This is a genomic window from Qipengyuania xiamenensis, from assembly GCF_019711495.1.
Classification (GTDB): Bacteria; Pseudomonadota; Alphaproteobacteria; order Sphingomonadales; family Sphingomonadaceae; genus Qipengyuania; species Qipengyuania xiamenensis.
The window spans coordinates 450,825-508,495 of sequence record NZ_JAIGNM010000001.1 but is presented as its reverse complement, the minus strand read 5'-3'; the positions used below and the strand labels follow the sequence as shown (position 1 = coordinate 508,495).

51 protein-coding genes, 1 tRNA gene and 1 pseudogene (2 of these 53 cut by a window edge) are annotated in these 57,671 nt (G+C 58.0%); 36 read left to right on the top strand and 17 right to left on the bottom strand.

Annotation, left to right across the window (positions count from 1 at the left end; genetic code table 11):
• The 5 genes from K3165_RS02490 to alaS form a co-directional block, all read left to right on the top strand.
• Window positions 1-779 carry the 3' portion of a DUF4139 domain-containing protein gene (locus tag K3165_RS02490; RefSeq protein ID WP_221547283.1) on the top strand. Its footprint begins 721 nt before the window's first position, so only the last 779 of its 1,500 coding nucleotides appear in the window; its start codon lies off the left edge, out of view; its stop codon occupies window positions 777-779.
• 17 nt (window positions 780-796) lie between these two features.
• Entirely contained in the window at window positions 797-2,470 is a 1,674-nt protein-coding gene (locus K3165_RS02485; RefSeq protein ID WP_221547282.1) for a DUF4139 domain-containing protein, read from the top strand.
• A gap of 113 nt (window positions 2,471-2,583) precedes the next feature.
• Window positions 2,584-3,645 carry a recombinase RecA gene (recA, locus tag K3165_RS02480; RefSeq protein WP_221431302.1) on the top strand — a complete coding sequence of 354 codons (1,062 nt, stop codon included), beginning with the start codon at window positions 2,584-2,586 and terminating at the stop codon, window positions 3,643-3,645.
• Window positions 3,646-3,866: 221 nt separating this feature from the next.
• A complete protein-coding gene (locus K3165_RS02475) occupies window positions 3,867-4,493 on the top strand; it encodes a glutathione S-transferase family protein (RefSeq protein WP_221547281.1) in 627 nt (208 codons plus the stop codon).
• A gap of 72 nt (window positions 4,494-4,565) precedes the next feature.
• Window positions 4,566-7,229, top strand: a complete 2,664-nt coding sequence (alaS, locus tag K3165_RS02470) for an alanine--tRNA ligase (RefSeq protein ID WP_221547280.1) — start codon at window positions 4,566-4,568, stop codon at window positions 7,227-7,229.
• 47 nt (window positions 7,230-7,276) lie between these two features.
• On the opposite strand, the gene K3165_RS02465 is transcribed toward alaS, so the two are convergent.
• Window positions 7,277-7,456 carry a hypothetical protein gene (locus tag K3165_RS02465; protein WP_221547279.1) on the bottom strand — a complete coding sequence of 60 codons (180 nt, stop codon included), beginning with the start codon at window positions 7,454-7,456 and terminating at the stop codon, window positions 7,277-7,279.
• Between the two features lie 45 nt (window positions 7,457-7,501).
• A complete protein-coding gene (locus tag K3165_RS02460) occupies window positions 7,502-9,262 on the bottom strand; it encodes a cation:proton antiporter domain-containing protein (protein WP_221547278.1) in 1,761 nt (586 codons plus the stop codon).
• Between the two features lie 120 nt (window positions 9,263-9,382).
• Here K3165_RS02460 and K3165_RS02455 point away from each other — a divergent pair, with 120 nt between their 5' ends.
• Window positions 9,383-11,779: a S8 family peptidase gene (locus tag K3165_RS02455; RefSeq protein ID WP_221547277.1), complete on the top strand. Its 2,397-nt coding sequence runs from the start codon at window positions 9,383-9,385 to the stop codon at window positions 11,777-11,779.
• A gap of 3 nt (window positions 11,780-11,782) precedes the next feature.
• Here K3165_RS02455 and K3165_RS02450 read toward each other — a convergent pair whose 3' ends face one another.
• Window positions 11,783-13,438, bottom strand: coding sequence for a bifunctional GNAT family N-acetyltransferase/carbon-nitrogen hydrolase family protein (locus K3165_RS02450; RefSeq protein ID WP_221547276.1), 1,656 nt, complete (start codon window positions 13,436-13,438; stop codon window positions 11,783-11,785).
• Between the two features lie 105 nt (window positions 13,439-13,543).
• On the bottom strand, window positions 13,544-14,764 hold the full coding sequence (locus K3165_RS02445; protein WP_221547275.1) for an NADP-dependent isocitrate dehydrogenase: 1,221 nt from the start codon (window positions 14,762-14,764) through the stop codon (window positions 13,544-13,546).
• Window positions 14,765-15,095: 331 nt separating this feature from the next.
• Between K3165_RS02445 and K3165_RS02440 the strand changes: the two genes are divergently transcribed.
• Window positions 15,096-16,400 (top strand): sugar transferase, encoded by a 1,305-nt coding sequence (locus tag K3165_RS02440; RefSeq protein ID WP_221547274.1) that lies wholly within the window; start codon window positions 15,096-15,098, stop codon window positions 16,398-16,400.
• Here K3165_RS02440 and nusG read toward each other — a convergent pair.
• Window positions 16,380-16,652, bottom strand: a complete 273-nt coding sequence (gene nusG / locus K3165_RS13960; protein WP_247713857.1) for a transcription termination/antitermination protein NusG — start codon at window positions 16,650-16,652, stop codon at window positions 16,380-16,382. The two genes, K3165_RS02440 and nusG, sit on opposite strands and share 21 nt — an antisense overlap.
• Window positions 16,653-16,847: pseudogene (locus K3165_RS14220) on the bottom strand (transcription termination/antitermination NusG family protein); the annotation flags it as partial.
• Window positions 16,848-17,184: 337 nt separating this feature from the next.
• Between K3165_RS14220 and K3165_RS02430 the strand changes: the two are divergent.
• The 15 genes from K3165_RS02430 (at window position 17,185) to K3165_RS02360 (ending at window position 31,043) form a co-directional block, all read left to right on the top strand.
• Window positions 17,185-17,562: a MarR family EPS-associated transcriptional regulator gene (locus K3165_RS02430; protein ID WP_221547273.1), complete on the top strand. Its 378-nt coding sequence runs from the start codon at window positions 17,185-17,187 to the stop codon at window positions 17,560-17,562.
• Window positions 17,559-18,380, top strand: coding sequence for a class I mannose-6-phosphate isomerase (locus K3165_RS02425; RefSeq protein WP_221547272.1), 822 nt, complete (start codon window positions 17,559-17,561; stop codon window positions 18,378-18,380). Before K3165_RS02430 ends, K3165_RS02425 begins: the two co-directional genes overlap by 4 nt.
• Entirely contained in the window at window positions 18,381-19,418 is a 1,038-nt protein-coding gene (locus K3165_RS02420) for a mannose-1-phosphate guanylyltransferase (RefSeq protein ID WP_221547271.1), read from the top strand. It begins immediately after the preceding gene.
• A 135-nt stretch (window positions 19,419-19,553) separates the two neighbouring features.
• On the top strand, window positions 19,554-20,114 hold the full coding sequence (rfbC, locus tag K3165_RS02415) for a dTDP-4-dehydrorhamnose 3,5-epimerase (RefSeq protein WP_221547270.1): 561 nt from the start codon (window positions 19,554-19,556) through the stop codon (window positions 20,112-20,114).
• Window positions 20,111-21,163: a dTDP-glucose 4,6-dehydratase gene (gene rfbB, locus K3165_RS02410; RefSeq protein ID WP_221547269.1), complete on the top strand. Its 1,053-nt coding sequence runs from the start codon at window positions 20,111-20,113 to the stop codon at window positions 21,161-21,163. The genes rfbC and rfbB overlap by 4 nt, the downstream gene beginning before the upstream one ends.
• A complete protein-coding gene (gene rfbD / locus K3165_RS02405) occupies window positions 21,160-22,005 on the top strand; it encodes a dTDP-4-dehydrorhamnose reductase (protein ID WP_221547268.1) in 846 nt (281 codons plus the stop codon). The genes rfbB and rfbD overlap by 4 nt, the downstream gene beginning before the upstream one ends.
• The gene (gene rfbA / locus K3165_RS02400) at window positions 22,002-22,877 is read left to right on the top strand and encodes a glucose-1-phosphate thymidylyltransferase RfbA (RefSeq protein ID WP_221547267.1); all 876 of its coding nucleotides are present in this window, start codon (window positions 22,002-22,004) and stop codon (window positions 22,875-22,877) included. Before rfbD ends, rfbA begins: the two co-directional genes overlap by 4 nt.
• A gap of 10 nt (window positions 22,878-22,887) precedes the next feature.
• On the top strand, window positions 22,888-23,652 hold the full coding sequence (locus K3165_RS02395; RefSeq protein ID WP_221547266.1) for a glycosyltransferase family 2 protein: 765 nt from the start codon (window positions 22,888-22,890) through the stop codon (window positions 23,650-23,652).
• A 49-nt stretch (window positions 23,653-23,701) separates the two neighbouring features.
• Window positions 23,702-25,192, top strand: coding sequence for an oligosaccharide flippase family protein (locus K3165_RS02390; protein ID WP_221547265.1), 1,491 nt, complete (start codon window positions 23,702-23,704; stop codon window positions 25,190-25,192).
• 37 nt (window positions 25,193-25,229) lie between these two features.
• Complete coding sequence (locus K3165_RS02385) at window positions 25,230-25,916, top strand: sulfotransferase family 2 domain-containing protein (protein ID WP_221547264.1); 687 nt, start codon at window positions 25,230-25,232, stop codon at window positions 25,914-25,916.
• 3 nt (window positions 25,917-25,919) lie between these two features.
• Entirely contained in the window at window positions 25,920-27,098 is a 1,179-nt protein-coding gene (locus K3165_RS02380) for a glycosyltransferase family 4 protein (RefSeq protein WP_221547263.1), read from the top strand.
• A complete protein-coding gene (locus K3165_RS02375; protein ID WP_221547262.1) occupies window positions 27,095-28,192 on the top strand; it encodes a polysaccharide pyruvyl transferase family protein in 1,098 nt (365 codons plus the stop codon). The genes K3165_RS02380 and K3165_RS02375 overlap by 4 nt, the downstream gene beginning before the upstream one ends.
• Window positions 28,193-28,194: 2 nt before the next feature.
• Entirely contained in the window at window positions 28,195-29,541 is a 1,347-nt protein-coding gene (locus tag K3165_RS02370; protein ID WP_221547261.1) for an O-antigen ligase family protein, read from the top strand.
• 28 nt (window positions 29,542-29,569) lie between these two features.
• Complete coding sequence (locus tag K3165_RS02365; RefSeq protein WP_221547260.1) at window positions 29,570-30,490, top strand: glycosyltransferase family protein; 921 nt, start codon at window positions 29,570-29,572, stop codon at window positions 30,488-30,490.
• Window positions 30,491-30,626: 136 nt separating this feature from the next.
• Entirely contained in the window at window positions 30,627-31,043 is a 417-nt protein-coding gene (locus K3165_RS02360) for a DapH/DapD/GlmU-related protein (protein WP_221547259.1), read from the top strand.
• Between the two features lie 73 nt (window positions 31,044-31,116).
• Here the strand turns inward: K3165_RS02360 and K3165_RS02355 are convergent, their stop codons facing one another.
• Window positions 31,117-31,956, bottom strand: a complete 840-nt coding sequence (locus K3165_RS02355; RefSeq protein ID WP_221547258.1) for a hyaluronidase — start codon at window positions 31,954-31,956, stop codon at window positions 31,117-31,119.
• Window positions 31,957-32,176: 220 nt separating this feature from the next.
• On the opposite strand from K3165_RS02355, the gene K3165_RS02350 reads away from it, so the two are divergent.
• From K3165_RS02350 to K3165_RS02315, 8 genes are all read left to right on the top strand, one after another.
• Entirely contained in the window at window positions 32,177-32,926 is a 750-nt protein-coding gene (locus K3165_RS02350) for a glycosyltransferase family 2 protein (RefSeq protein WP_221547257.1), read from the top strand.
• 8 nt (window positions 32,927-32,934) lie between these two features.
• Complete coding sequence (gmd, locus tag K3165_RS02345; protein ID WP_221547256.1) at window positions 32,935-34,056, top strand: GDP-mannose 4,6-dehydratase; 1,122 nt, start codon at window positions 32,935-32,937, stop codon at window positions 34,054-34,056.
• A 12-nt stretch (window positions 34,057-34,068) separates the two neighbouring features.
• Window positions 34,069-35,037, top strand: coding sequence for a GDP-L-fucose synthase (gene fcl, locus K3165_RS02340; RefSeq protein WP_221547255.1), 969 nt, complete (start codon window positions 34,069-34,071; stop codon window positions 35,035-35,037).
• A gap of 196 nt (window positions 35,038-35,233) precedes the next feature.
• Window positions 35,234-36,628 (top strand): O-antigen ligase family protein, encoded by a 1,395-nt coding sequence (locus K3165_RS02335; protein ID WP_221547254.1) that lies wholly within the window; start codon window positions 35,234-35,236, stop codon window positions 36,626-36,628.
• A 94-nt stretch (window positions 36,629-36,722) separates the two neighbouring features.
• Window positions 36,723-37,427, top strand: coding sequence for a polysaccharide biosynthesis/export family protein (locus K3165_RS02330; RefSeq protein ID WP_247713953.1), 705 nt, complete (start codon window positions 36,723-36,725; stop codon window positions 37,425-37,427).
• Window positions 37,424-39,568 carry a GumC family protein gene (locus K3165_RS02325; RefSeq protein ID WP_221547252.1) on the top strand — a complete coding sequence of 715 codons (2,145 nt, stop codon included), beginning with the start codon at window positions 37,424-37,426 and terminating at the stop codon, window positions 39,566-39,568. Before K3165_RS02330 ends, K3165_RS02325 begins: the two co-directional genes overlap by 4 nt.
• Before the next feature lie 19 nt (window positions 39,569-39,587).
• Entirely contained in the window at window positions 39,588-40,757 is a 1,170-nt protein-coding gene (locus tag K3165_RS02320) for a hypothetical protein (RefSeq protein WP_221547251.1), read from the top strand.
• A gap of 343 nt (window positions 40,758-41,100) precedes the next feature.
• Window positions 41,101-41,313, top strand: a complete 213-nt coding sequence (locus tag K3165_RS02315; protein ID WP_221547250.1) for a hypothetical protein — start codon at window positions 41,101-41,103, stop codon at window positions 41,311-41,313.
• 340 nt (window positions 41,314-41,653) lie between these two features.
• On the opposite strand, the gene K3165_RS02310 is transcribed toward K3165_RS02315, so the two are convergent.
• Window positions 41,654-41,728 (bottom strand) — tRNA-Val (locus K3165_RS02310).
• Window positions 41,729-41,813: 85 nt separating this feature from the next.
• Window positions 41,814-42,203: a cell cycle two-component system response regulator CpdR gene (cpdR, locus tag K3165_RS02305; protein WP_221431285.1), complete on the bottom strand. Its 390-nt coding sequence runs from the start codon at window positions 42,201-42,203 to the stop codon at window positions 41,814-41,816.
• A gap of 166 nt (window positions 42,204-42,369) precedes the next feature.
• Here cpdR and K3165_RS02300 point away from each other — a divergent pair, with 166 nt between their 5' ends.
• Window positions 42,370-43,251 (top strand): N-formylglutamate amidohydrolase, encoded by an 882-nt coding sequence (locus tag K3165_RS02300; protein WP_221547249.1) that lies wholly within the window; start codon window positions 42,370-42,372, stop codon window positions 43,249-43,251.
• A gap of 239 nt (window positions 43,252-43,490) precedes the next feature.
• Here the strand turns inward: K3165_RS02300 and K3165_RS02295 are convergent, their stop codons facing one another.
• Window positions 43,491-44,273 carry a SapC family protein gene (locus tag K3165_RS02295; RefSeq protein ID WP_221547248.1) on the bottom strand — a complete coding sequence of 261 codons (783 nt, stop codon included), beginning with the start codon at window positions 44,271-44,273 and terminating at the stop codon, window positions 43,491-43,493.
• A gap of 83 nt (window positions 44,274-44,356) precedes the next feature.
• Entirely contained in the window at window positions 44,357-45,805 is a 1,449-nt protein-coding gene (locus K3165_RS02290) for an FAD-binding oxidoreductase (protein WP_221547247.1), read from the bottom strand.
• A 210-nt stretch (window positions 45,806-46,015) separates the two neighbouring features.
• On the opposite strand from K3165_RS02290, the gene K3165_RS02285 reads away from it, so the two are divergent.
• The 3 genes from K3165_RS02285 (at window position 46,016) to K3165_RS02275 (ending at window position 48,891) form a co-directional block, all read left to right on the top strand.
• Entirely contained in the window at window positions 46,016-46,546 is a 531-nt protein-coding gene (locus K3165_RS02285; protein WP_221547246.1) for a hypothetical protein, read from the top strand.
• Window positions 46,547-46,669: 123 nt separating this feature from the next.
• Entirely contained in the window at window positions 46,670-48,028 is a 1,359-nt protein-coding gene (locus tag K3165_RS02280) for a DEAD/DEAH box helicase (RefSeq protein ID WP_221547245.1), read from the top strand.
• 41 nt (window positions 48,029-48,069) lie between these two features.
• A complete protein-coding gene (locus tag K3165_RS02275) occupies window positions 48,070-48,891 on the top strand; it encodes a sterol desaturase family protein (protein ID WP_247713854.1) in 822 nt (273 codons plus the stop codon).
• On the opposite strand, the gene K3165_RS02270 is transcribed toward K3165_RS02275, so the two are convergent.
• Complete coding sequence (locus K3165_RS02270; protein ID WP_221547243.1) at window positions 48,888-51,200, bottom strand: ATP-dependent helicase; 2,313 nt, start codon at window positions 51,198-51,200, stop codon at window positions 48,888-48,890. The genes K3165_RS02275 and K3165_RS02270 overlap by 4 nt on opposite strands.
• Window positions 51,201-51,297: 97 nt before the next feature.
• On the opposite strand from K3165_RS02270, the gene K3165_RS02265 reads away from it, so the two are divergent.
• Window positions 51,298-51,702: a hypothetical protein gene (locus tag K3165_RS02265; protein WP_221547242.1), complete on the top strand. Its 405-nt coding sequence runs from the start codon at window positions 51,298-51,300 to the stop codon at window positions 51,700-51,702.
• A 157-nt stretch (window positions 51,703-51,859) separates the two neighbouring features.
• On the opposite strand, the gene rsmD is transcribed toward K3165_RS02265, so the two are convergent.
• From rsmD to K3165_RS02250, 3 genes are read right to left on the bottom strand one after another with little or no spacing between them, the layout of a single operon-like run.
• Window positions 51,860-52,426, bottom strand: coding sequence for a 16S rRNA (guanine(966)-N(2))-methyltransferase RsmD (rsmD, locus tag K3165_RS02260; protein WP_221547241.1), 567 nt, complete (start codon window positions 52,424-52,426; stop codon window positions 51,860-51,862).
• Complete coding sequence (locus K3165_RS02255) at window positions 52,423-53,190, bottom strand: pseudouridine synthase (protein ID WP_221547240.1); 768 nt, start codon at window positions 53,188-53,190, stop codon at window positions 52,423-52,425. The genes rsmD and K3165_RS02255 overlap by 4 nt, the downstream gene beginning before the upstream one ends.
• 18 nt (window positions 53,191-53,208) lie before the next feature.
• Window positions 53,209-54,372 (bottom strand): aromatic ring-hydroxylating oxygenase subunit alpha, encoded by a 1,164-nt coding sequence (locus tag K3165_RS02250; protein WP_221547239.1) that lies wholly within the window; start codon window positions 54,370-54,372, stop codon window positions 53,209-53,211.
• Between the two features lie 71 nt (window positions 54,373-54,443).
• Here K3165_RS02250 and K3165_RS02245 point away from each other — a divergent pair, with 71 nt between their 5' ends.
• Window positions 54,444-56,174, top strand: coding sequence for an AmpG family muropeptide MFS transporter (locus tag K3165_RS02245; RefSeq protein WP_221547238.1), 1,731 nt, complete (start codon window positions 54,444-54,446; stop codon window positions 56,172-56,174).
• On the opposite strand, the gene K3165_RS02240 is transcribed toward K3165_RS02245, so the two are convergent.
• Together K3165_RS02240 and accD are read right to left on the bottom strand one after the other, a co-directional pair.
• Window positions 56,175-57,464 carry a bifunctional folylpolyglutamate synthase/dihydrofolate synthase gene (locus tag K3165_RS02240; RefSeq protein ID WP_221547237.1) on the bottom strand — a complete coding sequence of 430 codons (1,290 nt, stop codon included), beginning with the start codon at window positions 57,462-57,464 and terminating at the stop codon, window positions 56,175-56,177.
• 8 nt (window positions 57,465-57,472) lie between these two features.
• Window positions 57,473-57,671, bottom strand: partial view of an acetyl-CoA carboxylase, carboxyltransferase subunit beta gene (accD, locus tag K3165_RS02235; RefSeq protein WP_221547236.1) — the 3' portion only. The gene runs 650 nt beyond the window's last position; 199 of the gene's 849 nt are visible here — the last part of the coding sequence; its start codon lies beyond the right edge, outside the window; it ends in the stop codon at window positions 57,473-57,475.

Genomic DNA, 57,671 nt, shown 5'->3' with positions numbered 1-57,671 from the left:
GTGATGCGACCGGTGGAAACGGCCGCCGTCCGCAACCGCGCAGTATGCGTACGCCGGGCACCGAAGCCGCAGAGCGGGAATCGCTGGGCGACTTCTACCTCTATCCGATCGAGGAGCGGACCACGGTCGCCAATGCGCAGACCAAGCAGGTCAGCTTCCTCGATGTGCAGGGCGTTCCGGCCCGCCGCCGTTACGAACGCCGCGTGGGCTGGCTGGTCCGCGACGAGCAACCGGTCGCGGCGAGCAGCGCGATCTCCTTCAATACCGCGCGCGACCAGGGGCTGGGTGATGCGCTGCCTGCCGGAACCGTGCGGTTCTACCAGCGCGACCGTCAGGGTACGCCGCAATTCATCGGCGAGGCCGGTATCGGCCACACGCCGATGGGCAGCGATCTTTTCCTGCGCACCGGCGACGCCTTCGACGTCTATGTCCAGGCCGAGGTCGAGAAGCGCGAGGAAATCGACAAGGACGAATGGGAAAAGACGACCCGCTATCGCGTTCTCGAGGACGGCGAGCTCGCCCGCGAAGTCGAGGTCGAGCGGAAGATCAAATACTACCGCACGACCATGCGCTACACCTTCTACAACGCGAAGAGTTCGCCGGTGAATGTCGAATTCTACCAGGACGGCCTCTATCGAGGGTGGTGGTCGCGCGACTACCGCGTCGTTTCGGAGGACGTGACCGGCGAGCAGCAGGGTCCCTCGACCCGCAAATGGGACGTGCGTGTGCCTGCAGAGGACAAGCGCGTTGTCCGGGTGGTTTACGAAACGAAGTATTGATCGGAGGGATCGCGGCAATGCGCATTCTTCCGGCCACTCTGGCTTTTCTCGCGGCGTTTCTCGCTACTCCTGCGGCCGCGCAGGATGAGCGCGCGCGTGTGTTCGCCTCGGAGGCGAGCCATTATGCGGTGACCGTCTATCGCGACCCTAACCGGTCCGTGGGCGGCGAAATGGATCAGGACAACCCGCGCGGCTACGCGATGATCAGCGAAACGCGCACGGTCACGCTGCCACGCGGGCGTTCGACTATCCTGTTCGAAGGCGTTTCGGAAGGCATGGTCGCGGTGAGCGCAATCGTCTCCGGCCTGCCCGGCGGCACGATCGAGAAGAACCGCAATGCCGACCTGTTGTCACCGGCCGCCCTCGTCGACCGGACGCTCGGCAATCGTGTAACGATAACACGCTTCAATCCCGGCACGGGAAAATCCGAAAGCCGCGATGCGATCGTCAGGACCCGCGCCGACGGCGGAATCGTGCTGCAGACCGGCGACAAATTCGAGGCTGTTCGCTGCTCGGGCCTGCCCGAAAAGCTCACCTTCGACGGTGTCCCGCCGGAGCTTTCGGCGCGTCCCATCTTCAACATCGACACCTACAGCGAGACCGGCGGGACCTACGAAATAGTGCTGACCTACCTGTCGTGGGGGTTCGACTGGGAAGCGAATTACGTCGCGCATCTGGGCAACGGACGACGGGACGGGACCTTTCCGATGGGGCTGACCAGCTGGCTCACCGTCCTCAACGACAACGGGCAGTCCTTTCCCGACGCAGACCTTATGGTCGTCGCCGGCAAGATCGCGATCCAGAGCGATTTCGAAGAACTTGCCGAAAGCCCCCGCGCGCGCGGCCTCAGGCTCAATTGCTATCCGATCGGCAGCACTGCAAGCGGCTCTCCGGTTATCAATTATGGCGTGCCTCCGCCTCCTCCGCCCCCGCCGGGCATTTCGCAGGGCTTCAACGAAGATGTGATCGTGGTCACCGGCTCGAGGATGCGGCGTGAAGCGATGGCTTCTGTCAGTCCGCTGGCGGTGGTTTCCGAAGAGGCTATGGCGCGCGAGGAGAACCTCGCCGATCTCAAGCTCTACCGAGTGCCGCGCCCGGTCACCGTTTCCTCGAAGGGCATGAAGCAGATCGCCTTCCTCTCGCGCGAGGCGATCCGTACCCGATGGCTCTATTCTGCCTATTGCGACCCCTATGACCGATTCAATCCGGGGGATGAGAAAGACGGCCTGGAGGAAGCCCAGATCCGCCTCTTCACCGAAAACAAGGTCGATTTCGGACTCGGTGCCTCGCTCCCGATGGGGAAGGCCAGTGCGTTCGAGAGCACGACGCTCGGTCCGCAGCTGGTGGCCGAGCTCGAACTGCGGGATTACCCCGTCGGGCAGGAAGTCGAGCTGCCGCTCGGGGAAAGCGCAAAGGTTTTCTCCAACTGCGGACACCTGGGCGAAACCGAACCGGACGACAACGGCAAGCGTTGGACCTCGATGCGTATGGTGTTGTCGAACGCTAACGATGCGCCCGCATTGGTTCGTGTGAGCTTCGGCAACCCTGCCAGTTGGGAAGTTCGCCCGCAGGGGCAGGACGCCTACGTCAAGAACGGCGATCTCGTTGTGGACGTGGAAGTGCCTGCCAACAGCACTTATGACGAGCGTTGGAGAGTCCGTCGCCCGAAGGCCTATTTCACCAACGAATAGGCCATTTGCAAAAAAATTTCGTTCCACTCTTGTTCTTGTGGAACAAACGCGGTACATGCCTTGGCAGTTGAAGAGTCGATACCGGCTCTGGAAATGCAAAAGGGGAATGTGTCATGGCGGCTAGTCTGAAGCTTGTAGAAGGAAAGAAAGTGGACGCAGACCGCCAGAAGGCATTGGACGCCGCCCTCGCGCAGATCGATCGCGCATTCGGCAAGGGCTCGGCAATGAAGCTCGGCCAGAAGGAAGCGATGAATGTGGAGGCTATCTCCACGGGCTCGCTCGGCCTTGATATCGCACTCGGCATCGGCGGCCTGCCCAAGGGCCGCGTGATCGAAGTTTACGGCCCGGAAAGCTCGGGTAAGACCACCCTCGCGCTGCATGCCATTGCCGAAGCGCAGAAGGCTGGCGGCACAGCTGCATTCGTCGACGCGGAACACGCGCTCGATCCCGTCTATGCCAAGAAGCTGGGTGTGGATGTCGATGAACTGATCGTCTCGCAGCCCGATACCGGCGAGCAGGCTCTGGAAATCACCGATACGCTGGTGCGCTCCAACGCGATCGACATTCTCGTGGTCGACTCGGTTGCAGCCCTCGTGCCGCGCGCTGAAATCGAGGGCGAGATGGGCGACAGCCACGTCGGCCTCCAGGCACGCCTCATGTCGCAGTCGCTGCGCAAGCTGACCGGCTCGATCAACCGTTCCAAGTGCATGGTGATCTTCATCAACCAGCTGCGCATGAAGATCGGCGTGATGTACGGTAACCCCGAAACCACCACCGGTGGTAACGCGCTCAAGTTCTATGCCTCGGTCCGCCTCGACATCCGTCGTACCGGTCAGATCAAGGATCGTGACGAGGTGATCGGCAACTCGACCCGCGTGAAGGTGGTCAAGAACAAGGTCGCTCCTCCGTTCAAGCAGGTCGAATTCGACATCATGTATGGCGAAGGCATCTCCAAGATCGGCGAGATCCTCGATCTGGGCGTGAAGGCCGGCGTGGTCGAGAAGTCGGGAAGCTGGTTCAGCTATGACAGCGTCCGCATCGGCCAGGGCCGTGAGAATGCGAAGACCTTCCTGAAGGAAAACCCCGAAATGTGCGCCAAGTTGGAAGCTGCGATCCGCGGCAAAACCGACGAGGTCGCCGAAGAGATGATGACTGGTCCGGACGCGGAAGACTGATCACATCGCTTCAAGCGGGAGCGCGTACGGCACCATTCCCCCGCCGTTCGTCAAAGCCGGACTGTCCCCCGGCGCTCCCGGAAACACGGAAAGCCGGTGCGCGCGCACTCATCCAGAGCGCCGCACCGGCTTTTCGCGTGTTTAGGACAGACGCGGAATAAAGCGGGTAGCGCGGTCGCGTTGCTGTCCGTAGGCAGGGTGCTCGAAATCAGGAGAGCACGATGACCATCACCGTCCACCATCTCAACAACAGCCGTTCGCAGCGCATCCTCTGGCTGCTGGAAGAACTGGGCGCGGATTACGAGATCGTCTCCTACCAGCGCGATGCAGTGACCAATCTCGCGCCGCCGGAACTCAAGAATGCCCATCCGCTCGGAAAGTCTCCGGTGATCGAGGACGACGGACGCCTCATCGCCGAAAGCGGAGCCATCATCGAATATCTCTGCGCACGCCACGGTGGCGAGGCCTGGCTCCCCGACCGGTCGAGTTCCGAATGGGTCGATCACCTCGAATGGATGCAGTTCGGTGAAAGCTCCTTCTTCGTGCCGGTCATGCTCAAGATCATGGCCGGTCGCCTCGGCGATGCTGCAGCCCCGATGATGCCCCGCGTGGAAGAACAGTTTGCCGCGCATGTGAACTTTGCGGAGCAGAACATCTCCGATGACCTGCACTTTGTTGGTTCGGACTGGAGTGCCGCGGATGTAATGATGAGTTTCCCTGCAGAAATTGCAGTCATGCAGGGCTATGCCGAGAAAGCGCCCAAGCTCGCCCGCTTCGTCGAGGCGATCCATGCTCGTCCTGCGTGGCAGCGTGCCCGCGAGCGTGGCGGGGCCTACTTCATCTGGTAGGAGTGGATTTCGCCGCGTAGCGGGGGGCATTCGCGCTTGTCCCGCGCGCAGTGATTGCCTAACTGCGCTCCCATGACGTCGACCAACGAAATCCGCCGCTCCTTCCTCGATTTCTTCGCCGGGAAGGACCACGCTGAAGTACCGAGCGCGCCGCTCGTGCCGTTCAGCGATCCTACGCTGATGTTCGTGAACGCGGGCATGGTGCCGTTCAAGAATGCGTTCACCGGTCTCGAGACCCCGCCCGCACCGCGCGCCACCAGCGCGCAGAAGTGCGTGCGCGCAGGCGGCAAGCACAACGATCTCGACAATGTCGGTTACACCGCACGGCATCACACCTTCTTCGAGATGCTCGGCAATTTCAGCTTCGGCGACTATTTCAAGGAACAGGCGATCGACAACGCCTGGACCCTGCTTACCAAGGAGTGGGGCCTCGATCCCGAGCGCCTGCTGGTCACCGTCTACCACACGGACGACGAAGCCTTCGACCTCTGGAAGAAGCGCACCGGCTTTGCCGACGACAAGATCATCCGGATCCCGACCAAGGACAATTTCTGGGCCATGGGCTCGGACGGTCCCTGCGGCCCGTGTTCGGAAATCTTCTACGATCATGGCGATCACATCTGGGGCGGCCCTCCGGGATCGCCGGAAGAGGACGGTGACCGCTTCGTCGAGATCTGGAACCTCGTCTTCATGCAGTTCACGCAGGAAGCGGACGAGATCGTCGGTAACCTACCCAAGCCCAGCATCGACACCGGCATGGGCATCGAGCGCGTGGCTGCGGTCATGCAGGGCGTTCACGACAATTACGACACCGACACGTTCAAGGCTCTGATCGGTGCCAGTGAATCGCTGACCGGCGTCAAGGCCGAGGGCGATCAGACCGCCAGCCATCGCGTTATCGCCGACCATTTGCGCTCGACCAGCTTCCTGCTGGCCGACGGCGTGCTGCCCAGCAACGAAGGCCGCGGGTACGTCCTGCGCCGCATCATGCGCCGCGCCATGCGTCACGCCCACCTGCTCGGCGCGAGCGAACCGCTGATGCACCGCCTCGTGCCTGAACTCGTCAGCGAAATGGGCGCCGCCTATCCCGAGCTAGTGCGCGGCCAGGCGTTGATTCAGGAAGTGCTCGAACGCGAGGAGACGCAGTTCCGCCGCACGCTCGACAAGGGCCTCAAGCTGCTCGACGAAGCCACCGGCGACATGGGCGAAGGCGGCACGCTGGACGGTGAGACGGCATTCAAGCTCTATGACACCTACGGCTTCCCCTACGACCTCACCGAAGACGCGCTGCGCAATCGCGGCATCGGCGTCGACAAGGAAGGTTTCGATGCCGCCATGGCGCAGCAGAAGGCGGCCGCACGCGCTGCGTGGAAGGGTTCGGGCGAAGCTGCGAGCGAGGAAGTCTGGTTCGACATCGCCGAGCGTGAAGGCTCGACCGAATTTACCGGCTACACCTCCGATACGGGTGAGGCTGAAGTTGTCGCGCTGGTGAAGGACGGCAAGGAAGTCGACAGCGCGTCGCAAGGCGACGATGTCATCGTGCTGACCAACCAGACACCTTTCTATGGCGAAAGCGGCGGCCAGACCGGCGATGCCGGACGCATCTGGACGCCCGAAGGCCTCGAGATCGCAGTCTCGACCACCAACAAGCCGCTGGGCCGCCTGCACACGCATATCGCGAAGGTCGAGAAGGGCAGCATCAAGGTCGGCGACGCCGTGCATCTCGAGATCGACGCCGGTCGGCGCGATCGCATTCGCGCCAACCATTCGGCGACGCATCTTGTCCACGCGGCTCTGCGTAATCGCCTCGGCGAGCATGTGACCCAGAAGGGCTCGCTGGTGTCCGACGACCGCTTCCGCTTCGACTTCTCGCACCCCAAGCCGCTGGGCGATGATGACATCGCTGCCATCGAGGCGGAGGTGAACGAGGAAATCCGTGCCAACGAAAAGGTCGGCACGCGCCTGATGACGCCCGACGATGCGGTGGCAGCCGGCGCATTGGCGCTGTTCGGCGAGAAATACGGCGACGAGGTCCGCGTCCTGTCGATGGGCCGCAAGGGCGGCGAGGGGAAGAACTACTCGGTCGAACTGTGCGGCGGTACGCATGTCGAGGCGACTGGCGATATCGGTCTGTTCAAGATCGTCAGCGAAAGCGCTGTCAGCTCGGGAGTACGCCGAATCGAGGCACTGACCGGCGAAGCAGCCCGCCAGTGGCTTCTCGCACGCGATGAAACCGTGCGCGCCATCGCCGGCGCTCTCAAGACCTCGCCCGACGAGGCTGCCGCACGCGTGTCGGCGCTGGTCGACGAGCGCAAGCGGCTCGAAAAGGAACTCGCCGAGGCCAAGCGCGCGCTTGCTCTGGGCGGCGGCGGATCGGGTGATGCCGGACCTGCCGACGAAGATATCGCCGGTGTGAAGTTCTCCGGTCAGGCAATCGACGGCCTTAGCCCCAAGGAACTGCGCCCGCTGCTCGATGAAGCCAAGACGCGCATGGGATCGGGGGTCGCAGCGATCTGCGCTGTGAACGATGGCAAGGCGGCGTTTGCCGTTGCCGTGACCGACGACCTCACCGACCGCTTCAGCGCCGTCGAACTGGTTCGCGCCGGTGTCGAAGCGCTTGGCGGAAAGGGCGGTGGTGGCCGCGCCGACATGGCGCAGGGCGGCGGGCCGGATGGCTCGAAGGCTTCCGAAGCGCTCGATGCAGTGCGCGGCGCGTTGGCAAAAGAAAACGCCTGACCGGCGCTGACCGGTCAGGCGTCATTCTCCTCTCCTAAGGAAATATATCAGGCGCTGGGCGTCTTCTTGGTGACGCCGCTGGAGCCCTGTTCGATATCGTAGCCTTCGGTATCGCCGGGCTTGCCGCGCAGCTGGTCGGGCGCCCGGTCCTTCAACGGATCGGCCACGTTCTGCGGCTTGAATTTCTCGTCGTTGGGGATGGGCTTCGTCTGGTCGATGTCGCTCATTTTATTCTCCTTTTGCCTTACCAACGCGTGGAGAGAGCGAAAGGTTCAACCGTCTGCCGTGCTCGAGCGTAGCTTTGGCTTGTAGTCGAGCGCGCCTTCCTTCTCGATCAGTTCGCGGAACTCGTCGCGCTTCTCGTGGATCGAGGCGATGACCGGCCCCATGGCGACACCGATATCGACGAGGACCGCCTCGCTCAGCTGCAGCGTGGCTTCGAGCGTTTCGGGCACTGCATGGCTGGCACCGGCGCGGTACAGCTCTGCCGCGTGGTTGATGTCGCGGGCGCGGGCCACGATCAGCAAGTCGGGATAATCGGCACGCAGCTTGGCGACGAGGCGTTGTGCGAGGATGGGCTCGTCCATCGTAAGCACCACTGCCAGAGCGTCCTCGATGCCGAGACGATGTAGCGCATCGCCCCTGGCGGCGTCTCCGAAGACAGCGCGATAGCCTTTGCGCTTGGCGCTTTCGATGAGGTCGGCGTTGGAATCGAGAGCCACATAGGGCTTTCCGTGCTCGTCGAGCATTTGCGCGATCAGGCGCCCGACACGGCCCGCGCCGATAATGATCACCCGGCGCTCACCTTCGTCCTCTTCCGGCAGTTCCGGAGCGGGTTCTACGCGGCGCGCAACCACCCGGCCCAGACGCGCGAGCAAGGGCGTAATCGTCAGTCCGATAGCGGTTACGATCTGCCAGAATTGCGCCGTACCAGGCTGGATCAGGAGGGCGGAGCTAGCCGCGGCAAGGACGATCAGCGTCGTTTCCGAAGGGCTCGCCATCAGGATGCCGGTCTCGGCCGCAGTGCTGCGCCGTGCGCCCATCAGGCGGAGAAGAACGCCTGTCAGCAGCGCCTTGAACACCAGAACGCCGACGACGGCCGTCGCGATTGAACCGATGTGCTCCCAGATCGTGGTGAGATCGATGCTCATACCCACGGTGATCAGGAAGATACCCAGCGCGAGGCCCTTGAAGGGCTCCATGATGCTTTCGACTTCACCGTGATATTCGGTCTCGGCGATCAACAGGCCTGCGATCAGCGCGCCGACAATGGGCGAAAGGCCAACGGCTGCCGTGGCGAGGCTCGATCCGATCACCACCAGCAGCGAGGCGGCAAGGAAGAGTTCGGGACTCTTGGTGCGTGCCGCCTGCGCGAACAGGCGGGGAAGGGCGAAGCGTCCCACGATCATCATCACGGCGATGACCAGCGCGCCCTGCCAGAGCGTGGTGAGCAGGCCTTCCCAGCCTTCCGATGCTGCATTGGGTGCCATGGCGCCCAGCAGGAAGACGATCGGGACGATCATGATGTCTTCGAACAAGAGCATGGACAGCGCCGCTCGTCCGACGGGGCTCGTGCTGCCCGAAATCGGCAGGACAATGGCAGTCGAGGAAAAGGCGAGAGCGAAACCGAGCGCTAGCGCGCCGATCCAGTATTGCCCCATCATTGATAATACGACGGCAAGACAGAGACCGCCGATCAGCAATTCTGCCGCGCCAAGCCCAAAGACCAGTCGCCGCAATTGCCACAGGCGCTTGAAGGATAATTCCAGTCCGATGGCGAACAGGAGGAGGATGATCCCGAACTCGGCAAACAGATCGAGCGAGTCCGGGTCGGATATGGTTATGTGTTCGAGCCATGGGCGCTCGAACACCATCTGGCCGAGGCCGTACGGCCCAACGAGGATGCCGATCAGGATGAACCCGATGACCGGCGTGATGCGGAAGCGCGTGAAGACCGGGATGACGAGACCCGCCGCGCCCAGAATGACGAGCGCGTCGGAAAGTGCCGGTGATGCGAGTTCGCCCGATGCCATAATGCGTACCTATTGACCCCTCGACATATTGTCATCCGCATTTAGGGGCAGATTCCTGAGTTTTTTGGGATGGTTCACAAAGTGCTAATTCGCATTCCCTAAGGGGTGGGTCGGGATTAGATGATGAAACTACGAATTTACCTTCAGCGTTTCCGAGCATTTGCTGTGGTGAGCGGCATGGTTTTGACCGCCGCGTGTTCGGGCGGGACGGATGGGCCGGTGTCAACACCGAGGCCGGCGCCAACGCCTACCCCAACGCCAACGCCAACGCCAACGCCAACGCCAACGCCGACCCCAACGCCAACTAGTCTCGTAACAGCTGAAGTTGAACGATCAGACGGCCCGCAATTTCACGGCGCAATCACTGCTTGGGAGGAAGGAATTGCCGGGGCCAATTCCGTCATTGCGGTTGTTGATACCGGTATCGACGAAGACAGTCCCGAGTTTGCAGGGCGCATTCATCCAGCTTCAACGGACGTAGCAGGTAGTCGCGGTTACGATGCGGAAGATGATCACGGCACAAATGTGAGTATGGTTGCGGCTGCCGCAAAAAATGACGCAGGTATTGTGGGCATAGCCTATGAAGCCGAAGTTTTGGCTTTGCGTGCGGATACGCCCGGGACCTGCGCAACTGAGACGCCGACCGATCCATCTTTGGGATGTAGTTTTAGCAATTTCGACATCGCGCGGGGTATCGATGTTGCAGTTGATGCGGGCGCCACTGTCATCAACCTGAGTTTGGGTGGAGCGGACCCAGGGAAAATCGTAGCTGATGCTGTGACGCGCGCAGCGGCGGCCGGTGTAGTGGTCGTAGTTGCTTCCGGCAATTATGGCGACGGGAGTAACCCTGATTTTAGCCGTTTCGAACCTACGCCTTTTGCTTCGGCGATTGCTGCGGCAGGTTCAGGCAATGTCATCATTGTTGGTTCAGTCGATGAGGGCGGGCGAATTTCCAGCTTTTCCAATCCTGCTGGCGATGAATTGAACTCCTTCATCATGGCGAGGGGCGAAAGGATTTGTTGTGTCTATGAAGACGGGAAAGTTTTCGTAGGGACTGACGCTAGCGGCAGCTACACCGTACTTTTCTCTGGCACCAGCTTTGCTGCCCCTCAAGTGGCAGGTGCAGTGGCCCTGCTTAAACAAGCTTTTCCCAATCTCACAGGGGTGGAGATAGTTCAGCTCCTCTTAGAGAGCGCTAGAGATGCTGGAGAAGCTGGCATCGATAGGACTTATGGTCGCGGAATCTTGGATATCGCTCAAGCGTTCAAACCGTCTGGCACCATGACTATCGCTCAAACCGAGATACCAACTTCTGCGGGAAATCCGGTAGCAATCGGTTCACCATTGATGGGCGATGCCCTTAGTGGCGCTGATACGCTAAATACGATTGCGACCGACAAGTATGATCGAGCCTACATGGTAGACCTATCTACTGGCTTACACGATGGGACTGAAATCCGGGGACTTTTGCGCAATGCCCTGGTTTCTGGCGTGCGACGTCGTTCTGCTGGGAACGCCAATATTGCACTTGCCTTCACGGTGTCCGATGTGACCGCTTCCAATGGCCGCGATCCAGCATCGGAACTTCTTCTTTCACCTGAAAGTGCAGAAGTCGCTAGAGTGCTGGCTGGCCGCGTCCTTACGCGTGTCGCGCCAGGGGTGCGGGTCGGCTTTTCAATTGATGAGGACGGCAACGGCCTGCGGATGCAGCTTGCTGGAGTGGAAAATCCGGCATTTCTGGTCGCTGGGTCCGCCGAGGCTTCGGGCCCTATCTCGGCCAAAGATATACGAGCTGCTGCCGCGAGTTTCGATGTCGCACCTGGCACGAAAATTCTCATGTCTCTGGAGGCGGGCCAAGTCGCGATGACCGGACCAAGCATGCAAACATTCTCATTAATAGACGACGGTGACGCAACAAAGTACTCGCAGATGACACTTAGTCTAACTCGGGAAAACCGTATTTCGAACGGGTCGTTGGCTATAGGCTGGATTGACGAAGAGAGTACCGTGCTCGGAGGTTGGTTTGGTGGTGTGATGGGTGACGGCGGCGCGACGACAATTTTCGTTGAAGGATCAACCAACTATAAATTCGCTCCTAATTGGAGCATTGGTTCGGCTATCTTCGGAGGTGCCACTCGCCCTGATCGTCGCGGTTTGATCAGAAGCGGCTCTCCCGTGATTTTCGGGAGTTGGTCATTGGATATGGTCCGCGATGACGTTTTCGTGCCTAAAGACAGCGTGGCTTTCCGTGTATCTCAGCCGATGCGTGTAGAGCACGGTGGGTTAAAGCTTCGCCTGCCGACGGAGTATAAGTACGCAACTGAAAGCGCGAGCTTTGGAAATCGGTTTTTGTCTCTTGAACCATCTTCCAGAGAGATAGTGAGCGAACTGCGCTGGAATGGCCCAGTGTATGCTGGGTGGGGAGGCGCATCTCTATTTTATCGCCGGAACCCCAACCATCGCAAGAATCAAAGCGGCGAAATTGGCGCGGCGGCGAGCTATGAGGCGAGGTTTTAGGCGTCATCCTCCGCCAGGATGGGCAGGACCAAGTGGTTCGCGGCGTGGGCGTGGTTTGCCGGGATGCTTGCCATCTTCGTCCCACTCAATGCGATAAAGATCGAAGCGGCGGTCGGCGAGATTGCGCACAGTTCCTTCAGCACGTGCCCATTGCAAATCCGCGAGATTGATGTCGCTTATTGTCAGGGTCTCGACGTTCTCTGTGGCCTCTGCGGCGATCCCGTCTCGGGCGAAGGGGAAATCACATGGTGTAAGTATGCAGCTTTGGGCATACTGAATGTCCATGTTTCCGACATTCGGCAGGTTTCCGACATTGCCCGACAGGACGACGAAACACTGGTTCTCGATGGCACGCGCCTGTGCGCAATAGCGCACGCGCAAGTAGCCCTGACGGCTATCGGTACAGAATGGCACGAAGATTATGCGCGCGCCTTCGTCGGCGAGCCGGCGGGAGAGCTCGGGGAATTCGCTGTCGTAGCAGATCTGGACGCCAATCGGGCCGCAGTCGGTCTGGATAACCTCGACCTTGTCACCGCCCTTGATATTCCACCAATACCGTTCGTTCGGGGTAGGGTGGATCTTCTCTTGCGCATGGACTGAACCATCGCGCAAACAGACATAGGCAACGTTGTGAATGTCGCCGTCGTCCATCCGCGTGGGATGGCTGCCCGCGATTATATTGATGTTGTAGCGCATAGCCATCTCGGAAATGTCGTCGCGAAGGCGAGGGGTGTATTCGGACAACCGCTCAATCGCTTCCACTGGAGACAATTCCTTCTCCTCGAAGCTCAACAACATGAGCGTAAAGAGCTCGGGAAAGACTATGAAATCCGATTCGTAATCGCTTGCTACATCTACAAAATATGTGACGTGGCGCATGAACTCGTCATAGTCCGCTACTTGCCGGGCCTGCAGCTGGCACGTGGCCACACGGACCGCCTCCACGCCACGCGGAATACGCTTCTTCACCGGCTGGTCACGCTCGACATATGGATTGCGCCAAACCATCATCACGGCGTTGGCCATGCTGGCCTTGTCCTCGGGAAGATAGCCCTCGAGGATCCGTTCCGGCTCAAATCCGTTCGCGAGCTGGAAGCGCAGCACCGGGTCGTGTAGCTTTCCTTCTACCACCTTTTCGAGATAATCCTGCGGTCCATCGACCTTGCGGCGCAGGCGCCGATAATTCGGCATGCGCCCGGCGAAGACGATACCGGTCAGGTCATTCTCTTCGGCGAGGGCGCGGCGTTCTTCATACAAACGGCGCCCGATACGCACACCGCGCACCTTTGGGTCGACGCACATCTCGTAGCCATAGAGCCAGTCACCTGTTGGATCGTGCCGACTGCCATAGCCGTTACCTGTGATCTCGTCCCAATCGTGGTCCTGAAAGGCCAGCGCCTCGGCCAGCTGCATAGTGGCGCAATAGCCGACGACCTCGTCATCGAGTAGGGCGACGAAGCAGCCTTCCTTGAAGTTGTTGATTTGGCCGCGGATTTCGCCGTGGGTGTAGGCGGGCATGTCCTCGTAAACCCGGCGCACGAGGTTTGCGATCCCCGGAATGTCCTTGATCATCGCATTGCGGACATCGAGTCGCTTCTGCCCAAACTTCTCAGAACCCTTGCGGCGGACTATTCGCTTTTTCCCTGGCTGCTTTGCCATTCAAACCCCGTGTGATTTTCTCGACCCGAAAACGAAAATGGGGCCGGCTAAGGCCGACCCCGTTGATCTGGCTTATCTGGGTAATGACCCAGATGCGCTGAAGTTTCAGCCCCAGTTCGCCATTTCTGCTTCGAGGCCTTCGACGATGGCTTCGAAGAACTGCTCGGTGGTCATCCAGCTCTGGTCCGGACCGATCAGCAGCGCTAGATCCTTGGTCATCTTGCCGCTTTCGACGGTCTTGATGCAGACCTGCTCCAGCGTCTCGGCGAACTTGACCACGTCGGGCGTGTTGTCGAACTTGCCGCGATACATTAGACCGCGCGTCCAGGCGAAGATGCTCGCGATCGGATTGGTCGATGTCGCCTTGCCCTGCTGGTGCTGGCGATAATGACGGGTGACGGTGCCGTGCGCAGCTTCCGCTTCGACGGTCTTGCCGTCGGGCGTCATCAGGACTGATGTCATCAGGCCGAGTGAGCCGAAACCCTGTGCGACGATGTCGGACTGAACGTCGCCATCATAGTTCTTGCAAGCCCAGACGAACTTGCCGTTCCACTTTAGCGCGGCGGCGACCATGTCGTCGATCAGGCGGTGCTCATAGGTAAGACCGTTCTTTTCGAAGTCGACCTTATATTCGGCGTCGAACACTTCCTGGAACAGGTCCTTGAAGCGGCCATCGTACTTCTTGAGGATGGTGTTTTTGGTCGACAGGTAAACCGGCCATTTGCGGTCGAGACCGTAAGCGAAGCTGGCGCGCGCGAAGTCACGGATGCTGTCGTCGAGGTTGTACATTGCCATGGCGACCCCGGGGCTTTGGAATTCGAAGACGTCTAGATCGATGTTCTCGCCGTTTTCCCCTTCGAAGACGAGGCGCAGCTTGCCGGCGCCCGGGATAAGCGTGTCGGTGGCGCGGTACTGGTCACCGAACGCGTGACGGCCGACCACGATGGGATCGGTCCAGCCCGGGACGAGGCGCGGCACGTTATCGATGACGATCGGCTCGCGGAAGACCACGCCGCCGAGGATGTTGCGGATCGTGCCGTTGGGCGAACGCCACATTTTCTTGAGGTCGAACTCCTCGACGCGTGCTTCGTCGGGAGTGATCGTGGCGCACTTCACCCCAACGCCGTGTTCCTTGATCGCGTTGGCCGCATCAATCGTGATCTGATCGTCGGTCTCGTCGCGTTTCTCGATCGAGAGATCGTAATATTTAAGGTCTACATCGAGGTAAGGAAGGATCAGCCGCTCGCGGATCCACTTCCAGATGATTTTGGTCATTTCGTCGCCGTCGAGTTCGACGACCGGGTTGGCTACTTTGATCTTGGCCATGGGTTTCCTGTCAGTTCGAATGAAGTTGGCGGCGCTTTAGCAGAGCACACTCAGAGGGCAAGTTTGCGACGCTTGGTTCAGCATATGACCGCTCGCCGCACATTAGATTTTGCGCGCTCTTACGTGAGTTTTCTAGGATAGGCGTTGATGTTCATCGCTTGATGGGCTGGAAAAATCGAAATATCATGAGAGGAGATGAAGCAAATGATGTTGGAAAACTTGAGAAAGTGCTTCTAGGAGGCGGCGCCTGGTCGGAGCGGACTCAAATGAATGTTTGAACGGCTGCTGGCTAAAGAGCTGATCTCATTGACAGACAACCTGGAGTAGAAACTTGTCAGCGCCCTTTCTTTCGCCGATCGTGCGTCGTGGCTTAATCCATTCGCTGCGTTTCGAACTCGCGCTGGTGTTTTTCTGCGGCTTGGCGCTGCCGTTGTTGATGCTTGCGTTTGCCGAAGGTGGGCGGTTTAAAAGCTTTGCCGTTACCTATAGCTGGCTTAATCAATCGGGAGTAATAAATTCCTTTATTGGAAGTGGTTTCGCGGCTCTGGCTTCGATCATTATTTTGCGCAGAATGCGATACCTTCCGGGAGTTGCCGTCGCTCGATCTATTTTGCCAGTATTTGCCTTGGCTTTTGGCTTGCTTCTAGGCGCGATCACAGGTTTGAGGCTCGAGCACTATAACAAACTCATTTTATTTTGTTTTCTTGGATCCGTCATAGCGCGGTTTGCAATTACTGCGATGCGAAATCGGTCGAAGGGACTACTCTACTATGTCGTACCTGGGGGGCGGTCTGAGGTGGTGTTCCAACTTCGATCAGCTCCGGTTTTCATCCTGAAAGAGCCGACGCTTGAGGGCCTGCCAGATTGCGCCATTGTCGCTGATCTTCACGCGGACCTCGGAGGCGAGTGGGAGCGCTTTCTTGCAGAGGCCGCAATTTCCGGTCGCCCTGTGTACCATTACAAACACGTTTGGGAGGCAGAGACCGGCAAGGTGCAAATAGATCATCTCTCGGAGAACTCATTTGGAGCCCTGGTACCTAGTTTTGCCTATCAGAAACTTAAGCGCGGAATCGATCTGATTTTCGTTATTGCGATGCTGCCGATCGTGGTGGTTTTGCTGGTGATTTGTGCGATCATGATCAAGCGAGACAGCGCGGGGCCTGTCTTCTTTCGTCAATGGCGTATGGGTTACAGGGGTAGAGCGTTCGAGGTGCTAAAGCTGCGCACAATGTCCCACGGTCACAACGGGGAAAATCGTGAACTTTCGATCACATCATCCGAAGATCAGCGAATTACGAAGGTTGGCGCGCTCCTGCGTCGCACGCGCTTGGACGAACTTCCCCAAATATACAATATCATTCGGGGTGAGATGAGTTGGATCGGTCCACGGCCCGAAGCGATAAGCCTTTCGGAGTGGTACGAAGGCGAGATACCGTTTTACCGTTATCGGCATATGGTTCGCCCAGGAATCAGCGGTTGGGCCCAAGTCAACCAAGGCCATGTCGCCGAAGTCGGCGCAGTTAGTGAGAAGCTTCAGTACGATTTCTACTATGTGAAGAACCTGTCGTATTGGTTGGACATATTGATTGCTTTGCGAACGGTGAAAGTCGTCTTTTCAGGCTTCGGGGCAAAGTAGCTGGTTCTGACGCGTTTCCGATTGGTCATTACTAATACGCCGCCTCACGTCGTCGCTCCTGACAAGCGAGCGTGTTGCCTTTCCCATGATGTCAATCAGTAGCCAGGCCCGCTCATTGGGGGCCAGCTTTTCGATCTTGCCAGTAAAGCTTGCCAGTGGGCCGTCGCGAACTTGAGCTTCGTCACCTTCCGATAGCGGCGAGAGATTTTCGATGCAGCCATCGGGATCGCAGCATCCTAGCAACTCCTCCATAATCTTTGGAGGGACAGTCGCCGGTTGGAGCCCGAAACTGACAAGGCGCGCTATTCCAAACGTTGAATGGATCGCTCTCCAAGGTGAGGCGTTGGCATCGACTCCCACAAATATGTAGCCAGGGAAGTAGGGCGAATCTACAGACCTTAGTCGGCCTCGGTGTCGCCGTGTCTCGCGTTCCAGCGGCAGATAGGTTCTGAACCCCTGTTACATCAGTTTTCGTTCGGCGATGGAGCCGCAGTTGGGCTTCAATTGGGCAAGGAACCAACGCAATGGAGGTGTGGATTTTTTCCCGAACTATCACTTTAAGCCATTCAAAATCAGAGGCTAATGCTATGACCTTACCGGCGCGCAGCCGACGCGAAAGGGCTCTCGGCGCTTTCACCATATATATGCGCGGCCAACTTGCGTTTTGCTCGCGAACTGATATCGCTCAAATCTGAACGATGCAATGGCGACGGTACATGGCAGTCATTCAAACGCTCCGACTTGGCGTGCGCCAGGCTCGGTGCGGTAGCCAGCTGATTTTTGGATGAAGTCTCGTCAAGCACGACTTCGCGAAGATGCGCGCTTTCGGGTGCTGCGACTATTGGAGGTGAACCCCGAGTTGTCACAGCGTGAATTGGCCAAGGCGGTCGGGGTGAGCACAGGCAGTGTGCATTACTTGATCGGGGCTCTGATAGAGCGCGGGCTTATCAAGATTGGAAATTTTAGCGCCAGTAGTGATAAGCGTCGTTACGCATATATTTTAACTCCGAAAGGTGTGGCGGAAAAGGCTGCCATCGCTAGGCGCTTTCTTGCTCGCAAGCACGAGGAGTATGCTGCATTGCGACGTGAGATTTCGCAGCTTGAGGCTGAACTCGAAGGTGGCGAACAGGGCGGCGTGAAAGATCTTGGAGAGAATTCGTGAGTTCCCAGTTTCCGCGCCTTTTGGACCGCAGGAAGGTTGGAAAACCTTGGGGGCGGACTGAATTGCCACCTCCCTTTTCGAACAATTCCGATGAACCTATCGGCGAAATTTGGTTCGGAGGTGCTGGTGCGCCGCTCGATTTGCTCGTCAAATACCTCTTCACGAGCGAAAATCTCTCGATCCAGGTTCACCCTTCCGATGAGCAGGCGGCAGCCTATGACTTGGCTTCGGGCAAGGAAGAGTGCTGGCTTGTGCTTCACGCCGACGAAGGTGCGAAGCTTGGAATAGGCACGCGCGAACCACTCTCCTCGGAGGAACTGCGTGCTGCCGCGGTTGATGGCTCTCTGGAACAGCTAGTTGACTGGAGGTCTGTTTCTCGCGGTGACTTCTATTACATTCCGGCTGGAACCGTGCATGCCATAGGCGCGGGCGTGACCTTGGTCGAGGTGCAGCAGAATGCTGATATCACCTACCGGCTCTACGATTATGGACGGCCTCGCGAACTTCACTTGGATAAAGCCGTGGAAGTCGCGAGGGCCATGCCCTATCCGGAACAGCTCTGGGCTCAAATTGACCTCGATGGAGTGCAGCAATTGGTCGCTGGCCCGAAATTTGATCTGTGGCTCGGCAATGGCTGGCCTGTGGAAGGGCAGGGCGGAGAAGTGGCGCATTTGATTCCGCTAACCGGCTCCATCACCGCAGATGGTGTGACTGCGAAAGCCGGCGAGTGTATGCTGTGCTCGTCTCGGGCCGAACTTCAGACCGCAAGCGGCACTCAGCTACTGATTGCGCAGGCGCGTCGCGAAGGCCGAGCTTAAATGACTGACCAGATTACCCCTCTGATTCTGTCAGGCGGTTCTGGAACCCGTCTTTGGCCGCTATCGACACCCGAGCGCCCCAAGCAGTTTTTGTGCCTGCATGGCGATGAGACCATGATTGCTCAGACGCTGCGTCGGGCCGAGGACCGTGAGCTGTTTGCGCCGCCGATTATCGTTGGTGCCGCGCGCCACCAGGATCTCCTTTTAGAGGCCTTGGAAGACGTTAGTGCACAAGGGGGCACTGCTATCCTCGAGACCTGCGCTCGCAACACCGCTCCAGCCATTGCTTTGGGTGCGCTCGAAGCAGGGGGCGACGCGCTTGTCCTCGTTATGCCCAGCGATCATGTTATCCGCGATACTCCAGCCTTCCATGCCGCTGTCGAGCGCGCGGTGCCAGCTGCGCAAGCAGGCCAAATGCTGACCTTTGGCATCGAGCCCAGCGGCCCCGAAACAGGCTTTGGTTATATTCAGGCAGGCGACGCTCTTACCGGAATGGCCAGTGTGTTCCAATCCAAAGGCTTTACCGAGAAGCCCGATCTGGTGCGTGCCCAAGAAATGCTCTCCTCCGGCGACTATTTCTGGAACGCCGGCATCTTCCTTTTTCGCGCCGATGCCTTTCTCGGCGAACTCAAGCGCCTGCAGCCCGAGATGTTTGACGCTGCGAAAGCAGCCATGGCCGGCGCGAGAAGGCAAGGCGCTGTTATTGTGCCTGACGAGGATGAATTTGCTCGCGCACCCTCGAACTCGATCGACTACGCGGTAATGGAACAGGCGCCTAATGTGGCCGTTGTGCCGGTTTCTTGCGGCTGGTCTGACGTTGGTAGCTGGGATGCTTTGGCTGACATCTCGAAAGCCGATCAGGATGGCAATGTCCTTATCGGCGAGGTCAATGCGCACGACTGTTCCGGTGTCTTTTCCAACGCAGAGGGCGCGCGGATCAACGCAGTGGGTGTAAAGAACATGATCATTGTTGCCTTGGGCGGTGAGATTTTAATTATGCGGCGCGGAGCATCTCAGCGTGTCAAGGACCTGCTGTGATGACATAACTTCCAAGAGTTTACGTTATAGGGGGTCTTGATGAGTTTCTTCCATAAACGTTATCTGACCATAAAATGCCGCTCAATGTAGTAGCGACAAATAATGACCCCTTGTTTCGAAATTATGTGAGCGCATATGAAAGTTGAAAGAAAAGAATTAAAGGATGTTTTGGTTTTTATTCCGAAAAGGTTTCAAGATGAAAGGGGTTGGTTTTCGGAAACGTGGAAAAGTAGTGATTTGAAAGATCTGGGGGTTAATCTTGATTTCGTGCAGGACAACCATTCTTATTCTGCCGATTCAGGCACCCTTCGCGGTCTTCACTACCAGGCGCCGCCGTTCGCGCAGGACAAGCTGGTCCGATGCACGCGCGGATCGATCTTCGATGTTGTGGTCGATGCCCGTGTCGGGTCTCCCACCTACGGCCATTGGCTCGGGGTCGAACTGGATGCGAAAAGCGGCAAGCAGTTGCTGGTTCCCAATGGCTTCCTGCATGGTTTCGCGACGCTCGAGGCCGATTGCGAAGTGCAATATAAGGTGACCGCGCCGTACGATGCGGCCAGCGATGGGGCGGTCCGCTGGGACAGTCTCGACATCGATTGGGGTCTGGAAAGCGCGCCGGTCCTGTCCGTCAAGGATGAAACTGCGCCGCGTTTTGCGGATTGGAAGTCCCCCTTCAGATACGAGGGCGGTCAGTGAAGATTCTTGTTACAGGTGGTGCGGGTTTCATCGGGTCCGCAGTGGTCCGGCTTGCGATTGCGCGCGGTCATGACGTGGTGAACCTTGATGCGCTGACCTATGCCGCCTGCCTCGACAATGTGGCCTCGGTAGCGGAATATAGCGGCTACGCTTTTGAACTAGTGGATATCCGTGACCGCAAGTCGCTCGATCGTATTTTTGCCGAACACCGGCCCGATGCAGTCATGCACCTCGCAGCCGAAAGCCACGTTGACCGTTCGATCGACGGGCCCTCGGAATTCATGGAAACCAATATCCTCGGCACGTTCAACATGCTGGAAGCTGCGCGCAATCACTGGGCGGAGCAGGGCAAGCCCGAGCGTTTCCGGTTTCATCACATTAGCACGGACGAGGTCTATGGATCGCTGGCACCCGATGGGGACGACATGTTCACCGAGGACACGCCCTATGATCCTCGCAGCCCCTACTCTGCGTCCAAGGCTTCGTCGGATCACCTCGTCAGGGCTTGGGCGGAAACATACGGGCTGCCCGTTCTGATCACCAATTGCTCAAACAATTACGGGCCGTTCCATTTCCCCGAGAAGCTGATCCCGGTTGTCATCATCAATGCGATCCATGGTGAGCCGCTACCGATCTATGGTGATGGTTCCAATGTGCGTGACTGGCTCTATGTCGAAGACCATGCCAATGCGCTGCTCACCGTGCTTGCAAAGGGCGAACCTGGGCGAACCTACAATATCGGTGGTGAAAACGAGTCGAGCAATCTCGAACTCGTGAAGACCCTGTGTGCCATTCTCGACCGAATGTGCCCGCGCGAGGACGGAAAATCCTACGCCGAACAGATCACCTTTGTCGCCGATCGTCCGGGCCATGATGCACGCTATGCGATCGATCCGGAACGGATCCGGAGCGAACTGGGGTGGCGTCCGTCGGTAACGGTCGAAGAAGGGTTGGAACGCACCGTACGCTGGTACCTCGACAACGAGGCATGGTGGCGCCCGCTGCTGGACCGGACCGGTGTCGGCAAGAGGCTCGGAACAAGGGTATGATACTGGTCTTCGGATCGACTGGCCAGCTGGCGCACGAATTGCGACTGCTCGATGCCGATCTGCTATTCCTGTCGCGTGAGCAGGCCGACCTGTCTCGTCCCCGGGAATGCGCGGAGGCAATAGTGCGGCACAATCCTGATGCCGTGATAAATGCTGCTGCCTTCACCGATGTCGATGGAGCAGAGGAACACGAGAGCCTTGCTATGTTGGTCAACGGCGCCGCGCCGACCGCAATGGCGCAGGCCTGTGCGGCGGCCGGAATACCCTTCGTCAACGTATCGAGCGATTACGTGTTCGACGGAAGCGGCAGCGGCGCGTGGACCGTGGATGCCCAAACCTCTCCGCAGAACGCGTATGGCCGTTCCAAGGCCGCAGGAGAGTATGGTGTGCGAAGTGCGGGAGGCGCCTATGTCAACCTGCGCACGAGTTGGGTCTTCTCCGGGCATGGCCGGAATTTTCTTACTACCATGCTGGCATTGGGCAAAGAGCGTGACAATCTTACAATCGTCGCCGACCAGATAGGTGGCCCGACGCCCGCATCCGATCTGGGCGTCGCCTGCCTGGCGATCGCCCGCAAGCTCGTCGAAGAGCCATCGCTTGCAGGAACCTACCACTTGTCGGGTGCGCCTGACGTGAGTTGGGCTGATTTCGCTCGCGCAATCTTCGCCGAAAGTGGCGAAGACGTAAAGGTTGTCGACATCCCGACTTCTGAATACCCGCGTCCCGCAACACGACCGCTCAACAGCCGAATGGATTGCAGCGGGCTGGCAGCTTTCAGTCTGGAGCGGCCGGACTGGCGCAAGACGGTTCGCAACATCATTCGATCGCGAGGAAACTCATGACACAACGCAAAGGCATCATCCTTGCCGGTGGATCGGGCACCCGGCTCTATCCGATCACAATGGCTATTTCGAAACAGCTGATGCCCATCTATGACAAGCCGATGATCTATTACCCGCTCAGCGTGCTCATGCTGGCGGGTATCCGCGAAGTCCTGATTATCACCACCCCGCAGGATGCAGACCAATTCCGTCGATTGTTGGGTGATGGCTCGCAGTGGGGCATTGTCATCGAATACGCCGTGCAACCGGAGCCAAAGGGTTTGGCGCAGGCCTTCACCATTGGCGCCGACTTCGTAGGAGGCAATCCCTCCTGCCTCGTGCTCGGGGATAATATCTTCTATGGGCACGGCTTCGTCGACCTGCTGGGGGCCGCCAATAGCCGAGATGAGGGCGCCACTGTCTTTGCCTACAAGGTGGACGATCCTGAGCGCTACGGAGTTGTGGAGTTCGACAGCGAAATGCGTGCGCTTTCGATCGAGGAAAAGCCGGTAAAGCCGAAGTCGGATTACGCCGTCACCGGCCTTTATTTCTACGATCCACAGGTCCTCGATATGGCTGCCAACCTGCAGCCATCGGCACGCGGCGAGCTCGAAATTACCGATATCAACCGGCTCTATCTCGAGCGTGGCGAATTGCAGGTCGAACTGATGGGGCGCGGCTATGCCTGGCTGGATACTGGCACCCCGGACAGCCTGATGGAGGCAGCCACCTATGTGGGAACGCTCGAACGACGGCAGGGCCTGAAGATTGCTTCACCGGAGGAAATCGCCTTCAGCAATGGTTTCATCGATGCGGCCGGCCTCGGCAAATGCATCGATGCGCATGGCAAAAGCAAATACTCAGCATATCTCAGGCGTCTGATCGACGGGTGACCGACCAGGCATGATTTCCATCATCATCCCTTACTACTATGGCCACGCAGTGGTGAAGCGCGCGTTGCTGGCCTGCGTCCCGGGCCTCGCGATCGATGCCCAGGTGATCCTGGCGTTCGATTCACCGGAGGACGAAGCTGCACGTGAGATCAAGGAGTGGGTGCGCGCGTGCGAAGGGCGGGAGATCCCCCACACAACAATCCTGCAGAACGAGGAAAACATCGGGCCTGCTGCAACGCGCCGCGCCGCGCTTCCCTATGCCACGGGCGAATTCGTGATCCTGTGCGATCAGGATGACGAACTTACGTCCGCACGCTTCGAACGGGGCGCTATCGAAGGGGCCGATCTGATTTTATTCGAGGCGCTCCGGGTTGGGGATGAGGAAGAGCGGCTTGAGCGTCATCCTGGCATCGTCAAGCGTCTGGATCGCATTGCCAACCCTGTATGGAACCAGTTTCTTGCCAGCCGCAGGCAGCCTGCGCGGATGGGGGCGGTGACCATGTCACTGGACATCGCGCGAAGCTGTCTCTCGGAAATCGACGGCGGGGGTGAGGAGTGGGAATTCTTCATGACCGCGATTGCGCGCAGGCCCCGTGTCAAATACGACGAACGCGTTGGTATTCTGCGCCACGTGCACGGCGAAAACCTCTCGATCGTCAAGCGCAAGGAGCGCCTCTCCAACTGGAAGGCGCGTGTGGATCGGCTAGACCTAGCTCCTTTGGTCAGGAAGGCCGCCTTACGGGCGATTGGCCAACATGAGGATGCGGGAAAGTGAAGCACCGTTGCCTCCCGAACCTCTCTCTCCATGACCGAAGAGTGCCAAGGTGAACAAGCGCAGTCAGATATTCAGCGGCGCGCGCTGGACGGCAATGAGCACGGTGCTGACGGCACTGTTAACCGTGCTGCAGATAGTGATTCTGTCGCGCTTTCTTGATGCGGCGGAGTTCGGCATCTACGCATCAATCACGGCTGTCACCATGCTGCTGGCTACGCTGGCGACATCTGGTTTTCCGGATTACCTCGTGGTAACCAAGGACGAAGATGGCCGCATTCGGTCAACACTCTACTGGCTGTCGGCGGGCCTGTCCGTCATCGTTTTCGCCGTCTTCCTGGCGCTTTCCCCCGCGCTCTCACGATTACTGCACGATGGCACGACTGCCGATCTATTCTGGATTTCTGGCCTGCATATATTGCTGACCGGTTTCACCGAGAATTTCCGCGCGTCGCTGCGCAAGAAGATGCGGTTCGGCATCGTGGCGAAAGCTGGCCTGACAAGCACGATAGCAGGCTTCGCACTGTCCCTCCTGCTCATCTTCTTCATGCAGGATGCTCGAGTGCTAATCTACTCTTGGGTATTCACTACCGGCGTTTCTGCAGTTATTCTATTGTGGGCTGCCCACGAGAACGCAATCTTGCCTCAGACTGTATTCGACAAGTCCGAGATCCGGCCCTTTTACGAACTCGGTCGTTGGCGAACGATCACCTACGTGCTCAACATCTTCAACCAGCGTTTCGATGTGATCCTAATCACGTGGGTGCTCGGTCCGACCGCATCGGGTTTCTATTTCGTCGCGTGGCGGATTGTGATGCAGCCGCTTTCGCGCATCATGCCCATCATCACGAACCTTGCCCTGCCCGTGTTCTCCGATATCAACAATGATCGCGAAAGGATGCAGCGCGCCTATCGCAAGGCGAGCAGCCTCACTGCGCTGATCCTTTCGCCCGTGGTATTCGGCCTCATTGTGCTCTTCCCCGTACTGAATGAACTTATTCTTGGGGAGGGGTGGGGTCAGGTATCCACCCTGGTCCAGATTCTCGCGATCCTCGTCCTTAGCCGCATTTTCACTCCGCTGACCGGAGCGATCATGTTGGCACTAAAAGACTTCAAATGGTCGCTTCGCTGGCAGGCTATCATCTTTGCTTTGACGACGCCTGCCGTCCTCACCGTGGGCAGCCTAAGCCCCGACACGGTTTCCCTGGCATTCACCATCGCGATCGTTCAGGCCGCGATCCTTCTTATTATGTATGCGCGGTTCCTGTACGCTTTCGAGGTCTCCGATTGGCGGCGAAATGTCAGGGATGTGCTCGGACCGTTGATTCTCGGTGCCTTTATGGGTGCTGTTCTCCTGACCCTCCGACCGCCGATTGACGCGGCGATTTCCGATATTGCGCTTGCCCGCGCTTTCGGCGGCCAAGGAGGTAGCTTGATCGTGGCAGCCGTTCTTGCAGTATCGGGCGGTGCCATCTTCATAAGCGGCGCAATCCTATTCCTGCGAAGGCATATCGACATACTGCGCGAGGTCGCCTTCAAGTGAAACGCAATCTTCCCAACCGGTAACTCACGCAAACACTATGCCTTTTTTTCGCCTGAACAATCGCATCATTCTCTATGCGCATGTGCCGAAATCTGGCGGTACGACCGTCAATCGCCGGCTGCGAGAGGCGGGCATGGAGCTCGCCTTTTTCGACGGCGCGTTCTGGACATCGGGCAAGAAACGCTGGAACCGGTCCTCACCGCAGCACATTTCCAACGCCGATCGCGACCTGCTGTTTCCGGAGGGCTTTTTTGATTACACCTTCACGGTCGTGCGCGATCCGGTCAGCCGCTTTTTGAGTGCATTCAACCACAACCGCGGACGTATTGGACATCACGTTTCCTTCGACCGTTTCCTGTCGCGGATGGAGCGGCAAGTGGCAGAGGAAGACGATTATTTCGGCCATCGCTTCGACAACCATTTTCTCCCTTCTGTTCGTATTGTTCCCCAGCAAGCCAGAGTGTTCAGGCTGGAAGACGGAATGGACGCTGTGTTTGAAGGCCTACATGAGGATCTTGGTATTTTGCGGCCAACTGAATTTAGGGTCGACAACAAGCGCGGATACGAAGTCGCGCCGAGCAGCTCGGCGATTAGGACGCTTATCAAGAGGGTAATATCCTCCCCTTCGCCAAAGCCGGAAATGCTGTCTCATAGCCAGCAAGCACGGATACGCGCGCTCTACGAAGAGGATTTTGCCGCTTTTTATCCGCAGGAGAGGGGCTGAGGCATGGCAAGCAAAGCAGCTGGCTGCGACTCTGATCGCGGCGAAAGATCGCGATTGCTTGTTGTCTCGCCAGGCGGGCTCGGAAAGCAATACCATGGTCCGGCAATTTCCATTTACCGCCTGCTGAGTCGCTTGGAGGACCGCCTGCATGTCGACGTACTGCACGGGTCTGTAGAACAAGACGATATGGCGCCCTTGAAAGGGCGTGCGATCCGCACGGGCACGGCGACTTCGCATTTTCAAGGGTCCTTCAGTTACTTGATCGGAGCCAGCTGGTTTATGTTCCGTCACCACCGCGACTACGATGTAGTGTTGCTGGCGTCGCTCAATCTGCTCACGCTTATCCCGGGCGTTATCGCGCACATGCTAGGCATTCGCGTGGTGGCGCGTGCGGCTGCTATCGCTGAGGTTTCGACTCAGACTGGCGGATCGCTGGGGAGCGCTCTTAAGCTCGCGTTGATGCGGCGGGTATCGGTTTATCTCGCCATTTCCGGCAGAATTAAGGCGGGGTTGGAGGAGGTGGCCGGAGGTGAGGGCTCAGTCCATCATATTCCCAATGGGGTCGACACCGCACGCTTCGCCCCGGTCGATCATGGACGGGCTGCACAGCTGACGCAGGAATTAGAGTTAAAGCCGGCCCCCTTACTGCGCCTGATCTGTGTCGGCGCGATGGGCAATCGGAAGGGCCAACATATCCTCGTCGAGGCGATGTCGCTGCTTCCTGAAGGCGTTGCGTTGCTCCTTGTAGGGCCCTACCGCGAACAGGGTTATAGGCAGGAGATCACCAACCTAATTTCCAAGAAGGGTTTGGAAGGTCGCGTTGATCACATTGAGTTCATGCATGATGTTGAGAAAGCCTACGGCACCGGTGCCGTTTATCTTCTTCCATCCGCTGGAGAGGGTATGCCTAACGGAATGCTCGAGGCGATGGCTTGCGGTCTTGTCCCTATAGGCACGCGCGTGTCGGGCATCGAAGACCTGATTCAGCCTGGTTGCGGACGTTTCGTAGAGCGCGATGCCAGATCTATTGCCGACGCTGTACAGGCATATATCCGCGACCCCGAAAAACTTGCCAAAGAGCGCAATCGCGCGCGCTCGCGCATCGAAGCGGCTTATAGTTCAGCGCTGGTTTCCGAGCGCTTTTTTCACCTGCTTACCAAAGGAATAAATAACTCGTTATGAGTTACAACGTCATCCTGCATGGCATGCACCGCTCGCCGAATTTCGGCGATGTTCTACTAACGCAGATCTTGTCTGACCATCTTTTCGCGTCTGGCGATGTTGGTGTAAGTCTTCTTGCTCCAACCGGAGACCTTACGGCTACATATGGGATGAGAAAGGCGCGACTTGCAGATATCTACAGGGCTGACGCGCTGATCCTTGGCGGTGGTGGGTTTTTCCAACGTATGGATGGCCCGAGAGGATCTCTGAGGGCGCTGATGAAGTATGCCTTACCGCTTTTTCTCGCACGGAAAATGGGCAAACCAGCGGCTATAATTGGTGCTGGTTCAGGGCCGATGCCGCGCCCGTGGCTTGATCACCTATTGAAAATCATGGTGCGAAAGTGTGATTTTATCGCGGTGCGTGACAAAGTCTCATTTGACTATTTCGCATCACTTATTGGACCGTCTTCTGAGGACCGGCTTTATCGCATCAGCGACCTCGTTTTTGCAATTGATGCGTGCTGGCTCTGCGAAGACGATCTGCGTTGGGCTGGCAACATTATTGAAAACATTGGCGCCGAGAGGGTTCTCGGTATTCATTTGTCCGAGCCGCCCAGTTCAAGCAAGGCATATGAAGAGATTGCTTTTTTGCTCGAAGCAGAACTGGCGCGTAATCCGGACGTTGGAATTCTTCTTCTAGAAGATCATCCGTCTGGGCTCAACCAACAGGCTGCTGCGCGTCTCGAGTTGGAGCAACGTTTGCCCAACACAAAGCTAGCATCTGTCCCATATCCCGGCGTTGAACGGTTGGCTGCGCTCTTAGCTTCCATCGATGCAGTCCTCACTAGCAAACTGCACGTCGCGCTATGTGCAGCCACGATGGGCACAATGCCATTTGCGGTTGCAAAGCATAGGAAGAATCTGGCGAGTTTCGCGGATATTGAATTGTCCCAGAATTGCCTTTTTCTAGACGAGTTCGATAGCTTTGAGCTTGCTTCGCTAGTATCGGCATTTGTAAATCACGAAGGCCCACTGGAGGTATCTGAAGATGTCCGTGATCGAGCTCGATCTGGTCTGAACCTAGCAAGTGCCTTCATCAGGGGCTGTAGATAATCATGCAAACCCAATCCTTCCGCATGAAGAAGTCCCGAACGGCTGCAGCTGCGCGTCGCGAGAATTTAGGGCGAGTTCTTTTTGGTCTAGGCCTCTCGCTCTCTATTTGCGGTTTCTATGCCGCGATGATCGTTTTTCAAATTGTCACCGGATCTATTGAGGGTACTCGTTCTTTAAGTATACCACTGCGTGTTGCCATACTTTCATTGTTAATCAGTGGCGCGATTTTACTGGCTCGTAACGTGCGGATATCTCGACCCCCGATAGTTGAGATTTTCTTGTCACTATTCGCAATTTCGTATCTCTTGAGAATATATGTTTCTCGCGGTGACGCCCACTTCCTCCACCGCGATCCTACCGAGATCTTGCTTTATTTTTTAGCTTTCTGCCTATTTCCTTTTCTCGCGATCAGACTGGTCGATATGACGTCGGCAAGGATTGCATCTATTTTTAGATTGATCGTGCTGGGCGCCTTGGCATTCGCAGTTCTTGTGTCATTTGCTTTTCAGGACATAATCAACATTGGCGCTCGAGCAGCGATCAGCTTTGGGGCGAATGATATAATTTCCCCTTTGTTCTTCTCTTACTGTGGCTCAATCGGTGTTGGGCTTGGCGTCGCCGGTTTCTTCAACACTGCGTCGAGCAAAAGAATGCGAATCTTATTGCTTGCGACCGCGATTTTAAGCCTGGTTCCCTTCTTCATTGGCGGATCCCGCGGTGCAATTGTGGCTCTAGTCCTGCCTTTCCTTTTGTTCATGCCATTTACTAGGTCGAGGAGGATTTGGGCGCGAATAGTGGCCCTAGCTTCCTTAGCGATAATGGTCGGAGTAGCTTCACTTTATCTCGACGTAACGGCTTTTCGTCGGATGAGTGAGATACTGAACGATATTGACTCCGGTGCAGCAGAAGCATCGCGGGTCTATCTGTGGACTTCGTCGTTTGAGCAATTCTGGGATAATCCTATTTTTGGCAACAGCTTAGAGAATGACACATTCTCTTATTATCCGCACAATTTCGTGCTTGAGGCGTTTATATCCACAGGGATAATCGGTGGGGTTCCCTTACTTGCGGCAGTTTGGCTCTGTGTTCGAAGGTGTCACAGTATTACGAAATTTCAGCCTCATAACTACTGGGTTGTGGTCCTCTTCTTGCAAACGCTAACTCACGCTCTCTTTTCCGGAGCGCTATACTCAGCCGTTTGGCTTTCGACCAGTATGGCATTCTTAATTTCCGTTTCGCGATCTACAGAGTTGCAGCGTCGTATTCATCGCAATTCCAAGTATCCGAATCTCAAAGATCCAGAATTAAAAGTACATCCCAAAAGATTCGTTCATTCGACCTTTGATTGATAATCGTTGGGCGTCAGAGGTAACCGATATGCGGTATTCGCCAATCTTGATTTTTGCTTACAATCGGCCCGATAGGCTTGAGGCGCTCCTCGCTTCTTTGGCGGCATGTCCGGAATTAGATGAGAGCCCCGTATCAATTTTCATCGACGGTCCAAAGGGTGACCATGACCGTGACAGTGTATTGCAGGTTGTCGAAGTTGCTGAAGCACTGGCCCCGAAACATGCTGTGATCCGGGCCAGAGACGCCAATCTCGGCTTGAAGCAATCGATCATGACGGGCGTTACTGATGCCTTGCAGCAGAATGATCGCGTCATAGTCCTCGAGGACGACCTCATTGTCTCGCCCCATCTATTGACCTACTTCAACGCAGCTTTGCGAGTTTACCGTGACTGCGAGCGGGTATGGTCTATCACGGGATATATGTTCAACGTCCCGGAGCTTGCAGTCCGAGATACATCGTTTTTTCTGCCATTTCCTAATCCTTGGGCCTGGGCAACATGGAGCAGCAGGTGGGAGAAGTTCTCCAGAATGCGGCAGCCCTGCGATCTGCCAATCAATGCCTCTAGCTTTAGGACGAGTTTCAATGCACACGGCGTGCGAGATTTCGCATCAATCCTTGATCTAGACAGGCGCGAACTAGTCAGCAGCTGGTTCATCAATTGGTATCTCGCGATGTTCAAGGATGCTGGCTTGACCATGTGGCCGCCTAAGCCGCTTGTATCAAATCAAGGAGGAGCGGATGGCACTCATGCTACGGTGCTTAATCTGCACCGGTTTCTCCCGCGCCCACCGCTTTCGAATGAGTTTCTGCCCGAATTTCCTTCCGACATCACCGTGGATTATGCCGCGTTGGACATGATTCGTGGATCTACAGACGCAAGGCTTCAACGCGCAGTGTCGGTGATTGGAGGAATAAGGCGCCGCATTGGCAACAAGCTGAGAATATAAAATGATCTCAACCCTGATTAGGCTTTTTAGACCAATATACCGAGCTTATAACCGGCGAATTGCAGTAAGAGGCAACGTACACATAGGCGCCAAGTGTATTATTGGGCCTCACAGCTATCTCCGCGCTCCAGACAAAATGGAGATTGGAAAGCATGTGCACATTGGAAGGAATTTCTTCCTAGCTTGTAACGGCTCAATCGGAGATGGAGTCCTCATATCGAGCTATGTATCAGTAGTTGGGCGGCATGATCATGACATGAAAGCTGTTGGAAGCTATATTAGTGATGCCCCATGGATTTACGCGCCCGATGCAAGAGCTAGAGATAGTCGCGATTCGATATTGGTTGGTGATGACGTCTGGATAGGCTTTGGAGCGATTTTGCTTAGCGGGATTACCGTCGGTCGCGGCGCAGTTATTGGTGCGGGCTCTATCGTCACAAAAGATGTAGAGCCCTACGAGATTGTGGTGGGCTCTCCTGCCAGAACTTTGGGCTCACGCTTCAATGAAAAGGAAGCGATCGCGCACGAGACAATTTTGAGATCTTCACGGTGAAATCAACTACCGACCTAACGCTGAGAAATTTTCGGGGTCTATGGATGAATTTCAAGAAACCTTATTGTCTCTGTCATTGGCCTTGCAGAAAACACAGTGTTTCTATCCACCAAGGTGCCTGATTGTCCCAGGGCACCCTTTCCCTAGATATGGGGTCCCAGCCTCCCCAGATGACTATCCCGTCGGCGATTGATACCAGCGTTTCCAGCTGTAGTCGCCAAAACTTCCGTGGAATCGGCTCTAATGTCCCGGCGGTCCCGTTGTAGTGGAAATCGGGCCAAATGAATGGAATCACCGGTTTGTTTGAGATGCGCCTGGCTTCACTGATTTGTGCACGAGCGTAGCGTTGCCATTGCGTGGGGTTGTCATGAAAAGTGTAAAGCGATGGAAACACCAGATCGACAGATCGGGCGAGCGACGACATCAGCGTGTTCAGATCCTGCCATTCCTTGAATTCGGGCGAGTCCCTTGCCCCGATGGAGCCCCAGTAATTCCGGCGTGGTAGGTATTCGTAAATACCGATTGGGCGGTCGCCGGCATACCGTGCAAAGGTTTCTGTGATCCGCCGGAGACCCTCCCTTGAAGCAATCGCCTCTTCTCGGGTGCGTGTTTTATAGAATTCAAAATCCATCACGAGTGGGGCACCATCATTCGGCAATCGCTCGATCCGCTCAGCAACGAGATCAGGATCAGGAGTTGAGAACCTCGATTCCCCATCCTTCCAGATCCCTCGGTCGAACAAGTAGATCGGATTGATCCCCCATTGGCGCAGGTCGGGTTCGTTGGAGTGTAGCAGCGCGCCATAGACAGTGAAGCGATTGCTCGAGGGCGGGCGGAGAAATCCGGGGGAGCCCTGCAAGAGCATACCCGTCCCGAGCCAGCCGGCAAACGAACGTCGCGAGAGATTAGGCAATATTGTGTTCCTTCCAATCAGTCTCGACGGGATTTCAACAGTAAGCGACGAAATATGGCCTCGGGATTAAGGGGCCTGCAATGGCCGCCATATCATGCATTGCCTTGCGCGGTCTGCGGCGATGCCCTAATCGCTACCGATCCTCTGACAAATAGCACTTTCGTGAAGCTGCCGAGCCGAACGGTGCACGAGAAAATCCAGGATCGCCGAAAAACGAGCTATGAAGATATCCGTCGTCACTGCTGTCTACAATCGCGCAGGTACGATCCGCGAGGCTATGGAAAGCGTGCAGTCGCAGACATTTGCGAATGTCGAACACATCATACAGGATGGCGGATCCAGCGACGGCACGCTCGACGTGGTGCGCGAACTGGCTGGCGATGCGACCAGCCTGGTTTCGGAGCGTGACGAAGGAATCTACGATGCGATCAATCGCGGTATTGGTCGCGCTTCGGGCGATGTTGTGGGACTAATGCATTCCGATGATCTCTTTGCCTCGCCGACCGTATTGGAAAAGGTTGCAGCGCGTTTCGCCGATCCCGCAATCGACGCTGTCTATGGTGATCTGCAATATGTCGCGGCCAGCGATCCGGGCAAGGTTATCCGCTATTGGCGAGCGGGAGAATTCGCGCCCGGCAGGCTTCGCCAAGGCTGGATGCCACCCCACCCGACATTTTATATCCGACGAAAGGTGTTCGAGCGGTACGGCTTATATGATACGTCGCTTCAGATCGCAGCGGACTACGATGCGATGCTGCGGTACCTGACACACGGCCAGATCAAGACAGCATACGTTTCAGAAGTGCTTGTAAAAATGCGCATGGGCGGCGAGAGCAATCGTTCGCTCGAACGAATCTTGCGCAAGAGCCGTGAAGACCTGCTCGCCATACGTCGCAATGGTATTGGTGGCCCAAGCGTGCTCTTCCAGAAGAACCTGCGCAAACTGGGCCAATTTTTCCTCAAGGACTAGTTCAACAGATGACGAAAACCGCACTTATAACCGGCATTACCGGGCAAGACGGTTCATACCTCGCCGAATTCCTGCTAGAAAAGGGATACGACGTGCATGGGATCAAGCGCCGTGCTTCATCGTTTAACACACAGCGCATTGATCATATCTATCAGGATCCGCACGAGCGGAATCCAAAGCTCACTTTGCACTATGGTGACCTTTCGGACACTTCTAACCTCACTCGCATTATCCACGATGTTCAACCCGACGAAATCTACAACCTCGCGGCACAATCGCACGTTGCTGTAAGCTTCGAGTCGCCTGAATACACCGCCGACGTCGACGCTTTGGGAACCCTACGTTTGCTCGAGGCGATCCGGTTTTTAGATCTCGAAAAGCGGGCGCGCTTCTATCAGGCTTCGACTTCTGAGCTTTATGGCCTAGTACAGGAAGTGCCACAGAAGGAAACAACGCCATTTTATCCGCGCTCGCCGTATGCCGTTGCTAAGCTCTATTCTTACTGGATCACGGTGAACTACCGTGAGGCCTATGGCCTCTATGCGTGCAATGGCATTCTCTTCAATCACGAGAGTCCGCGGCGCGGTGAAACCTTTGTGACGCGCAAAATAACGCGTGGCTTGGCGAACATAGGACAGGGTCTCGAGCCGTGCCTTTATATGGGCAATATCGATGCGCTGCGGGATTGGGGTCATGCGCATGACTATGTGCGCATGCAGTGGATGATGCTTCAACAGGATATTCCAGAAGATTTCGTTATTGCGACCGGACAGCAGTACTCGGTGCGCGAGTTCATTCGGTGGTCGGCAGAGGAATTGGGTATCGCACTCGAATTCTCAGGTGAGGGCATTGACGAGATCGCAACCGTCGCAAGCATTTGTGGAGATCGGGCGCCCGCCCTCAATGTCGGCGACGTAATCATGCGGATTGACCCGCGCTATTTCCGTCCGGCCGAAGTCGAGACGCTGCTTGGGGATCCAAGTAAGGCGCGTGACAAGCTTGGCTGGGAGCCTGAGATCACTGCGCGTGAGATGTGCGCTGAAATGATTGCGGCGGACCTCAAAGAGGCCCAGCGCCATGCTTTCCTCAAGTCCAATGGTTTCGAGCTGCCGGTGAGTATTGAGAGCTAGAGGCGCCAGGCGATGAAGATTTATCTCGCAGGCCATCGCGGCATGGTGGGCGGCGCTATTCTGCGTCGGCTCGAAGATCGCAAAGAGAGTGGCGAAGAGTTCGAGCTGGTAACGCGCACTCACGCTGAACTCGACCTTACTGACCAGTCTGCAGTGCGGGCATTTCTCATGGCCGAGCGCCCCGATGCGGTGATACTAGCTGCAGCCAAAGTCGGTGGTATTCACGCCAACAATACTTATCCGGCAGACTTCATCTATGAGAACCTGATGATGGAGGCGAACGTAGTCCACCAGGCTTTCGAGGCGGGTGTCAGGCGCCTGCTTTTCCTTGGTTCGTCTTGTATCTATCCAAAGGAAGCGCCGCAGCCGATGGTTGAGCATGCCCTGATGACAGGCGTACTTGAACCCACAAACGAGCCATATGCAATTGCTAAGATCGCTGGCATCAAGCTCTGCGAGAGCTACAATCGCCAACACGGCACTGATTATCGTTCTGTCATGCCAACCAACCTTTACGGTCCCGGCGACAATTTCCATTCTGAGAACAGCCATGTGCTTCCAGCTCTGATGCGCCGGTTCCACGAAGCTGTGCAGGAGGGGCGCGACGAAGTGGTGATCTGGGGAACGGGAACGCCGCGGCGCGAGTTTTTGCATGTCGACGACATGGCCGCCGCTTCGCTCTTCGTGCTCGACCTCCCGCGCAAGCAGTATGAGGCTAATACCCAACCCATGCTGAGCCATATCAATGTCGGTTGCGGTGAGGACATCTCGATCCTCGAGTTGGCGCAACTGGTCGCTCATGTTACCGGCTTCGACGGCCGGATCACGACAGATCCGACCAAGCCCGATGGCACCATGCGCAAACTTATGGATGTGAATAGGCTGAACCAGTTGGGCTGGTTTCCGACAATTGGTCTCGAGCAGGGCGTAGAAGAAACCTATCGCTGGTTTCTTGAGAACGTCGAGACGGCGCGCCATTGAATTTGCTTGGTTTCAAGGGAAGTCTTTTCACATCGCGGTAAGCAGATTGGCGGGGCAAATGCGCGATAACGTGCGTTCTTGTGGATGAGATGGACGATTGTAACGACGCGGTTGCAATGCATGCGGATAAGCGACATGGGAGCGATGACCACCAGAAGGAACCGGTTTTTGCCCGCGAGGGCGCGGTGCAAGAAGAATGAATGCAGTTCAAAAACAGATGGGTGCATGTAGCTCAGCCTCAAAGGCGTGGATCTTTCTTGGCGCATTTGCATTGTTGGTTGTCTTTACCGGTGGCGCCTCTCGCTTCGATGCCATTCAGATCGTTCCCTTGCGGTCGCTCTCCTGTCTGATGCTAATTCCTGCAATCTATTACTTTTCGCTGAAGGAAATGCGAAGGGAATGGGTCCTTCTCGCCCTATTGGGTGCACTGGCCTTGCTCACTGCGGTGCAGCTCGTTCCATTGCCGCCCTCGATCTGGCGGGCCTTGCCGGGTAGAGAGGTAATTGTCGGCCTCGACGAAGCTCTTGGCATGGAAGACGTTTGGCGTCCTTTGACTATGACGCCAATGCGGACCTGGAATGCGCTGGGGGCATTGGTGGTGCCCGTTGCTGGCTTGCTCCTGGCAATATCCCTTGCAGCCTCGGCGCGCGTCTTGCTCCACGTCGTTGCAGGGTTGGGGGTGCTCAATGCCCTTCTAGGGCTGATGCAAGTTGCAAGCGGCCGCTTCAGTCCACTCTATCTTTATGAAGTGACCAATCGTGGAGGGGTGGTCGGGATCTTTGCCAATGAGAACCACTCCGGAATATTCGCGGCATGTTGCATGCTGGTAGTGGCTCATCTCGGCATAAGATCATGGACGGACCGGGGGCACAAATGGATGCGTTTAATTTATCCGGCTGCCTTTGTTCTCATTCTACTCGCCGCGCTCGTGGGAGGATCACGGGCCGGTTTCGCCGCTGCTTTAGGGGCAGTGTTTGTGTCTTTCGGGATGTTCGCCTTGGCGCCGAGCTTCGGAAAGGGGCGGTCTGCCGGTGACCCAATCCGCGCTTGGATGGATCGGCACCCGGCGGTGACGATCGTACTGCCGCTCATTGCTGTTTTGATGACCGTATTCTCGTTCGTGGCACTGGGAAGAAGCTCTGCCTTTGTCGATCTTCTTGCACGAGACAGTTTCGCCGACTTGAGGTGGGAACTCTGGCCAGTGTTGGCTGATATGCTTAGCACCTTCTGGCTCGTGGGTAGCGGGTTTGGTTCATTTGAGCAGGTATATCGGGTGTATGAACCAGCCGAACTGCTGATGCCACGATATGTCAACCAGGCCCACAACGATTGGCTGCAGTTGCTCATCGAAGGTGGGATATTGTCAGGTGCACTTCTCGTGGCCACTTTGCTTTGGGTGGCTAAGTCAATCTGGAAGCTGGCCAGAGTGAATTCAGGGAGAGCCACCGCGCTATTCTGGTTTGGACTATTCGCGATTATCGGGGGGGCTTCCCTCGTCGATTATCCGCTCAGGACTCCGCTGTTCCAAATCGTTTGCGTATGGCTTTTGCTCGCACTTTCACGCGATTATCGCGGCCATAAAGCAACATAAATTGCTAGAAGGTGCGCATGTTTCTGAAGGCTGGTACCCCCGAGCGAAAATCACGCTATGGGCAATTGATATTGTGAATGAAGTGAGTTGAGTGATGGTTTTCAAGTGCAAGTTCTTTATCCTGTCATCGGCAATGGTCCTGGCGGCTTGTGCGACAGATCGAACTTACGGCGAAGCGCCCGGCATCGAGGTGGCAGCGCTCGAAAGTTTGCCGGCTCCCAGAATCGAGAATCTTTTTGTTTTCGGGCCTCAGGACTCCATGGAGATTGAGGTCGTGGGGGCTGAACGGCTCAGCGGCACCTATCTGACGGACGGGCAGGGCCAAATTTCATTTCCGCTGCTGGGCTTGCTTCAATTCCAAGGTCTTGCTCCGGATGAGGCTGCGGAGCTAATTGCGGACAGGCTGCGAGGCAGCTATGTGCGCGATCCGCAGGTTAGAATTATTCCGAGTGAGATTCCTCCTCATACCGTCTCTATCGGCGGGCAAGTCGATAAGCCTGGTGAGTATCCAGTGCTGGGCAGGCAATCGCTCCTGCGAGTCGTGAACCAAGCGGGTGGATTGGCCCAATACGCAAAGCTTGATGATGTACTTATTATGCGAACAGTGGATGGGCAGCGGTATGTCGGTGCGTATAACATTGAAGCAATTCAGCGCGGCAATTATGAGGATCCGACCGTTTTCCCCAATGACGTAATCTTTGTTGGCGATTCCCCTGCTCGGCGTAGGTTTGATCGCATTCTTAGCTTTGTGCCTCTTCTAACGAGTTCAGTAATTATGATTGATCGGATTTCGAATTGAACACTCATAATTTTTCCGTTTCCGAGCTTGATGGGCGTGAACAGGGGGGGCTTGTTGGCGAGGGCGCAGGTCGCGAAGAGGACGGGTTTGCTCTGGACCTTGAGCGGTATTGGCACGAAGCGATCAGTTTAAAATACTGGCTTTCGGCCATTGTTATAGCAGGTGTTTTGTTGGGAATACTTGTTACGCTACTTTCCACTCCTCTTTATCGAGCAAGTTCGCGTCTTGAAGTGTCTCAAGTCGCCGCAGACATCACGAATCTGGATTCTCTTGATGCTGATGCCAAGGTGTCCGAGCTTCAATATCTGAATACTCAGTACGAATTGCTAACTTCGAACTTCATGGCTGAGCGCGTAATCGAAGCGGGCAATCTGACGCGTAGCGAGGCCTTCCGAACCGCGTTTGCGATCGAAGATGAAGAAGGTCTTCGTCCGGCTATCGAATCTGCGCTTTTCGATAATATCAGTATCGAACCAATCACTCAGTCCAGTCTTGTAGACGTGAATTTTTCCAGTCCAGACCCGTTGGTGTCGGCTGAAATTTCAAATTTGTGGGTCCAAGAGTTCGTTGCAGCAAACTATGAGAAGCGGTTCGGTGCGAATATTGAGGCCCGAGACTTTCTCCAAAGTCAGATTGCCGAGCTTAGAGAGCGCCTAGCTCAATCTGAGCAGGAGCTCGTCGAGTATGCCAATGCAAACGAAATTTTGGTTTTGAATGCTGGTGGCGAATCTGGTTCTGAAAGTGCTGGGCAAACGTTGATAGGAGCAGACCTGCAAGCCCTCAATACGGCCTTGGCCGTTGCAGTGGCGGATAGGGTAAGTGCTCAAGCTGCTGTTGTGGCGGGTAATTTTCCGAGTTCGGATCCGCGCAATCAACTTCTCTCTGCCTTGAGCGAAGCGGAGGCGGAACTCGCTGTTCTCCTTTCTAACTTTGGTCCGGATTATCCAGAGGTTGAGGAAAAGCAGGCTGAGGTGAATGCATTGCGGTCTGCCATTTCGAGCGGCGGTCAGGATCTCTTGCAAGCCGCCCGAATTCGCGAGGCGGAGCTGCGCAGCCAGGTGGAGGCTGCCAAGGACCGCTTTCTTGGACAGCAAGGTCAAGGAATCCGCTACGGTATTCTCAAGCGCGAGGTTGATACCAATCGCGAGATTTACGATGCCTTGCTGCAACGCTTTAAAGAGTTGGAGGCATCAGGTGCGGGCCAGAACAACATTCAGATAATTGATCTCGCGGAGGTGCCGCGCAATCCTTACGCGCCCTCGCTGATCCAAAATTTATTTGTAGCCTTAGTCGCTAGCTTGGTCGCTGCAGCGGGAATTGTATACCTTAGAGTAACATTGAGCCAGACGCTGCAGGATCCTGAAGACGTCCGTCGCCGGCTCGGTTTGCCGCTTCTTGGTGCGATACCGCGGAATACAGAAGGCAGCATGTTGGACCGCATACAGGAGCGATCATCCGAGATCAGCGAAGCTTACACGACGGTCAGAACCAATTTGAATTTTCTCACGCCTCAAGGTGCGCCAAAGGTTCTCATGCTGACATCCACGGTTCCTTCAGAAGGCAAAAGCATATCGACAGTCGGTATTGCGACCAGCTTTGCCCAGTTGGGTAAGCGAGTCCTCTTGATTGACGCAGATCTTCGTAACTCGAAGCTCCGCGACACTCTTGATCTCCACGGCTATGACAAAGGTGGACTTGTACCATTGCTCGCGAACCAGGAATCGGATCTATCATCGCAGATTGTTTCCCTTCCTGAATTGGGTTTTGATTTTCTGCCAATGGGACGAACTCCTCCCAACCCTGTCGAACTTCTCGCTGGAGATAGTTTTTCAGAAGTACTCAAGTCTGCCAAAGCTGCATATGATCAAGTTCTGGTCGACGGTGCACCAATGCTAGCCTTGGCTGACGCTATTGAAATGTCCAAAGCTGTAGATGGGGTAGTCTTCGTAATCGAAACCGATCGGATAAAGCTCCGAGGGATTGAGAACGCGCTTGGCAGACTGATGCGATCGGGTGGGCAGATCTACGGAGCTATCGTTACTAAAGTTGGACAGAAGAATACAGCTTACGGCTACGGCTATGGCTACGGCTACGGCTACGGTTATGGGTACGGTGATGCAGAGAAGACGGAAAACGCCTGAAGAAGAATTAGGCTAGGAAATGAAACTAGTTCATCCACTCCGAATTACCTTAGCCGGTATATTTTCTGTCGCTCTTGCCGCAGTCTTGGCCGCCCAGTCGGCAGGCATCACTCTTACGCGCAAGGAGCCGGAAACTGCGTTAATGCTCTTTCCAAGCAATGGTCTTGCTCAAGAAAATTTAGCGGCTGCAATTTTTGAAGCGGATCTCGTAGTTTCTCGAGAGGCGGAGGGCGCAGCGCAAACGGCAAAGCCGTCGGCGTTTGCTTCATATCTCAGTGAGCCTCTGACGCCTGAGGTGCATGCAATTCTCGCTCTAACGCAGGGTAGAAGGGAAGTGCGTTCGGAGGTAATCAGTCGGGCGTCAGAGCTCGATAAGCGTGAGACCATGTTACAGGGCCTTGTGCTGCAAGAGTACGTGAATGATGGCAATTACACTGGCGTTATAACCACCCTCGATCGTATCTTGCGCGTCCGACCATCTAGGTCGACTGAATTGTTTCCAGTTTTGTCAACCGTTTTCGTTCAGGATGGAGCTACAGAGCAGTTCGCTGGCGTACTCAATGGTACGTCACCCTGGCATGAAGAATTTTTAAGTTATGCCGTTCGACAAGATGCTGCTTTGGCCAATCTTGCTAGACTGCGTAGGCTGATTACCTTCGGAAACGTGGAGATCGATAAAGCCCTTCTGAGAAATCTTGTTAGGGAAGGTAAGGTCGAGACCGGATACGGACTCTATGATGAAATCTTCGTCAGCACTAATGAGTCTGCGCAAGTAGGGCTTCTGCAATGGGATTCAGATTTTGTCCCGTTCGATTGGCGCTTTGCCGATGGCGCCGATTTCCGTGCGCAACGGAACTTGGATTCTGATCAATTGCAACTCTATGTCCGGGCAGGGCAGGGCGGGATCTTCGCCCGTCGAATAATCAAGGCGCCTGAAGGTCCGTTTACAGTCAGTGCGCAACACGAGATCAAACCACAAGAGTTGGCGGACGATGTTAGACTCTTCCTCAGATGCACTGATGACCCCCAGCCGTTCTTTGAGGCAAGGTTTGGAGCGGCGCGCTTCCAGCAATTGGTCAATGATATTCCATCCGAGTGTTCTTTTATTGAGGTCCAGCTTCATGCTCGGGCTTGGTCGGGCAAATCTGCGCTGAGAGGTTTAATTTCTCCCCTCAGAATCACGCAATGACTAAACTTGGGATCTAGCGGAACCGCAATGGGTTGCATGCAGCACTATCGGGTGGGGTCCGACTTTGGTGATTCAAGAAATATTGCTCTTTAATTTTAGGCTTTTTTGGAAAGCCCGGATGCGAGCGCGAAACTTGGGTCCTTTTGGCTGCTCAACAAAGCCTGTGTTGTGCTAAAGTCACACAGAGTTTAGTAAACCATTCATAAATGACGATTAAACCATAACTTATCGGACGTGTAGTCGGTAAAGGGGTTGAGTTCCATTACCTTATGGGATATTCCGCTGCCTGACTAAGTCACAGAAGGCTATCGAGCGAGGTGGCCAAAACTAGGAGACGCACAATATGAAGAAAATTATGCTCCCGATCGCCGCAGTCGCTATGGCTGCTACGCCGGTCGTTGCAACTGCAGCAGAGCGCAGCTCGCAGCCCGCTGAAGAGATTTCGGAAGCTGGTGGTAGCGCGACCATTATCGCTATCCTGGCAGCAGCCGCTGTAATCGCCGGTATCATCATTGCCGTCGATGATGATGATGATGACCTGCCCGTCAGCGTCTAATCACTAGACTTCATAGTTTAGAGAGCCGGCCGCGCGAGATGCGCGGTCGGTTTTTTTGTTTCTGAAATCGCTGCTGTCCGGAATTGCTGACACTCGGTTTGGCGTCGCCAACCTCTTCACCAGGCTAGGGTGAGTCAATTACGAGCGTGGACAGCTCTAACGCGTTCCTTGCGAAATTTACGGCTTCAAGCGATCCTGGTGCAGTACGGTACCAAGCGTCACGACTAAGCTTGGAGCCAACCCGCCGGTTTCGGCAGGCTCCTCATGCGTTTCAATGTGGGAAGCGCGAACGCAGCCGAAGGTCCAAGAGGCACCGGGCGCTATCTGAAACTCTGTTCGATGGTGGGCGTACCAAGGTTCGAACTTGGGACCCCTACGATGTCAACATAGTGCTCTACCACTGAGCTATACGCCCGCACCATCGAATGCCCTTCAATTGGGCAGGCGCGCCATCTAGCGAGCACTTTGAAAGCGCGCAAGAGGCAATCTCATATAAAATATCAGAGTTGTGCGCTGACCCTGTCTTCGAGCACGCGCTCGACCTCCAGAACGAGGTCGCGCAGGTGAAACGGCTTGGATAGGACCTTGGCATTCGGCTGCTCGCGGCTTGCCTTCAGGGTGACCGCGGCGAAGCCCGTGATGAACATCACTTTCGTGGTCGGGCTGATCTCGTTGCAGCGCTGGGCAAGCTCAATGCCGTCCATTTCGGGCATCACGATATCCGACAGCAGCAGGTCGTAGTGATCATCTTCGAGCAAGGGCAGGGCGGATGTGCCGCGGTCAACCGCGTCGACAGAATAGCCGGCATTCGCGAGCGCGCGCTCGAGATAGGTGCGCATGGCCTCGTCGTCTTCGGCCAGCAGGATTCGTTTCTGATGCAGCTCACTCATGCCCATGTCCTTAGCTCAAATGGCTTAACAAATCTTCCGTCGCGTTCACTATTGTCCCTAATCGAGACCGACTTCTTTGACTTGCCCTGACCGAGCGGCCAGCATCAAGCAAATTCTTGGCGGATTACCGTATGATTCGCCGCAACACGGGATGGACGCGGCCAACATGGATGGACCGGGATTCACGCTGGAAATGCCCCCTTCGCCGGCCTTGCCGGTAATAATTGCGGCGCCCCACGGCGGGCGTGCCTATTCCGATGACCTCCTCGCCAATTTCCGTGATCCTGCAAGCCGACTGAGGCTGGAAGACAGGCATGTCGACGGCCTCGCCCGCAGCATTGCGGAGGAAACGGGCGCCCCCCTCCTGGTGGCACATGCCCCAAGGGCAGTGATCGACCTCAACCGCGCACCGGACGATATCGACTGGACCATGGTTCACGGGACGAAAGCCACCAAGGTGCGCCATTCGCTGGCCAATCGCAGGGCGCGCAGTGGCCTCGGTCTCGTCCCCAGACGCTTGCCTGGGCTGGGCGAGATCTGGAAGAGACCACTTGAACGGACCGACCTAGACGAGAGGATCGAGACGATCCATCGCCCCTATCACCAGACGCTCGGCAGGACGCTGGAGCAGCTGCGCGACCACTGGGGGGCGGCGCTGCTCATCGACCTGCACTCCATGCCGCCGCTCCGCCGGAAGCATCCGGAAGAGGTGACGGCGGAATTCGTGATCGGAGACCGCTTCGGATCAAGCTGTGACAGCCGCTTTGTGGCCTGCGCCCTCAAACATTTCGGCGAGGCGGGAAGGCCGGTGGCGCATAACCGCCCCTATTCGGGAGGATATGTCCTCGACCGGCACGGAGCGCCGCTTCGCAGGATCCATGCGATGCAGGTCGAGGTCTGCCGTGCAACCTATCTCGATGCACGCCTCGAAAGCGAAAGCGCGCGCCAGCCGGCCATTGCGAAGCTGCTGTCCGGACTGGTCAGGAAGCTGGCTTCCGAAGTGGCCGAAATCGGTAGTCGCGGGCAATTGCCGCAGGCCGCCGAATAACCCCGCAATTGCCATGAAAAAACCACCCCGTGCTCTGCGCACGAGGTGGCCAAGGTTCAGGGAGGTTGGTGCACTCTCATGCACCATGTCGACAGGCTATGAGGGGAGCGCTGCCGACACATTGAAGATGGGCATCGTCCACTTCCGTTTCAAGCAAAGAAAAAGTGGTGGAATCGGCCTTCCCGGCGCGATTCCACCACTTTTCGTCGCTATTTTTGCCTAGGGGCAGGGGTGCCGGATCAGGCGCTTGCCTGGGCGTTCGGCTGCGGAGCCTTGCCCTGCTGTGCCTGGCGCGCGAAGATCGTGCGCATCAGTTCGAGCGAGTAGATGTGGGCGTGGACCAGCATCAGGATGCCGTTCTTGTGCCATTCGGCGACCTTTTCGTCGCTCAGTTCGCGCAGCTTTTCCTGGTCGACCATCTTGAAGCCGCGATAGAGGAAGGGCTGTTCTTCGCCTTCGCGCTGGATGGCGACTTCGCCGTCCATGAGCAGGCCGTTGTCCTTGAGTTCGGTCAGGAACGCCTGCGTGCGCTGGGCGGCCTGCTCAAAGTGCTGGCAGAACTCCAGGACGCGCTTGGTTGCGTCGGTGGTGTTGCCTTCATCGTCGAAAAGACGCTCGCCTTCGTCGAATTCACCAACGGCATCGGTGGTCGGGTCGAACATGAGCGAGAGATCAGTCGCGTCCTGCTGCAGCTTGGCGAGCATGAACGGATAACGGCGGATGTAAGCCGGGATGTAAACGGCTTCGGTGACCTTGCCGGCGTCGTCGACGAAGGTGTTCACGCCTTCGTTGAGGCCCATGAGGGCAAGCGGAAGCGGGTTGTCGCCGCTCGAGAAGACGATCGGGAAGTGACGCTGCGACTGCACGAACTCGTCGACGGTCAGCGGAATGGCGTGGGCCTTGGAAAGCCATGGTGCGCTGTCGACCGAACGGGTGCGGAAATTTTTGTGGTCCTTGCTGTTCAGCGGCATCAGGTCGTTGAAAAACAGGGGCAGTTGAGGCTGCTTCGGCGCGCTCGCCATGAATACTCTCCGAAAAATCTTCTAGATTAGGATGGGATGAGGCGAAGGACCCTTGCGACCCCATCCGCCAGAAGCTGCGCGCTTTACGGATTTGTGCCCAATTGCGCAAGCGGTAGGAGCTTGCCGGGATTGAGCAATCCCCGGGGGTCGAGCGCCTGTTTGACGCGGCGCAGGACCGCCAGCGCGGCCGGGTCGCCAAGACGCCCCAATTCGTCGCGCTTCATCTGACCGATTCCGTGCTCCGCGCTGATGGATCCGCCCCACTCGGTGACGAGGTCATGCACGAAGCTGCTGATTTCCTTGCCATCGCTCTCTTCCCATTCTCCCGGAGTGACGCCGGGAGGGGCAAGGACATGGAAATGGACGTTGCCGTCGCCGAGGTGGCCGAACGCGAGGGCGCGGGTATTGCGGAAGCGTGTTTCGATTTCCGGAATGGCCGCAGTGACGAAATCGGCCATGCGCTTCACCGGCACCGAAATGTCGTGCTGCATGGCTGGACCGATCGCCCTTTCGGCCGGCGAGATCGAATCACGCAGGAGCCAGAACGCCTCTGCCTGCGTTTCGTTGGCCGCGATGACGGCATCCTCGAGCAATCCCTGCTCCAGTGCGCCTTCCAGCATGGTCTCGGCGAGAGAGGCGAGGTCCTCTCCGTCTGGCTTGGTCGATACGAGTTCGATCAGGGCATTCCATGAGTGAGGTTGGGCGAGGGGTTCGCGTGCATCGGGCAGGTGGTCGAGGACTGCTGCAAGGCAGTGGTCGGGCAGGACTTCGAACCCTTCCAGCGCCTCTCCCGCCACGCGCTCGCAATGGACCAGCAACTCGCGCGCCTGCCGGATCGATGCGAGCCCCGCCCAAACTACGGTGCGACCGGAGATTTCGGGAAGCAGCCGCAGGGTCGCCCCGGTGACGATACCCAGCGTACCTTCCGATCCGATCAGGAGCTGCTTCAGGTCGAAGCCGCGATTGTCTTTCTTGAGCGGGGTGAGCGTGTCGAGGACGCTGCCATCGGCAAGGACGGCCTCAATGCCGAGGACTTGCGCGCGCATGGTCCCGTGCCGCAGCACCTGCGTTCCGCCTGCATTGGTCGAGATCAGCCCGCCGATTGTCGCCGAACCCTTGCCGCCCAGCGTCAGCGGGAAGCGCAGCCGGTGCTTTTCGGCCGCCTCGTGAAGGTTCTGGAGGATGACGCCCGCTTCGCATGTGACCTGCATCGCCTCGGGATCGAGCGAAGTGATGCTGTCCATCCGGCGCAGCGAGATGAGGACCGCTTCTCCGCTTTTGTCGGGGGTCGCTCCGCCCGACATGCCGCTGTTCCCGCCCTGCGGGACGATAGGCACGCCGTGCTTCGCACACAGCTTCACAAGGTCAGCGGTTTCGGCAGTATTTGCGGGCGAGGCGAGGCCGATGGCGCGCCCGGTGTAGCGACCGCGCCAGTCGGTCAGCCACGGATCGACAAGTTCGGGGTCCGTGGTGAAGCCCTTGGGGCCGAGCAGCTGCGCGGCAGCGTCGCAAAAGGCGGTCGTTTCGCTCATAGATGCGCCCATGCCACACTCTGCCGGGCAATTGCCACCACTTGCCAAGAGCGCTCAAACAATTAAGCCCTTATTCAACCGATGGGGGGCATGGGCGACAGGCAAATGTCGTGCGGTCCCTCGCGCGGCCCGAAGGAGCTTTTCGCACCGGACATGCCAACACTCGCCGCCCTGATTGCGCCGCTCGCCCTCGTGCTGCCGCTCGGAGTCATGAATCTGGCTTCGCCGGAGGACGCCGGGGATGCGCCCGTTGCAGAGCAGGTGCGTGAGGGCGATCGTGCCCTTGATGGGCGTTCGGTGTCGGCGCGCCGAGACGATTGGAACGCGATCGTGGACAGCATCATGCCGGGCCCCGCACAGCAGGTCCGCATTGAGCGGCGCGTAATCCTCCGCATCTCGCCGGCAAGGCCTTCGCGCCAGAACCTGACTGCCGAAGTGCCGCAGCAGGAAAGCCCGCGGACCCGGCTGGTCGAACGCAAGGCAGGTAAATGTATCGAGAGCGCGCGTATCGGCGGCGTATCCGACCGCGGCGATCGCTTGCTGATCCTGATGCGTGATCGCACCATGATGACGGCACGGCTGGAAAAAGGCTGTTCGCCGAGGGATTTCTACCGCGGTTTCTACGTCGAGCGCAGCGACGACGGCAAAATCTGCGTGAACCGCGACCGGATCATGAGCCGCTCTGGTGCCAAATGCCAGATCGACCGTTTCAGCCAATTGGTCGCAGAAGAGCTCGACTAGGGCGCTTTTCCTTGACTTGAAGCGGCAAATTGGCGAAGGGCGCACACGGTAAAGGCCGCGGCAATGCGGCCTTTTTCGTATTTCCAATTTAGTTTTCCAAATCTGGGGGCACCCGAAAACCGCATGAGTTTTGCCGATCTCGGCCTATCCGAAGACCTGCTGAAAGCCGTCGAAGAAGCCGGCTATACCGAGCCGACTCCGATCCAGGCGCAGGCCATCCCGCCAATCCTGATGATGAAGGACATCATCGGTATCGCCCAGACGGGCACCGGCAAGACCGCCAGCTTCGTCCTCCCGATGATCGACGTGATGGCTTCTGGCCGTCGCCGTGCGCTGATGCCCCGCAGCCTCATTCTCGAGCCGACTCGCGAGCTTGCTGCCCAGGTCGCCGAGAACTTCGAGAAATACGGCAAGAACCACGATCTCAAGATGGCGCTGCTTATCGGCGGCGTTCAGATGGGTGACCAGGTCAAGGCACTGAACGAGGGCGTCGATGTCCTGATCGCTACGCCGGGCCGCCTGATGGACCTGTTCGAGCGCGGCAAGATTCTGCTCAACGGCTGCGAACTGCTCGTGATCGACGAAGCCGACCGCATGCTCGACATGGGCTTCATCCCCGACATCGAATTCATTTGCGACAAGCTGCCCGAAAACCGCCAGACGATGCTGTTCTCGGCCACCATGCCGCCGCCGATCGAAAAGCTCGCGAAAAAATTCATGAGCAATCCCAAGCGGATCGAGACGGCACGTGCGGCGACCACGAACAAGGACATCACCGCGTTCAAGATCCCGGTCGAGACGCGCAAGAAGCGCGAAACGCTGCGCTGGTTGCTGCAGAACGACCACGTCGAAACCGCGATCATCTTCGCCAACCGCAAGACTACCGTGCGCGAGCTCAACAAGAGCCTTCAGCGCCATGGCTTTGCCAGCAGCGAGATCCATGGCGACATGGACCAGGCGAGCCGCGTCAAGGAACTCGACCGATTCAAGTCGGGCGATGTGAACATCCTCGTCGCATCGGACGTTGCGGCGCGCGGTCTCGACATCAAGGGTGTCAGTCACGTATTCAACTTCGATACTCCCTGGCACCCGGACGATTACGTCCACCGCATCGGTCGTACGGGCCGTGCAGGGGCCAAGGGGCGCGCATTCACTTTCGTTTCGAAGGAAGATGCCGAGGCGATCCAGAACGTCGAGAAGCTGACGAAGAACGAAATTCCCGTGTTTGGGAAGAAGGACGTTCGTGTCGAGCTGGTCGAAAAGCCTGCAGAAGACGCGGACAGCAAGCCTCGCCGTTCGAAGAAGCGCGACGAGGACGAGCCGAAGAAATCGGACAGGCCCAAGCGCGAGAAGAGGGCCGAAGAGGCTCCGGCAGAAAAGCCGAAGCGCTCGCGCCGGCGTGACCACGAGGATGACGCTCCGGTCGCCGCGGGCGAGTGGAACGGGCCGAAGCCCGGATTCCTCGACGTTTCCGCGACCTGATTTAACGCTTCCCTAACCATGAGCGTGCGAGCTTGCGCGCCATGGAGATTTTCGCCGATCCTGCGCGTTCCACGCTGCTGACCTTGGCCGCAACCGGCCTTGTGTTCGGACTGCTTGCGCTCGTCATGAAGCGTGGCGGAATTCTTGCGGCCATCAATCGCTGCAGCAAGGAGTTCTTGACCAACCTCGGTCTGACGCTCTTCAACCTCGTACTGCTCGCCCCGTTGTTCTTCGTGCCCGAAGGCGCGATCCGTGGTGCGATCGGCACGCCCGAGGTGTTCACCAGCTTCTGGAATAGCGTCTATGCGCCAATCGCCCTCGTGGCTGCGATCCTCGTATTCGATTTCGTGGTCTACTGGCGGCACCGTCTGGAACACACGCCCCTGCTGTGGCCGATCCACGCGACGCACCATGCCGACACGGCGATGCACTGGCTCACCGTCATGCGCAAACACCCGTTCAGCAAGCTTCTGAGCGTTTGCCTCGACGTCTGGCTACTGCTGCTGCTCGGCCTGCCCGAATGGGCGGTTGGCGGCGCGGCCTTCATTCGCAGCTGGTGGGGGTTCTTCATCCACTGCGACGTGCCCTGGACGCTGGGCATTTTCGGGCGCGTGCTGATCTCACCGGCCGCGCATCGCCTGCACCACATCCGTGACGAAGCGCTGATGGGCAGCAATTACGGAAACACGGTAACGCTGTGGGACAAGCTCTTCGGGACCTATGTTGACCCCGCGCCCTATGTCGATTGCGAGACCGGCATTGCGGAGGGAACGCGCGGTTTCGTGGGCGAATTGCTGCGACCGTTCGAGCGGCGATACTGGAGCAAGCGTGAAGAGGTGAGCGGCGAGGCGGAAACCGCCTAGTCGTCGGCCAGTTTGACGAAGCTGTCGAGCACCCGCTTGGTGCCGGCCTTCTCGAATTCGATTTCCAGCTTGTTGCCTTCTTGGTCCATCACGAAACCGTAGCCGAACTTCTCGTGGAAGACGCGCGCGCCGATGGCGATGTCGGTACGCGGTTTCGCGGCGAAGCTCGCGGCGCTCCTGCCGCTTTCCGCGATGCGCTTGGGCTTGGTGTCGTAGCCGGTCGAGAGCGCGCGCTGCCAGCCCGGTCCGCGTGCCGTGCTGCGGTCGGGGCGGGCGCTGGAGACATGGGCGAAAGGATCTTCGGTCTCGGTCCAGTTCGCGCGCCACAGCGAGGCGCCGCCACTCATCGTGGTCTCGCTCTCGATATGCTCATCGGGCAGTTCTTCGATGAAACGGCTCGGGATGGAACTGGTCCACTGGCCGTAAATGCGCCGGTTGGCCGCATGATAGATGGTGCAGCGACGCTTCGCGCGCGTGATCGCGACATAAGCAAGACGGCGTTCTTCCTCGAGACTGGCGAGACCGCCTTCGTCGAGCGAGCGCTGGCTCGGGAACACGCCTTCTTCCCAGCCGGGCAGGAAGACATGGTCGAATTCGAGACCCTTGGCCGCGTGCATGGTCATGATGGTGACCTTTTCGCCATCATCGGCGCGGTCGTTGTCCATGACGAGGCTGACGTGTTCGAGGAAGTCGGTCAGCGTCTCGTATTCCTCCATCGCGCGGGCGAGTTCGGTGAGGTTTTCGAGACGGCCCGCGCTTTCGGCGCTGCGGTCCTTCTGGAGCATTTCCTCGTAACCGCTTTCGGTGAGGACGGTGCGCAGCAATTCGGAAGGCGTGACCTGTTCCGCCATCTCTCGCCAATGCACGAATTGCCCGAGCAGTCCGACGAGGGTGTTGCGCGCGCGTGCGGGCAGTTCGTCGCTATCGGCGAGGTCGAGCGATGCGGCGGCAAGCGGGGTCTGCGTCCTGCGCGCATGGCGACGCATGGCTTCGAGCGTCTTGGCGCCAAGGCCGCGCTTCGGCTGGTTGTAGATGCGTTCGAAGGCGAGATCATCGGCGGGCTGGGCAATGGTGCGCAGGTATGCCAGCGCGTCACGAATTTCAGCACGCTCGTAAAAACGGAATCCGCCGACGATGCGGTAGTTGAGGCCGATCTGGATGAAGCGGTCTTCGAACTCGCGCGTCTGGTACTGTGCACGAACGAGGATCGCGACCTCGTCGAGCGGCGCGCCTTCGCCTTCCAGCCGCTCGATCGCCTCGCCCACGCGGCGGGCTTCTTCCGGACCATCCCAGACGCCGATGATGCGGACCTTCTCGCCCGCGGGTAATTCCGTCCAGAGCGTCTTGCCGAGCCGTTCGCTATTGGCGTTTATCAACCCAGAAGCTGCGGCGAGGATCTGCGGGGTGGAGCGGTAATTCTGCTCAAGCTTGATCACCGCAGCGCCCGGAAAATCCTTTTCGAACTTGAGGATATTGGCGACTTCTGCACCGCGCCATGAATAGATCGACTGGTCGTCATCCCCGACCACGCAGATGTTCTTGCGGGTCTGGGCGAGCAGGCGCAGCCACAGGTACTGGACCTGGTTGGTGTCCTGATACTCGTCGACGAGGATATACTTGAAGCGCTGCTGGTACTGGGCGAGCACATCGTGGTGCTGACGGAAGATGTTCAGCATGTGCAGCAGCAGATCGCCGAAATCGCAGGCGTTCAGCGCCTTCAGGCGGTCCTGATACAGCTTGTAGAACTGTGCGCCCTTACCATTGGCGTAGGCTTCGTTTTCGACCGCATCGAGATCGCCCGGGTTGAGCCCGCGGTTCTTCCAGCGATCAATGAGTCCGGCCAGCTGGCGCGCGGGCCAGCGTTTCTCGTCCAGATCGTTTTCCTGGATGAGCTGCTTCAGGAGACGCAGCTGATCGTCGGTATCGATGATCGTGTAATTGTTTTGAAGCCCGACCAGTTCTGCATGGCGGCGGAGCATCCGCGCACCGATCGAATGGAAAGTGCCGAGCCAGGGCATTCCTTCGACCGCATCGCCGATATGCCGTCCGACACGCTCGCGCATTTCGCGGGCTGCCTTGTTGGTGAAGGTCACGCAGAGGATCTCGCTCGGCCACGCCCGGCGCATTGCGATGAGGTGTGCAAGCCGCGCGGTAAGTGCCGCCGTCTTGCCGGTGCCGGCACCGGCGAGCATCAGCACCGGCCCTTCGGTAGTCAGCACTGCCTCGCGCTGCGGCGCATTCAACTGCGCTGCATAGGGCGGAATAGCGTCGTTTCCGACGACTTGCGTGGAGGGAGAATTTTCTGGCATGCGTTAGGGAACAGCTAGGGAACGTTACGCTACAGCACAAGTCCTGCGCTACCTGAGCCTTTCGGAACTATCGCGGGAGGGAATGCGTAGATGAGCCATGACCGATTACGGAGACAAGACTATGAAAACGCTTTATCTCGCTGGCGCTGCACTGGCTTTTGCCGCCGTCCCGGCCGCGGCCGACCACCACGGGCAGGAAACTCCCGCCGTGGAAACGCAGGCAACGACTGCCACGCCCGCACCGCGTTTTGTCCGCAGCGAAGTGACGCAAACCACTCCGGCCGACTATAGATCCGCTGAGGGCGAAGATCTCCCGATCTGCTCGGAAGGCCAGACCGACGGCTGCATCAACAGCTGGGAAGCCAACAAGACCGGCAACCGTCCGCTCGAATACTGGCCGGGCCGTCCGGCTAGCGAGATCGAGGGATCGCTGCCCGCGACCAAGGCCGAGTTCGACAGCATGAACAAGGACGACGCGGACGACAGCGAAGAGCCGGAATAAACACCGACATCTGATGCGAAGCGCTGTTTGAAGCGCTCACGCTTGGAGGAGGGGCGGGACTGCACAGGCAGTTTCGTCCCTCTCTTAAGTTTCGAGCCAGGTTTTTCGGCTCATCACCTTTTTCCAACAAGTCACGCCGGAGCGATGGTCGCTGAATTCAGGCGTCGGCCGGCGCCGCGTCGGAGGCGATTTTCAGGAGTGAAAGCTTCGCCTTTCCGACGCGGCGTTCGGCCACGGTTTCCAGACGCTTCACTTCGATATCTTCCTTGCGCGAGGTCTCGACCGCGATCCAGGTCGCCGGACCGATCCAGCCCAGCCGGGTCATGCGGTCAAGCGCGACATTCGCCGCTCCGGTGAAATAGGGCGGGTCGAGAAGGATCAGATCGTGCGGCGCCTTTGCAGGGCCCAATGACATGACCGAACCCTGCTGCACGGTCGTTCGGGTGCGCGCATCGAGCGAGGAGATATTCGTGCGGATGGCGTTGATGGCTTCGGCGTCCTGTTCGACGAAGTGGCAATGCGCCGCGCCGCGCGAGAGGGCCTCGAGGCCCAGCGCGCCCGAGCCAGCAAACAGGTCCAGCACCGAAAGGCCTTCGAAACTGCCGAGGCGGCTGGTGAGCATGTTGAACAGCGTCTCGCGGGTTCGATCCGCCGTCGGGCGGGTGAGGTCACCCTTTGGAGCGATGAGCTTTCGTCCGCGCCAATCGCCGGCGATGATCCTCATTTGCGGCCACCGCGGGACAGATCGCGCTTGAATGCCTCGACATCGCCGCGCTTCAGTTCGACGGCCTGGCCGCGGGGAAGGTCACCGAGGTGGAAGGGGCCGTAGCCGATACGCAGCAGCCGGTTCACTTCGAGCCCGAGATGTTCGAGCACGCGGCGTACTTCGCGGTTCTTGCCTTCGCGCAGGGTCATCTCGATCCAGCGATTGCGACCCGATCCGCGTTCGAGGTTCGCCTCGATCTGTCCGTAGCGCACACCGTCGATCTCGATACCCTCGATCAGCCTGTCGAGATCGGCCTGCGTGATGTCGCCGAAAGCGCGCGCGCGATAGGTGCGCGGCACGCCGGAGGAAGGCAATTCCATCGCTCGCTTCATTTCGCCGTCATTGGTGAGCAGCAGCAGGCCTTCGGTGTTGAAGTCGAGACGGCCCACCGGCATCACACGGCCAGCGTTCTTCGGCAGGGCGTTGCGTAGCGCGGCATAGATGGTCGGGCGTCCGGCAGGGTCGCGCTCCGCCGTGATCAGTCCGGAAGGCTTGTGGAAGGCGAAAAGGCGCGTGTCCTCGATCTCGCCCACCGGCTTTCCGTCGACGGTGACGCCGCGCAGGCTTTCCAGCTTCACAGCAGGCGTATCGAGCACCTTGCCATCGAGCGAGACACGTCCGTCGGCGATCATGCGCTCGACCTCGCGGCGGCTGGCAACGCCCGCACGCGCGAGCAGCTTGGCGATACGGTCGCCGGCTTCGGGGAGTCTGTTGTCGGACATGGGAAGCGCGCTAGGCGCTCAATTGGCGGCGCGCAAGGCTTCCTCGACCGTCTCGTGATACCGGCGGATACCGCCTTCCATCGAGCCGAGCGTGAGTTCGGGCACCGCGCCGGTCGCAAGGCCCTGCTGGCCGAGTTCTGCCGCGCGGAAATCCTCGCTCGCGAATACGCTGCCGTCGAGCAGCGCCCAGCTGCGTTCCCAGTGGTCGCGCGCCTTGTCGGTGGCAGGGGCCTCGGGGATCAGCATGAAGTCTTCCACCAGCGTGCGATCATGCGCCTGCGGCATCATCACCATGAGGTTGATGTAATCGGGGCTGGGGATGACCAGCGCGCCGGGCATGGTCTGGTAGGCGAAGGTCACCACGCGGCGCATCTGCGCCATGTCTGTGAGGTCGACGCCTTCCATCTCTTCCAGGCGCCCGACCGCGCTGCGGGCGTGCGGGCCGATCATGTCGCCGCTGGTCACACCGTCCTTGAAGAAAGGACCGATGGTCTGCGCATGGAGGCGGGTGACATGGTAGCTTTCGAGGAAGGCATCCATGATGAGCTTCCAGTTGCCGGCAACCTCGTGCGTCTTGCGGCGGAACAGGAAGTGTTCGCCCATGCCCAGCGCGTCGAAATCCTCGCCCAGCTTTTCGGCCAGCGTGAAATCGGCAGTCTCTTCCTTGGGACAGAACCAGATGATCCCGCCGGATTCTTTGGAGGGCAATTCGACCAGGCCCATCGAACCCTTGTCGAGATCGGGGAATGTGTCGGGGCGGGGCAGGGCAAGGAGGCGTCCGTCCACCGAGTATGTCCACGCATGATAGGGGCACACCAGTTTCTTGGTGCACCGGACCTCGTCACCTTCGACCAGCCGTGTGCCGCGATGGCGGCAGACGTTCAGGAACACATGCGCCTGTCCCTGAGCATCCCGGGTGATCAGCAGCGGGCGGCCGGTGGCGTCATGCGGAACGGCCATGCCGGGATCGGGCAGCAATGCGCTCGGGCAGATGATCTGTGGCAGCCGGTCGAAAATCGCGCTCTTCTCGCGCGCGAAATATTCAGGGTCGGTATAGACATGCGCGGGCACGCTCGTCTGGCCGAGACCGTCGCGTTGCTTGTTCTGCGCAATATCCTGTGCGAGCGCCAGCATACCGTCGGTTGGCCGGCGTCCGTCGAGCAACGTGGATGGAACTCCCATCGCGCCTGTTCCTTTCTCTCTCCGACCGTTAGTGTCGCAAAAAATTTCGATAATAGGAAGGACGCTAGGGAATGGCCGAAGCGGTTGCAGAAGAGAAGAAGTCGGCGTGGAAGGCCCTCGGGCTTGCGCTGACCAACCGCAAGACCGGTTTCATGCTGCTGTTCGGCTTTGCCAGCGGCCTGCCTTTTGCCCTGTTCCTCGGCACCCTTTTCGCGTGGCTGACCGAGGCTGAAGTGGACCTCGAGACGATGGGGATCTTCAGCCTCATCGGCCTGGCCTATGCCTTCCAATTCTTGTGGTCGCCGCTGATCGACAAGGTCAACATCCCGCTTCTACGCAAGCTCGGAAGGCGCAAGCAATGGATCGTGCCCGCGCAGGTCCTGCTCGGCACTATCCTCGTCACGATGAGCCTGCTCGAACCCAAGAGCCAGCTTGGCTGGTTCAGCCTGCTCGCCGGTATCGGTGCCTTCGCCAGCGCCACACAGGACATCGCGATCAATGCGTGGCGCATCGACGTTGCTGACGAGGAAGCGACGATCGATATCCTCTCGACCGTATACCAGATGGGCTATCGGCTTTCCTCGCTCGTGGGTGGCGCGTTCGGCCTCATCATTGCCGCACGCATCGGCTGGCCCGAGACTTACATGCTGATGGGCGGAATCCTGCTGGCCGTCGGTTTCGTAGGTCTGTGGGCGCCGAATGCCTCGGAAAACGACGCAGATGTCGCGACCGAAAGCGAATTGCAGGTCCGTGCGCTGCGAAAGGCGGGCGAACTTGCCCCGTCGATCCGCAACCGCGCACTGGCACTGGTCGCCCTGCTGTGGGCCGGCGCAATCGGCATCGTGCTGACCTTCATGATCATGTCGATGACCTACGCGCCCGAAGACCGGCCCAACCCGACCGATTTCACGCTGAACATTGGCCCCTGGATCATCGTCGCCACGATCATCCTTCCCGCGCTGATTGCCGGCTGGCTGTCATCGAAGAAGGCCAAGGGCGAACACCTGCTCACCGAGGACGAGGCACCGGCAACCGGGGGCGCCTATGCGCTCGACCATCTCTATCGGGCACTGGTTCTCCCTCTGGTCGAATTCGTCGGCCGCATGGGCTGGTCTCTGGTGCTGATCCTTGCGGTGGTCCTGACTTATCGCATCTGCGACGCGATCTGGGGCACTTTCGCCTATCCGTTCTATCTCGGCGAACTCGAGTATACGAATGACGATGTGGCCTTCGCCTCGAAATTCTTCGGGGTGGGCGCTATCATCCTCGGTCTTGCGCTCGGCGGCTTCATGCTGACGACCATCGGGCGCATGGCGACGCTGCTGATCGGCGGTGTGCTCGCAGCACTGACCAACCTGCTCTACGCCGACATGGCGGTGGGCGGAGCGAACATGCAGGCCTTCAGCGATGCCATTGGTTTCACCTACCTGATCATGCAGATTCCCGAGATCGGCGATGCGGGGCTGGCAAAGCTTACCATCACGATCGCATTCGAGAACCTTGCCATCGGCATCGCCGGTGCGGCCTATATCGCGTGGCTGTCCTCCATCGTGTCGAAAAAGTTCAGCGCCGTGCAATATGCGTTGTTGTCCTCGTTGACCTTGTTGGTCGGCACGTTGGGACGCGGCGCGCTGGGCGAGATGATCGAGAACCAGGGCTATTACAACGTCTTCATCCTGACGACCTGGATCGGCCTCGCTGCGGCAGTGCTGGTGTGTTTCGAGTGGTATCGCGAGAGCCGCGGCAAGGCCGCTGCGGGCATCGTCGCCCCGGAAGCAGGCGAGCGCGTCCCGGCTGAGTGATCAGTCGGGCAGTTCGTCGTTGAGACGCAGGACTTCGCCCGCGAGGTAGAGTGAGCCTGCGATCAGGATCGGGTAGCCATCGGCGGAAATGGCGAGCAGGGCCTGTTTGACGTCTGCCGCCTCTCGCGCCTCGCTACCGAATGCCTCTACCGGGTGCGCATCATGGCCCCGCACCGGAAGCACGGTTAGCGAACGTATCTGATCTCCCAGAGGATCGAGCAGGGAGCGCGGGTCTTTGTTGGCGAGCATGCCGAGTACGAGATGTATGGGACCGCTCATCGCATCCGCAATTGCCTTTCCAGCGCTGGGGTTATGACCGCCATCGAGCCAGACCTCCTGATTGCGGGCAAGGTAGGTCAGCGGGCCATCACCCAGACGCTGGAGTCGGGCGGGCCAGCGGGCAGAAGTGATGCCAGTGCGAATGGCCTGCTCGCTCACGCGTATCTTCGCCTGATGGCTCAACATGGCGTGGGCGAGCGCAGCGTTTCTTTCCTGGTGTGCGCCCGCCAGTGACGGGGCGCGAAATAGGGGCGATTCCTGATCCCAATAGTGAATTTCACCATTGCCGAATGACCGTGCCATGATCAGCGGAGCACCAGCCGTCTCGGCAGCGTGGCGGATGACCGCCTCTGCTGCGGCCGTATGACTGGTTTCCAGCGTGACAAGCGGCACGCCCGGCTTTGCAATCCCCGCTTTTTCAAAAGCGATCCTGGCCAGAGGGTCGGTCGGTACGCCTTCCTCAGGGGCAAGCAGGAACCGCTCGTGGTCGATACCAAGAGCTGCGATACCACAGGCTGCCAACACATCGGGTTCGAGCACATTGGTCGCATCGAAGCGCCCGCCAAGGCCGACTTCCACGACACAGGCATCGGCGGGGACGCGGGCGAACTCGGTGAAGGCGGCGGCGATGGTGACTTCGAAGAAGCTGGGGTTCAGGTCCTCGCCGGCATCGAGGACTTGGCCAAGCAATTCTGCCAGTCGATCATCGGAGATTAGCTCGCCGGCAACGCGGATACGCTCGTTGTAGCGTACGAGGTGGGGGCTGGTGGTGACGTGCACCTTGTAGCCCTCCGCCTCCAGCATCGCGCGCAGGAAAGCGCAGGTGGAGCCTTTGCCGTTGGTCCCCGCCACATGGAAAACGGGCGGCAGCTTGCGGTGCGGATTGCCGAGCCGGTCGAGCAGCGCACGGATCGTCTCCAGGCCCAAACGACCATCGGGTACGCTCAACTGCTCCAGCCGGTCGAGCTGGGCTTGCACCTTGGCATTCTCGGAGCGGGCGAAGTCCCGCATGGGAGGGGTCAGGCCGCTTCCGCAGGCGCGAGATAGTCGATGATCGTCGCCAGCGTGTCCTTCAGGTCGTGGCGATGGACCACCATGTCGACCATTCCGTGCTTGTGCAGGTACTCGGCGCGCTGGAAGCCGTCGGGCAGCTGCTCGCGGATCGTGTCCTGGATCACGCGCTGGCCGGCAAAGCCGATGAGCGCACCGGGTTCTGCG

Coding starts and splice junctions, on each gene's coding strand:
- K3165_RS02485 (WP_221547282.1), top strand. CDS start 797: ATGCGCATTCTTCCGGCCACTCTGGCTTTTCTCGCGGCGTTTCTCGCT.
- recA (WP_221431302.1), top strand. CDS start 2,584: ATGGCGGCTAGTCTGAAGCTTGTAGAAGGAAAGAAAGTGGACGCAGAC.
- K3165_RS02475 (WP_221547281.1), top strand. CDS start 3,867: ATGACCATCACCGTCCACCATCTCAACAACAGCCGTTCGCAGCGCATC.
- alaS (WP_221547280.1), top strand. CDS start 4,566: ATGACGTCGACCAACGAAATCCGCCGCTCCTTCCTCGATTTCTTCGCC.
- K3165_RS02465 (WP_221547279.1), bottom strand. CDS start 7,456: ATGAGCGACATCGACCAGACGAAGCCCATCCCCAACGACGAGAAATTC.
- K3165_RS02460 (WP_221547278.1), bottom strand. CDS start 9,262: ATGGCATCGGGCGAACTCGCATCACCGGCACTTTCCGACGCGCTCGTC.
- K3165_RS02455 (WP_221547277.1), top strand. CDS start 9,383: ATGATGAAACTACGAATTTACCTTCAGCGTTTCCGAGCATTTGCTGTG.
- K3165_RS02450 (WP_221547276.1), bottom strand. CDS start 13,438: ATGGCAAAGCAGCCAGGGAAAAAGCGAATAGTCCGCCGCAAGGGTTCT.
- K3165_RS02445 (WP_221547275.1), bottom strand. CDS start 14,764: ATGGCCAAGATCAAAGTAGCCAACCCGGTCGTCGAACTCGACGGCGAC.
- nusG (WP_247713857.1), bottom strand. CDS start 16,652: ATGGAGGAGTTGCTAGGATGCTGCGATCCCGATGGCTGCATCGAAAAT.
- K3165_RS02430 (WP_221547273.1), top strand. CDS start 17,185: ATGAAGTCTCGTCAAGCACGACTTCGCGAAGATGCGCGCTTTCGGGTG.
- K3165_RS02420 (WP_221547271.1), top strand. CDS start 18,381: ATGACTGACCAGATTACCCCTCTGATTCTGTCAGGCGGTTCTGGAACC.
- rfbC (WP_221547270.1), top strand. CDS start 19,554: ATGAAAGTTGAAAGAAAAGAATTAAAGGATGTTTTGGTTTTTATTCCG.
- rfbD (WP_221547268.1), top strand. CDS start 21,160: ATGATACTGGTCTTCGGATCGACTGGCCAGCTGGCGCACGAATTGCGA.
- rfbA (WP_221547267.1), top strand. CDS start 22,002: ATGACACAACGCAAAGGCATCATCCTTGCCGGTGGATCGGGCACCCGG.
- K3165_RS02395 (WP_221547266.1), top strand. CDS start 22,888: ATGATTTCCATCATCATCCCTTACTACTATGGCCACGCAGTGGTGAAG.
- K3165_RS02385 (WP_221547264.1), top strand. CDS start 25,230: ATGCCTTTTTTTCGCCTGAACAATCGCATCATTCTCTATGCGCATGTG.
- K3165_RS02380 (WP_221547263.1), top strand. CDS start 25,920: ATGGCAAGCAAAGCAGCTGGCTGCGACTCTGATCGCGGCGAAAGATCG.
- K3165_RS02375 (WP_221547262.1), top strand. CDS start 27,095: ATGAGTTACAACGTCATCCTGCATGGCATGCACCGCTCGCCGAATTTC.
- K3165_RS02370 (WP_221547261.1), top strand. CDS start 28,195: ATGCAAACCCAATCCTTCCGCATGAAGAAGTCCCGAACGGCTGCAGCT.
- K3165_RS02365 (WP_221547260.1), top strand. CDS start 29,570: ATGCGGTATTCGCCAATCTTGATTTTTGCTTACAATCGGCCCGATAGG.
- K3165_RS02360 (WP_221547259.1), top strand. CDS start 30,627: ATGGAGATTGGAAAGCATGTGCACATTGGAAGGAATTTCTTCCTAGCT.
- K3165_RS02350 (WP_221547257.1), top strand. CDS start 32,177: ATGAAGATATCCGTCGTCACTGCTGTCTACAATCGCGCAGGTACGATC.
- gmd (WP_221547256.1), top strand. CDS start 32,935: ATGACGAAAACCGCACTTATAACCGGCATTACCGGGCAAGACGGTTCA.
- fcl (WP_221547255.1), top strand. CDS start 34,069: ATGAAGATTTATCTCGCAGGCCATCGCGGCATGGTGGGCGGCGCTATT.
- K3165_RS02335 (WP_221547254.1), top strand. CDS start 35,234: ATGAATGCAGTTCAAAAACAGATGGGTGCATGTAGCTCAGCCTCAAAG.
- K3165_RS02330 (WP_247713953.1), top strand. CDS start 36,723: ATGGTTTTCAAGTGCAAGTTCTTTATCCTGTCATCGGCAATGGTCCTG.
- K3165_RS02320 (WP_221547251.1), top strand. CDS start 39,588: ATGAAACTAGTTCATCCACTCCGAATTACCTTAGCCGGTATATTTTCT.
- K3165_RS02315 (WP_221547250.1), top strand. CDS start 41,101: ATGAAGAAAATTATGCTCCCGATCGCCGCAGTCGCTATGGCTGCTACG.
- cpdR (WP_221431285.1), bottom strand. CDS start 42,203: ATGAGTGAGCTGCATCAGAAACGAATCCTGCTGGCCGAAGACGACGAG.
- K3165_RS02300 (WP_221547249.1), top strand. CDS start 42,370: ATGGATGGACCGGGATTCACGCTGGAAATGCCCCCTTCGCCGGCCTTG.
- K3165_RS02295 (WP_221547248.1), bottom strand. CDS start 44,273: ATGGCGAGCGCGCCGAAGCAGCCTCAACTGCCCCTGTTTTTCAACGAC.
- K3165_RS02290 (WP_221547247.1), bottom strand. CDS start 45,805: ATGAGCGAAACGACCGCCTTTTGCGACGCTGCCGCGCAGCTGCTCGGC.
- K3165_RS02285 (WP_221547246.1), top strand. CDS start 46,016: ATGAATCTGGCTTCGCCGGAGGACGCCGGGGATGCGCCCGTTGCAGAG.
- K3165_RS02280 (WP_221547245.1), top strand. CDS start 46,670: ATGAGTTTTGCCGATCTCGGCCTATCCGAAGACCTGCTGAAAGCCGTC.
- K3165_RS02275 (WP_247713854.1), top strand. CDS start 48,070: ATGGAGATTTTCGCCGATCCTGCGCGTTCCACGCTGCTGACCTTGGCC.
- K3165_RS02270 (WP_221547243.1), bottom strand. CDS start 51,200: ATGCCAGAAAATTCTCCCTCCACGCAAGTCGTCGGAAACGACGCTATT.
- K3165_RS02265 (WP_221547242.1), top strand. CDS start 51,298: ATGACCGATTACGGAGACAAGACTATGAAAACGCTTTATCTCGCTGGC.
- rsmD (WP_221547241.1), bottom strand. CDS start 52,426: ATGAGGATCATCGCCGGCGATTGGCGCGGACGAAAGCTCATCGCTCCA.
- K3165_RS02255 (WP_221547240.1), bottom strand. CDS start 53,190: ATGTCCGACAACAGACTCCCCGAAGCCGGCGACCGTATCGCCAAGCTG.
- K3165_RS02250 (WP_221547239.1), bottom strand. CDS start 54,372: ATGGGAGTTCCATCCACGTTGCTCGACGGACGCCGGCCAACCGACGGT.
- K3165_RS02245 (WP_221547238.1), top strand. CDS start 54,444: ATGGCCGAAGCGGTTGCAGAAGAGAAGAAGTCGGCGTGGAAGGCCCTC.
- K3165_RS02240 (WP_221547237.1), bottom strand. CDS start 57,464: ATGCGGGACTTCGCCCGCTCCGAGAATGCCAAGGTGCAAGCCCAGCTC.